The organism is Spirosoma harenae, assembly GCF_054776975.1.
The window spans coordinates 1-57,671 of record NZ_BAAHBD010000011.1; the positions used below are offsets into that span (position 1 = coordinate 1).

General features: G+C 46.2%; 51 protein-coding genes and 1 pseudogene (1 of these 52 running past the window's edge). 25 read left to right on the forward strand and 27 right to left on the reverse strand.

Annotated features, from left to right (window positions below; translation table 11 throughout):
• Positions 1-389 precede the first annotated feature (389 nt).
• On the forward strand, positions 390-881 hold the full coding sequence (locus ACYVE4_RS16700; protein WP_461041315.1) for a VOC family protein: 492 nt from the start codon (positions 390-392) through the stop codon (positions 879-881).
• Positions 882-1,036: 155 nt separating this feature from the next.
• Here ACYVE4_RS16700 and ACYVE4_RS16705 read toward each other — a convergent pair whose 3' ends face one another.
• Positions 1,037-1,633 (reverse strand): 3-keto-disaccharide hydrolase, encoded by a 597-nt coding sequence (locus tag ACYVE4_RS16705; RefSeq protein WP_461041316.1) that lies wholly within the window; start codon positions 1,631-1,633, stop codon positions 1,037-1,039.
• Positions 1,634-1,651: 18 nt separating this feature from the next.
• Positions 1,652-2,782, reverse strand: a complete 1,131-nt coding sequence (locus ACYVE4_RS16710; protein ID WP_461041317.1) for a lactonase family protein — start codon at positions 2,780-2,782, stop codon at positions 1,652-1,654.
• Positions 2,783-3,045: 263 nt separating this feature from the next.
• Between ACYVE4_RS16710 and ACYVE4_RS16715 the strand changes: the two genes are divergently transcribed.
• Positions 3,046-3,930 carry an OmpA/MotB family protein gene (locus tag ACYVE4_RS16715; protein ID WP_461041318.1) on the forward strand — a complete coding sequence of 295 codons (885 nt, stop codon included), beginning with the start codon at positions 3,046-3,048 and terminating at the stop codon, positions 3,928-3,930.
• A gap of 521 nt (positions 3,931-4,451) precedes the next feature.
• Here the strand turns inward: ACYVE4_RS16715 and ACYVE4_RS16720 are convergent.
• Both ACYVE4_RS16720 and ACYVE4_RS16725 read right to left on the reverse strand, forming a co-directional pair.
• Positions 4,452-5,237 carry a lipoprotein signal peptidase gene (locus tag ACYVE4_RS16720; protein ID WP_461041320.1) on the reverse strand — a complete coding sequence of 262 codons (786 nt, stop codon included), beginning with the start codon at positions 5,235-5,237 and terminating at the stop codon, positions 4,452-4,454.
• 169 nt (positions 5,238-5,406) lie between these two features.
• Complete coding sequence (locus tag ACYVE4_RS16725; protein WP_461041532.1) at positions 5,407-6,633, reverse strand: proline dehydrogenase family protein; 1,227 nt, start codon at positions 6,631-6,633, stop codon at positions 5,407-5,409.
• Between the two features lie 276 nt (positions 6,634-6,909).
• Between ACYVE4_RS16725 and ACYVE4_RS16730 the strand changes: the two genes are divergently transcribed.
• Complete coding sequence (locus ACYVE4_RS16730; protein ID WP_461041321.1) at positions 6,910-8,013, forward strand: chorismate mutase; 1,104 nt, start codon at positions 6,910-6,912, stop codon at positions 8,011-8,013.
• Positions 8,014-8,126: 113 nt separating this feature from the next.
• Here the strand turns inward: ACYVE4_RS16730 and ACYVE4_RS16735 are convergent, their stop codons facing one another.
• Entirely contained in the window at positions 8,127-9,095 is a 969-nt protein-coding gene (locus tag ACYVE4_RS16735; RefSeq protein ID WP_461041322.1) for a DUF4249 domain-containing protein, read from the reverse strand.
• Positions 9,095-11,509 carry a TonB-dependent receptor gene (locus tag ACYVE4_RS16740; RefSeq protein WP_461041323.1) on the reverse strand — a complete coding sequence of 805 codons (2,415 nt, stop codon included), beginning with the start codon at positions 11,507-11,509 and terminating at the stop codon, positions 9,095-9,097. The genes ACYVE4_RS16735 and ACYVE4_RS16740 overlap by 1 nt, the downstream gene beginning before the upstream one ends.
• 214 nt (positions 11,510-11,723) lie before the next feature.
• On the opposite strand from ACYVE4_RS16740, the gene ACYVE4_RS16745 reads away from it, so the two are divergent.
• A complete protein-coding gene (locus ACYVE4_RS16745) occupies positions 11,724-13,064 on the forward strand; it encodes an NAD(P)/FAD-dependent oxidoreductase (protein ID WP_461041324.1) in 1,341 nt (446 codons plus the stop codon).
• On the opposite strand, the gene ACYVE4_RS16750 is transcribed toward ACYVE4_RS16745, so the two are convergent.
• Positions 13,061-13,894: a hypothetical protein gene (locus ACYVE4_RS16750; protein ID WP_461041325.1), complete on the reverse strand. Its 834-nt coding sequence runs from the start codon at positions 13,892-13,894 to the stop codon at positions 13,061-13,063. The two genes, ACYVE4_RS16745 and ACYVE4_RS16750, sit on opposite strands and share 4 nt — an antisense overlap.
• Before the next feature lie 519 nt (positions 13,895-14,413).
• Between ACYVE4_RS16750 and ACYVE4_RS16755 the strand changes: the two genes are divergently transcribed.
• The 11 genes from ACYVE4_RS16755 (at position 14,414) to ACYVE4_RS16805 (ending at position 26,051) form a co-directional block, all read left to right on the forward strand.
• Positions 14,414-16,546, forward strand: a complete 2,133-nt coding sequence (locus ACYVE4_RS16755) for a S46 family peptidase (protein WP_461041326.1) — start codon at positions 14,414-14,416, stop codon at positions 16,544-16,546.
• 300 nt (positions 16,547-16,846) lie between these two features.
• Positions 16,847-17,368 carry a DinB family protein gene (locus tag ACYVE4_RS16760; protein WP_461041327.1) on the forward strand — a complete coding sequence of 174 codons (522 nt, stop codon included), beginning with the start codon at positions 16,847-16,849 and terminating at the stop codon, positions 17,366-17,368.
• 6 nt (positions 17,369-17,374) lie between these two features.
• On the forward strand, positions 17,375-19,582 hold the full coding sequence (locus ACYVE4_RS16765) for a S9 family peptidase (protein WP_461041328.1): 2,208 nt from the start codon (positions 17,375-17,377) through the stop codon (positions 19,580-19,582).
• A gap of 208 nt (positions 19,583-19,790) precedes the next feature.
• Complete coding sequence (locus ACYVE4_RS16770; protein WP_461041329.1) at positions 19,791-20,444, forward strand: hypothetical protein; 654 nt, start codon at positions 19,791-19,793, stop codon at positions 20,442-20,444.
• A gap of 83 nt (positions 20,445-20,527) precedes the next feature.
• Positions 20,528-21,217, forward strand: coding sequence for an NUDIX hydrolase (locus tag ACYVE4_RS16775; protein WP_461041330.1), 690 nt, complete (start codon positions 20,528-20,530; stop codon positions 21,215-21,217).
• Positions 21,218-21,238: 21 nt separating this feature from the next.
• Positions 21,239-21,673, forward strand: coding sequence for a nucleoside deaminase (locus tag ACYVE4_RS16780; protein ID WP_461041331.1), 435 nt, complete (start codon positions 21,239-21,241; stop codon positions 21,671-21,673).
• Positions 21,674-21,740: 67 nt separating this feature from the next.
• Entirely contained in the window at positions 21,741-22,565 is an 825-nt protein-coding gene (locus tag ACYVE4_RS16785; protein ID WP_461041332.1) for a hypothetical protein, read from the forward strand.
• 66 nt (positions 22,566-22,631) lie between these two features.
• On the forward strand, positions 22,632-23,603 hold the full coding sequence (locus ACYVE4_RS16790; RefSeq protein WP_461041533.1) for a polyprenyl synthetase family protein: 972 nt from the start codon (positions 22,632-22,634) through the stop codon (positions 23,601-23,603).
• A gap of 86 nt (positions 23,604-23,689) precedes the next feature.
• The gene (locus ACYVE4_RS16795; protein WP_461041333.1) at positions 23,690-24,313 is read left to right on the forward strand and encodes a rhomboid family intramembrane serine protease; all 624 of its coding nucleotides are present in this window, start codon (positions 23,690-23,692) and stop codon (positions 24,311-24,313) included.
• Positions 24,314-24,333: 20 nt separating this feature from the next.
• A complete protein-coding gene (locus tag ACYVE4_RS16800) occupies positions 24,334-25,218 on the forward strand; it encodes a LytR/AlgR family response regulator transcription factor (RefSeq protein ID WP_461041334.1) in 885 nt (294 codons plus the stop codon).
• A 134-nt stretch (positions 25,219-25,352) separates the two neighbouring features.
• On the forward strand, positions 25,353-26,051 hold the full coding sequence (locus ACYVE4_RS16805; RefSeq protein WP_461041335.1) for a DUF2306 domain-containing protein: 699 nt from the start codon (positions 25,353-25,355) through the stop codon (positions 26,049-26,051).
• Here ACYVE4_RS16805 and ACYVE4_RS16810 read toward each other — a convergent pair whose 3' ends face one another.
• From ACYVE4_RS16810 to prfB, 3 genes are all read right to left on the reverse strand, one after another.
• Entirely contained in the window at positions 26,052-26,753 is a 702-nt protein-coding gene (locus ACYVE4_RS16810; RefSeq protein WP_461041337.1) for an SGNH/GDSL hydrolase family protein, read from the reverse strand.
• Between the two features lie 74 nt (positions 26,754-26,827).
• The gene (locus tag ACYVE4_RS16815; protein WP_461041338.1) at positions 26,828-27,511 is read right to left on the reverse strand and encodes an SDR family NAD(P)-dependent oxidoreductase; all 684 of its coding nucleotides are present in this window, start codon (positions 27,509-27,511) and stop codon (positions 26,828-26,830) included.
• Between the two features lie 89 nt (positions 27,512-27,600).
• Positions 27,601-28,681 (reverse strand): peptide chain release factor 2 gene (prfB, locus tag ACYVE4_RS16820; RefSeq protein WP_461041339.1). Its coding sequence is split into 2 segments (ribosomal slippage): positions 27,601-28,620 and positions 28,622-28,681, totalling 1,080 coding nucleotides; the frame shifts between segments, so codons are not numbered across the junction.
• Positions 28,682-28,865: 184 nt separating this feature from the next.
• On the opposite strand from prfB, the gene ACYVE4_RS16825 reads away from it, so the two are divergent.
• Together ACYVE4_RS16825 and lpdA are read left to right on the forward strand one after the other, a co-directional pair.
• Positions 28,866-30,575, forward strand: coding sequence for a M43 family zinc metalloprotease (locus ACYVE4_RS16825; protein WP_461041340.1), 1,710 nt, complete (start codon positions 28,866-28,868; stop codon positions 30,573-30,575).
• A 108-nt stretch (positions 30,576-30,683) separates the two neighbouring features.
• Entirely contained in the window at positions 30,684-32,084 is a 1,401-nt protein-coding gene (gene lpdA / locus ACYVE4_RS16830; RefSeq protein WP_461041341.1) for a dihydrolipoyl dehydrogenase, read from the forward strand.
• Between the two features lie 110 nt (positions 32,085-32,194).
• On the opposite strand, the gene ACYVE4_RS16835 is transcribed toward lpdA, so the two are convergent.
• Complete coding sequence (locus ACYVE4_RS16835) at positions 32,195-32,608, reverse strand: hypothetical protein (RefSeq protein ID WP_461041342.1); 414 nt, start codon at positions 32,606-32,608, stop codon at positions 32,195-32,197.
• A gap of 561 nt (positions 32,609-33,169) precedes the next feature.
• On the reverse strand, positions 33,170-34,234 hold the full coding sequence (locus ACYVE4_RS16840) for a fasciclin domain-containing protein (RefSeq protein ID WP_461041343.1): 1,065 nt from the start codon (positions 34,232-34,234) through the stop codon (positions 33,170-33,172).
• Positions 34,235-34,803: 569 nt separating this feature from the next.
• Between ACYVE4_RS16840 and ACYVE4_RS16845 the strand changes: the two genes are divergently transcribed.
• Positions 34,804-35,346: an RNA polymerase sigma factor gene (locus ACYVE4_RS16845; RefSeq protein ID WP_461041344.1), complete on the forward strand. Its 543-nt coding sequence runs from the start codon at positions 34,804-34,806 to the stop codon at positions 35,344-35,346.
• A gap of 573 nt (positions 35,347-35,919) precedes the next feature.
• The gene (locus ACYVE4_RS16850) at positions 35,920-38,724 is read left to right on the forward strand and encodes a bifunctional aconitate hydratase 2/2-methylisocitrate dehydratase (RefSeq protein WP_461041345.1); all 2,805 of its coding nucleotides are present in this window, start codon (positions 35,920-35,922) and stop codon (positions 38,722-38,724) included.
• Between the two features lie 140 nt (positions 38,725-38,864).
• Here ACYVE4_RS16850 and ACYVE4_RS16855 read toward each other — a convergent pair whose 3' ends face one another.
• From ACYVE4_RS16855 to ACYVE4_RS16885, 7 genes are all read right to left on the reverse strand, one after another.
• Entirely contained in the window at positions 38,865-40,400 is a 1,536-nt protein-coding gene (locus tag ACYVE4_RS16855; protein ID WP_461041346.1) for a hypothetical protein, read from the reverse strand.
• Positions 40,401-40,499: 99 nt separating this feature from the next.
• On the reverse strand, positions 40,500-40,832 hold the full coding sequence (locus ACYVE4_RS16860) for a hypothetical protein (RefSeq protein WP_461041347.1): 333 nt from the start codon (positions 40,830-40,832) through the stop codon (positions 40,500-40,502).
• A gap of 38 nt (positions 40,833-40,870) precedes the next feature.
• Positions 40,871-42,181 carry a type IV secretory system conjugative DNA transfer family protein gene (locus ACYVE4_RS16865; protein WP_461041348.1) on the reverse strand — a complete coding sequence of 437 codons (1,311 nt, stop codon included), beginning with the start codon at positions 42,179-42,181 and terminating at the stop codon, positions 40,871-40,873.
• Positions 42,182-42,319: 138 nt separating this feature from the next.
• Positions 42,320-42,814 (reverse strand): hypothetical protein, encoded by a 495-nt coding sequence (locus ACYVE4_RS16870; protein WP_461041349.1) that lies wholly within the window; start codon positions 42,812-42,814, stop codon positions 42,320-42,322.
• A 36-nt stretch (positions 42,815-42,850) separates the two neighbouring features.
• A complete protein-coding gene (locus ACYVE4_RS16875; RefSeq protein ID WP_461041350.1) occupies positions 42,851-43,345 on the reverse strand; it encodes a YbjN domain-containing protein in 495 nt (164 codons plus the stop codon).
• A gap of 47 nt (positions 43,346-43,392) precedes the next feature.
• On the reverse strand, positions 43,393-43,563 hold the full coding sequence (locus tag ACYVE4_RS16880; RefSeq protein WP_461041351.1) for a hypothetical protein: 171 nt from the start codon (positions 43,561-43,563) through the stop codon (positions 43,393-43,395).
• Positions 43,564-43,638: 75 nt separating this feature from the next.
• The gene (locus tag ACYVE4_RS16885; protein ID WP_461041352.1) at positions 43,639-43,929 is read right to left on the reverse strand and encodes a hypothetical protein; all 291 of its coding nucleotides are present in this window, start codon (positions 43,927-43,929) and stop codon (positions 43,639-43,641) included.
• Positions 43,930-44,027: 98 nt separating this feature from the next.
• Here ACYVE4_RS16885 and ACYVE4_RS16890 point away from each other — a divergent pair, with 98 nt between their 5' ends.
• Positions 44,028-44,246: a hypothetical protein gene (locus tag ACYVE4_RS16890; RefSeq protein ID WP_461041353.1), complete on the forward strand. Its 219-nt coding sequence runs from the start codon at positions 44,028-44,030 to the stop codon at positions 44,244-44,246.
• Between the two features lie 197 nt (positions 44,247-44,443).
• Here the strand turns inward: ACYVE4_RS16890 and ACYVE4_RS16895 are convergent, their stop codons facing one another.
• Positions 44,444-47,074, reverse strand: coding sequence for a CHAT domain-containing protein (locus ACYVE4_RS16895; protein WP_461041354.1), 2,631 nt, complete (start codon positions 47,072-47,074; stop codon positions 44,444-44,446).
• A 409-nt stretch (positions 47,075-47,483) separates the two neighbouring features.
• Here ACYVE4_RS16895 and murI point away from each other — a divergent pair, with 409 nt between their 5' ends.
• On the forward strand, positions 47,484-48,314 hold the full coding sequence (gene murI / locus ACYVE4_RS16900; RefSeq protein ID WP_461041355.1) for a glutamate racemase: 831 nt from the start codon (positions 47,484-47,486) through the stop codon (positions 48,312-48,314).
• A 108-nt stretch (positions 48,315-48,422) separates the two neighbouring features.
• Here murI and ACYVE4_RS16905 read toward each other — a convergent pair whose 3' ends face one another.
• Positions 48,423-48,548: a hypothetical protein gene (locus tag ACYVE4_RS16905; RefSeq protein WP_461041356.1), complete on the reverse strand. Its 126-nt coding sequence runs from the start codon at positions 48,546-48,548 to the stop codon at positions 48,423-48,425.
• Between the two features lie 77 nt (positions 48,549-48,625).
• Between ACYVE4_RS16905 and ACYVE4_RS16910 the strand changes: the two genes are divergently transcribed.
• Together ACYVE4_RS16910 and ACYVE4_RS16915 are read left to right on the forward strand one after the other, a co-directional pair.
• On the forward strand, positions 48,626-49,015 hold the full coding sequence (locus ACYVE4_RS16910; protein WP_461041357.1) for a response regulator: 390 nt from the start codon (positions 48,626-48,628) through the stop codon (positions 49,013-49,015).
• Positions 49,016-49,631: 616 nt separating this feature from the next.
• Complete coding sequence (locus tag ACYVE4_RS16915; protein WP_461041534.1) at positions 49,632-50,726, forward strand: ligand-binding sensor domain-containing protein; 1,095 nt, start codon at positions 49,632-49,634, stop codon at positions 50,724-50,726.
• On the opposite strand, the pseudogene ACYVE4_RS16920 reads toward ACYVE4_RS16915, so the two are convergent.
• Positions 50,668-50,967: pseudogene (locus ACYVE4_RS16920) on the reverse strand (hypothetical protein); the annotation flags it as partial. The gene ACYVE4_RS16915 and the pseudogene ACYVE4_RS16920 overlap by 59 nt on opposite strands.
• 434 nt (positions 50,968-51,401) lie before the next feature.
• On the opposite strand from ACYVE4_RS16920, the gene ACYVE4_RS16925 reads away from it, so the two are divergent.
• Positions 51,402-51,773 carry a peptidase associated/transthyretin-like domain-containing protein gene (locus ACYVE4_RS16925; RefSeq protein WP_461041358.1) on the forward strand — a complete coding sequence of 124 codons (372 nt, stop codon included), beginning with the start codon at positions 51,402-51,404 and terminating at the stop codon, positions 51,771-51,773.
• 77 nt (positions 51,774-51,850) lie between these two features.
• Here ACYVE4_RS16925 and ACYVE4_RS16930 read toward each other — a convergent pair whose 3' ends face one another.
• Both ACYVE4_RS16930 and ACYVE4_RS16935 read right to left on the reverse strand, forming a co-directional pair.
• Positions 51,851-52,093, reverse strand: a complete 243-nt coding sequence (locus ACYVE4_RS16930; RefSeq protein WP_461041359.1) for a hypothetical protein — start codon at positions 52,091-52,093, stop codon at positions 51,851-51,853.
• A 314-nt stretch (positions 52,094-52,407) separates the two neighbouring features.
• Positions 52,408-53,802 carry a sensor histidine kinase gene (locus ACYVE4_RS16935; protein WP_461041360.1) on the reverse strand — a complete coding sequence of 465 codons (1,395 nt, stop codon included), beginning with the start codon at positions 53,800-53,802 and terminating at the stop codon, positions 52,408-52,410.
• Between the two features lie 135 nt (positions 53,803-53,937).
• Between ACYVE4_RS16935 and ACYVE4_RS16940 the strand changes: the two genes are divergently transcribed.
• Positions 53,938-55,257 carry a nucleotide disphospho-sugar-binding domain-containing protein gene (locus ACYVE4_RS16940; protein WP_461041361.1) on the forward strand — a complete coding sequence of 440 codons (1,320 nt, stop codon included), beginning with the start codon at positions 53,938-53,940 and terminating at the stop codon, positions 55,255-55,257.
• A 370-nt stretch (positions 55,258-55,627) separates the two neighbouring features.
• Here ACYVE4_RS16940 and ACYVE4_RS16945 read toward each other — a convergent pair whose 3' ends face one another.
• The 3 genes in view from ACYVE4_RS16945 to ACYVE4_RS16955 are tightly spaced (at most 19 nt apart) and all read right to left on the reverse strand, a layout consistent with a single transcriptional unit that may run on beyond the window.
• Positions 55,628-56,833: a DUF3570 domain-containing protein gene (locus ACYVE4_RS16945; protein WP_461041362.1), complete on the reverse strand. Its 1,206-nt coding sequence runs from the start codon at positions 56,831-56,833 to the stop codon at positions 55,628-55,630.
• Between the two features lie 12 nt (positions 56,834-56,845).
• Entirely contained in the window at positions 56,846-57,073 is a 228-nt protein-coding gene (locus ACYVE4_RS16950; protein WP_461041535.1) for a DUF4266 domain-containing protein, read from the reverse strand.
• Between the two features lie 19 nt (positions 57,074-57,092).
• A protein-coding gene (locus ACYVE4_RS16955; protein ID WP_461041363.1) for an FAD:protein FMN transferase crosses the window boundary here: on the reverse strand, positions 57,093-57,671 show its 3' portion. 375 nt of this gene lie beyond the right edge of the window; only the last 579 of its 954 coding nucleotides appear in the window; its start codon lies off the right edge, out of view — the gene reads right to left on this strand; its stop codon occupies positions 57,093-57,095.

Genomic DNA, 57,671 nt, shown 5'->3' on the forward strand with positions numbered 1-57,671 from the left:
GTATACGCTATTATCTTCGGTGAGTTGGCTGTATTTAGCTAATATTCAACTAATGCTTCAGCGAATCAAATCCGATCACAGAATATAATTCCCCAACACGTTCTTAATTTGAGCCGAGTGACGAACTGTAGATATAGCACTATACAGATTTAACCGCTCCTTCTGCAATGCTATTTTCCTATAACAGACACCAGCCGCTTCACTACTCAATAAACTGGACAAACTGAAAGTAAAAATCGACAGAAGCTAAAGTGCTATTTGTTATACATAAAAAAGCTACAACTAGTTAGGCAAAAGCCCTACATGATAATAAATGAAACTTCATAACAGCAGCTTTTTGTTGCAGCAGGAACAACAAAGGCACTAATCGTCTGCTATAGACTCTTATTATGTCATCACCTTCCTATACAATTCCTGCGCAAACTCGTATCGGTCATGTTCACCTGAAAGTTGCTGATCTTGACCGATCATTAGCTTTTTATTGCGATCTGCTGGGATTTTCGCTGATAACGACTTACGGTAAAGACGCAGCCTTTATTTCAGCTGGCGGCTATCATCATCATATTGGCCTGAATACCTGGTATAGCAAAGATGCCCCACCTGCTCCCGTACGATCAGCGGGATTATTTCATACGGCTATTCTCTACCCAACCCGCCGGGATTTGGCGGTGGCTCTAAAACGGTTGATTGATAGTAAATACCCAATCACAGGCGCATCAGATCACGGCGTTTCGGAAGCAATTTATTTAAATGATCCTGATCGAAACGGTGTCGAATTATACTGGGATCGCCCGAAAGAAAGCTGGCCGCTAAAACCAGATGGGTCGATTGAGATGTATACCCATCCGCTGGATTTGGAGGGGCTATTGAAAGAGGTTTGAGGATATTTTTTGTCATTCCGACGCCAGGAGGAATCGTAAAATATCCTTACTTGAGCAACAGCCCAACTCAAGATTCTTCCCTGTGGTCAGAATGACATAAAACAAATTTAAAAAGCCGAAAGCCATCAATCAACTGATGGCTTTCGGCTTTAGTATTATAATGGTTTGAGTTGCAGTTTTCGCCAGCGGACTTTAATTCCACCGCCGTCATGAATTTGCAGGGCAATGGAGCCATCCCCCTTGCCGATTTTTTCGTCGTTAAAATCAACCATCGATTCGCCATTCAACCAGGTCTGTACATGATCACCTTCAACACGGATGCGCATTTTGTTCCATTCGCCGGGCTTTAAAATGTTTTCCTTTTCGTCGGGAATCTGAACCAGCCAATTCCGACCGTATGACTCGTAGACACCACCAGTGTCGTGGTTAGGGGGTGCTACTTCTACTTGCCAGCCGCTAACTTTCGTTCCTTCAATGGTCGAGCGGAAAAAGACACCGCTATTCCCATTCGCTTCCTGCTTAAACTCTAGAGAGAGATCGAAGTTTTTGTAAAATTGCTCCGTAGCCAGATAGCCGTATTTTTTGTCCGGGCCGCTTTCGCAGACCAGGTTTCCATCTTCTACGAACCATTTTTCGGTACCGTAAATTTTCCAGCCGGTCAGGTCTTTGCCGTTGAACAGGTTAATTGTTTTAGTCGGCGCTGCCATAACAAAGGCCATTAGAACCAAAGCAGCAGAGAGTAATTTAGTCATTGGTTTTGCAGGTAAATTTTAGTGAGAACTTGCCATCAGTACGCAAACAGGAGCCGGTACTTTTACGGATTGCCCCGTGAAAGTCAATTTGCCCGTTTTCTGATCGCGTTTGAAAATAGTAATATTATCGGTGTCCTGATGAGCAACAAAAATAAACTCTCCTTTTGGATCAATCAGAAAATTTCTTGGGGTTTTGCCTTCCGTAGGCTGAACACCCACTGGCGTCAATTTCCCATCGCTGCCGATCGAAAAGATAGCCAATCCATCATAGCCCCGATTTGACTGATATAAAAACTTACCGGAAGGATCAATATGAATGTCGGCGCTGGTATTCTTCTCGGTAAAATCATTGGGAAGCGTTTGTACGTTGTCCTGTAGTATGGTCAACGCACCCGTTTTCGGATTACGAGCGAACGAGGCTACGGTTGAAGTGAGTTCTTCCACTAAGTACGCGTATTTACCATTCGGATGAATCGCAACGTGACGAGGCCCTGAACCGGGTTTCACACTGGCGTACGGCGTTGAGGCAGGTTTTACTTTGCTGGCGTTTACATCAATATCAAAAATATTGAGTTTGTCAATGCCCAGATCGGCTACGTATAAAAAGCGGTTATCGGGTGCCAGCGTAGCAGAGTGAACATGGGCTTTCTCCTGGCGTTGGGTATTGGGTCCCGTTCCTTCGTCCTGAACTTTATCCGTTGGTTCACCCAGCGTGCCGTCGGCCTTAATGGGCAGTACGGCCAGGCTCCCTCCACCATAATTAGAAACAAAAGCGGTTTTGCCGGTATGATCAACACTAATATGACAGGGGCCAACGCCAAGCGACGATTGACTATTCAGGTATTGTAATTTACCTGTCGCCTTATCAACGGCATAAGAACTAACACCACCTGCTCCCGTTTTTTCAGCGCCTTCATTGACAGAATAGAGATACTTCCCTGATGGATGTATGGCGAGAAAGGAAGGGCTTTTTACATTCGAAACCGATTGAACAGGCTGCATTGTACCCGCCTTGCGGTCAAACTCAAATACATAGATCCCTTCACTACCGCGTAGAGAGTAGGTGCCCACATACATGATTTCTTTACCAGACTGAGCCTGAGCGATCATACTAGCACTGACTAAAATTGTTGTGAGTATCTTTTTCATAAAAAAATGATGAATCGACTTAATAAGGGTAAAAAAAGAATAAACTACCGATAGTACGGCTCCAGGCAGTCAATTGTACACTTGTTTACGGTATGTAAACTGAAAAAATAAAGTAATAATACAATCATACCCATTAGATAAATAAATAGAATTAAAAACGGTTAAACAGAATCCGTTAACTTTGTAAAAAGGTTCATTATATGAATCGATTCTATATTATCACCTAACTTTTTCAGTTACCGTTACTATCTTTTTTAAATCAGATGAAACGAGTTTTGATTGTTTTTTCGGCAATAGTGATGCTGGCTTCCTGCAACAGTAAGAAGAGACTAGCCGAAATGAAAGCTTTACAGGACGCTCGCGATAAGGCCGTTGCTTCGCTGAACGACTGTGATACACGTACTGCTGACCTGAAAACGCAATTGTCAGCTAAAGACACAGATCTGCAAAACAAAGACAAACAGGTTGGTGATTTGCAGGCTCAGATCGACTATCTGAAAAAAACCAACACGAATTTGCTGGATCGGATGTCGGACTTGTCTATCGTAAGTAAATCGGGCGCTGAAAGCATCAAGAAATCACTCGAGACGCTAAACGAGCAAACGAAATACACGAATAATCTGAATGCGTCTATTCAACGGAAAGATTCGTTGAACCTGGCGTTGGTAATGAGTCTGAAACGTTCGCTTGACGATATCAACGATCAGGACGTTCAGGTTGAGGTGAAAAAAGGCGTTGTTTATGTATCGCTTTCCGACAAACTCCTCTTCAGATCAGGTAGCTATGAAGTACTGCCTGCTGCTGAAAACGTATTAGGCAAAGTAGCGAAGGTGGTAAATGATCATAAAGATCTTGATATTCTGGTAGAAGGTCATACGGACATTGTGCCCATTTCGACATCATCGATCAAAGATAACTGGGATTTGAGCGCCCTGCGTGCTACATCAGTTGTACGGACCCTGCAAAACAAATTCTCTGTATCGCCAGAGCGTATGACAGCTGGTGGTCGGTCTGAGTATTCCCCGAAGGATGATAACAGCACCGGACCAGGCCGTCAACAAAACCGCCGGACCGAAATCATCATTACTCCAAAACTCGATCAGTTCTTTAACCTGCTATCGAGCGGTCAGGCTGGTGGAAGCAAATAAGACCTGGGAATTTATAATACACATGAAAAGGCGTGGATCAATCCACGCCTTTTCATGTGTATGAGCTTGTAGAAATTACGCGCCGAAACAAAAAATAGCCCACCGCTTATTGATTTGACGTAAATAATCGCCGAGTTCCCCGTGTCTGTGTCCTCACAGACGCCCATACGTCAGCCAACGCAACCATCCGGTAAGAGGTCTGTGAGGACACAGACCTGGGAAGCAGAACACAGACACGGGGAATTCGGTGATTATTTACGTCAAATCAATAAGCGGTGGGTTTCTGAACCAAACAACCCAACGTGAACGAACTATTTTAACGGTTTACTTGGTACTTAAATCGTTTCCCAGGTCTGTGTCCTCACAGACCCCTTACCGAATGGTTGTGTTGGCTGACGCACAAGTGTCTGTGAGGACACAGACACGGGGAGTAATTAAATCGGTCGGGAGTGAGGATCAGGTACTATGAAAAAAGCCCACGGCTCAAACCGCAGGCTAATAAAATGTTGATTCAGCTATTATTACAATTCCGAACGTTTCTCTTCATCAGGCACCGGTAAGACAGATTCCGGTGCGGTCTCCTGATTTTCGTCTGTAGGCGTGTGTGTTTCTGCTTGTTCAGTAGATGAGGTTTGTTCGTTTTCTTCGATAAATTCATCCGCTGGTAATACCGATGCTTCAATAGGATCAGGGCCGGAAACAGGAAGCATTGAATCCTCCACAGGCTGCTCACCAAAGAATCGTCGCTGGAAGAATAGAATCAAACAGACACCGATAAAAATGCAGGAATCCGCAATGTTAAAAATCGGCGTCGAATAGTATTGCCCTCCCCAGACCGGTACCCAGTCGGGAATGAATCCCTCCCAAACGTCTACAAAAATCATATCGATCACCTGGCCATGAAACCAGGGCGTTGGCGATCCATATGGCGCATTATTCAGAAAAACTCCGTAAAACGTACTGTCGATCACATTCCCAACGGCTCCGGCTAAAATCATTGCCATAGCCCACAAAAGGCCGTTTGGCGCCCCCCGATGTGCTAGATTCACTAAATAATAGCCAATACCTACCATAGCAAACAGTCGGAATACACTCAGCAATAACTTACCGTATTCATGCCCCAACTGCATGCCAAAGGCCATGCCTGGATTTAGTACATAGTGTAATTTTAACCAGTCACCAGCTAGTTTTATCTGACCAGCAAAGCCGGGAGCCATATAGAAATGAACGGCTAGTTTTACGCCCTGATCGAGTGCAATTAGCAACAGGGTTAGCAAAAAGAATTTAAAAGGACTTTTCTGGATCATACTAAAAAAGGCAGGCACTGCACCACTTCGCTCACATGGCCCGGCACTCCGGCTTGCAGTACCATTATAAATACTTGTCAAAAATAGTCAGGTGTAGTTAACGATTGTCAGAAGTTGTCATTTATTAACTGACCAAACTTGACAATCGTTAACTACACCTGTCCGTTACCTACCGAATACGGCAATTTTTCCGGCGTTTCAGCTCGTTGCTAACTAATGTAAACTCCCGGCTACTTTGCCCGGCAATCGATTTGTTTTCTTCGGCCCGACGAAATAAATACGGCATAACCGTATCAATAGGGCCATAAGGGACGTATTTCGCCACATTATACCCAGCGTTAGCCAGATTGTACGAGATATTATCGCTCATACCCAGCAGTTGGGCAAAATAGATATGCGGATCATTGTGGCTAATGCCAAGCCGTTCTATCTGTTGAATACAATATTGACAGCTCTCTTCGTTGTGCGTACCCAGGCAAACAGATATAATGTCGCGATGCTCTAAACAAAAATCAATAGCCGCATTAAACGCATGATCGGTGTCTTCTTTCGTAGCCTGGATTGGGTCCTGATACTCTTCTTCATGGGCACGTAGTCGTTCCTTTTCGAGATAAGCGCCACGAACCAGTTTTACACCCAAATAATATCCTTTGGCGTGTGCTTCGGCGGTATCGCGCTCAAGGTGCGACATGCTTTCCCAGCGATACATCTGGTAGGTATTATAAACGATAGGCCGCTCTTGATTGTAGCGATCCATCATTTCGTAGGCCAGTGTATCGATTGTATCCTGAATCCAGCTTTCTTCGGCGTCAATAAAAATACGGACGTTTCGCTCGTGGGCTCGTCGGCAAAGCATATCCACCCGTTGCATAACCCGGTCAAATTCAGCCTTCTGCGTTTTGTTGAGCGAGTCGCCAATCTGAACCGCTTCGAGCAGTTCGGTAGAGGCAACACCCGTTATTTTAAAAACGGAGAATGGAATATCTTTGGATTCGCTGGCGCGTTCGATGGTGCGAAGAATCTCAAGGGCGGTATCATCGAAACTTTTTTCGGTTCCTTCTCCTTCAACAGAATAATCGAGGATAGTTCCGACGTGTACATCGTGAAGATGCCGGATGGTCGGTTCACAATCGCGAATGCTCTCACCTCCACAGAATTGCTCGAAAATAGTGTTCTTGATGAGGAATTTAACGGGAAGGTGAAGGCGTAAAGCGATCTTTATAAAAAAAGTACCTAAATTTACGAGCCATCCCTTATTCATCAACGCAAATAACCAGTAGGTCTTTCGGAGTTTAAAGTCCGACTGGGATGAAAAAGCAATCGAAGTATCCTCAAATGAAATGGGTTGATCGGCGTTTGGTTTTACGTCGGTAAGTCCCTGGATAGTCTCCGGCATTAGATTACTTCGGTTCGACATATCAGTGCTCCGTTTGGGCGGTGCTACTTGCATAGCTTAAGTGCGCGTCGGTTACATGACCGAAATATAAAACGAAATTTCGATCAAACAGTTAAAATCGGCCGCGGCTTATTTTTTTAACAAACTAAAACGGTTGTAGACAAATTAAGGAACCGGCTTGAATAACAGCCAATTCCCAATGCAAATATACTACAAATTTAAATTGAAAGTTCCCGGTAGAGTATAGGTATACTCGTAGATTACCTCCTGTTTAGTATGAAAGTAGAATTAGCCGTAGAGCCGCTTGGGTCGTGGATTGATACCAACGGCAAACCACTGATCATCGCTGGGCCCTGTAGCGCCGAAACCGAAGATCAATTAGTAGAAACCGCTCGCCAGTTAAAGGCGCTGGACGCCGTGCATGTGATCCGCGCTGGTGTCTGGAAACCCCGTACGCGCCCTGGTAGCTTTGAAGGCATGGGCGAAGCCGCTCTGCCCTGGATTCAGCGGGCAAAAGCTGAAACCGGACTACCTTTCGCCGTAGAGGTCGCCACGCCCGAGCATATCGAGCTCGCCCTGAAATATGGTGTCGACATTTTGTGGATCGGCGCTCGCACCACCGTAAATCCATTTAACGTTCAGGAAATTGCCGACGCTCTTCGTGGCGTTGACGTGCCTGTTCTGATTAAAAACCCTGTGAATCCAGATTTGGCTCTGTGGGTTGGTGCATTTGAGCGGATTGCAGGTGCAGGTATTAATAAATTAGCGGCAATTCACCGTGGTTTTGCTACGGGCGAAACCACAAAATATCGGAACGTTCCGATGTGGCAGATGGCCATCGAACTGAAATCCATCTTCCCACAATTGCCAATCATTGGTGATCCAAGCCACATGGCCGGTAAACGGGCGTATCTGAATGAATTGGCTCAGATGGCCATGGATCTCAACTACGACGGTCTGATCGTTGAATCGCACATTGATCCAGATAAAGCGTGGAGTGATGCTGCTCAGCAATTAACGCCTGCCGCTTTCGGCGAAATGCTCGATCACCTGGAAATCCGTCAGGTCGAATCGTCGAACCGCGAGTTTCAGACATTTACGGAGCAGTCACGTCGTAGCATTGATAATGTAGACCGGCAGATTGTGGAGATGCTGGCTGCCCGAATGGCGCTGGTGGAACGACTTGCTGAGTACAAACGCGACAATAACGTAACGCTGTTTCAGCCTGAGCGTTGGAAAGAAATCCTGCAAACTCGGACTGAGCTTGGCAAGAAATTAGGTTTGTATCCTGAACTGGTGGAAGAAATCTACAAGATTATCCACATGGAATCGATTCGGAAACAAACCGAAATCATCCATAGCGCAGCACAAAGCGCATAGATTGAATTAAAGCGAACGAGTGGCGTAGGTGCAGAAAATACTGTACTTACGCCACTCGTCGGTTTAGGGCAATGCTATAACGAGGCTAATCAGTACCGTTATAGCCAATCTCACTACTTCAATTTCAACGTCATCGTAGCATTATTATACCCCGCAAAACAACCTAATCCGCCATTAATGTTGCTGGGAATCAAAACGGGTTCGGCGAATGGATTATTACGCGATCGGCGCTGGCGGATTATGGCTTCCTGAAATTTATAGTACGACTGCTCTACACTCATCAAATCGATGATTACGCTGGCCGTTTTATATTGATTGAAAAAATTACCTGTCATCGAAGAAACCATGAAGGCTTTGCCGGGAGGAGTGGGCATAGTTGTTCCATCGACACCAATATCAGTAAATAACCCCCGATTGTCATCGTCAAACGAAAGGCTATTGTAATCCTCAATCAGACAGGTAGCGCAATTTGAAGCGCCTTGCGGAATTCGTAAGTATCGGAAAATACCGGCAACCTGATACGCATTCCCCTCCCCTACCGGGTCTTTCCAGCGTGTCTGCACATAGTAGCGAATTGTCTTGCCACGACGCTGATTTTCTGTTAGTGAATCAAATGTGACCTGAGTCGGGCTAACTGGTTGCGGAATCGTACAGGTGCTAGTCACCTTTTGGCCGTTTGGCGTGGCAACTGTCAGTGTGTAAGTTTTTCCGGCTATAATTGGTAGCAAACGAGCGCTGGCTCTATAATAAGACTGATTGGTAGCGCTCGTAGAGCGGGCCACTGTACTGGTTAATACAACCGACCGGGTACCGTCTGAGAGGGTTACCGTCGCATTCGTAATGTTGTTTCCTGTCTGCGACATTGTCAGACTATCGCCAACTACAGTGCTGGAGCGGGTCACCTTCGCCGTCAAGAGCGTATCCTGCGGACTCAAAAAACTAGTCACTACCAATTTAGACGACTCCAGTCCTAACTCACCGGGATCAACCTCATTCCGCAAACCAGTGCATCCATCTACGAGCGTAAATAGCGCCAGGCAGATCAGTGAGGAACAAAAAGAAGAATATCGTTTGAAATACATCAGAATTTGAAATTATAGCTGATGGATGGAACAATCGGGAAAACGGAATAACGGAATAGCGCCGTACGAGTCGGTTCTGTTGCCGTTGCGGCAACCGATTCGAGTCGGTAGAAAAATGGATTTCGTCGGTCATACAGATTATACACGCTGAATTCCCAAGTTCGCTCGTGATGTTTCTTCTGTTTATGGAACTGAATACTCAGATCAAACCGATGATAGGGTTCGGCGCGAAAGGTATTTTTCTGCGTGCCGTAATCATCGGCCGTACGAACAGTTGAAAAGAAATTTCGGACAAAACCCGGCAAGTTTCCATACACAAACTCATTATCCGGCCGATACGTATCGAACCGCCCAACGGGTACTGTAAGCGCATTCCCCGTACCATACACCCATACTGCCGACAACGTAATGCGTTTATTCAATTCATAAATACCAACGAGCGACAGATCATTCCGGCGATCATAGCGCGGATAATAGGGTTTCCCTCCGTTTAGCTCCGCAAATTGCCATTGTGTCCAGGATAGTGTGTAGCCAACCCAGCCCGAGAATCGACCCACTTTCTTTTGCAGAAGAAATTCGGCCCCATATGACCAGCCACGCCCAGCCGTCACATTATCTTCCCACCGTACTGCATTCGCATTCGTCGGATCATTTAGTAGCAGAAAACTAGCCCCTTCCTTATAGTTGATGATATTATTCATCTCCTTATAATAGCCTTCCACCGTGAGCGTCAGCCCGTTCGTCAAGTTATTCGAAGTCGTAAAATCCTTGGCGATACCCACGGCCACTTGTTGCGATTGTTGCGGCCGAACCCGATCAGTACTCGGCACCCATAAATCCGTGGGCAACCCGATGCCCGTATTGGAAAGCAGATGAACATATTGATTCATCAGGGCATACGATGCTTTGATCGACAAATCGGGCTTAATCGTGTAAGCGGCTGATATTCTGGGCTCAGGCTTGACATACGTTGATCCTGTCTGATGAAACGCACTTAATCGAAACCCAGCATTAAGTCGCCAGCGATTAGAAGGACGCCAGGTGTCTTCGGCATAAATACCGGACTCAAGCACATCAATCGTACTGACATTATTGACCGACGCGCTGATTCCTGCATTTTGCAATACCACCGCCGATGGTGTAAACCGGTGATATGTATTATGCAAGCCCACTCGAACTGAGTGCTGGGGAGTCGGATAAAAATCGATATCGTATTTCAGCGCAAAATCCCGAATACCAGAATTGTACTGAAGCGAATAGGTGGCCGTGTCCAGCGTTCCTTTCTCAACTGCCGAAATCTCGAATTTGTAATCACTCAGGATCAGTGACAGATTGGAAAATAGCTTCTGACTAAACAGGTGATTCCAGCGTAGGGTCCCCGTTGCATTCCCCCATCCTAATCCAATATCATTGTTTTGTGTGTTATCGTGCGCATAAAATCGGTCGCGGCCAAAGTAACCACTGAGGTAAACTTTGTCTTTTGGGGTCAGATCATAATTGGCTTTCGCATTCAAATCATAGAAATAATAACCCGCTTTGGTTTGGCCATTGGTTTGCGCATTGATGATCGGTGCAGCTACAATATCCAGATACGTCCGTCGACCCGATACTAAAAATGATCCCTTTTTATTCTTCGTAAGCGGTCCTTCAAGCGTAAGCCGAGAAGCAATTAACCCAATACCACCTTCCCCGTGGAGTTTCTCGCGGTTGCCATCTTTCATGTTCAGATCAATCACCGACGACAGACGCCCACCGTAGCGAGCCGGAAATCCGCCTTTGATTAGTTCGACACTTTTGATGGCATCGCTGTTGAAAACCGAGAAAAATCCGAAAAGATGGCTGGCGTTGTAGACAACAGCATCGTCCAGAATAATCAGGTTCTGGTCGGGGCCACCTCCCCGCACGTAGATGCCCGTTTGCCCTTCGGAGCCTTTCTGAACGCCTGGCATAAGTTGCAGCACTTTCAGCACGTCTTTTTCGCCCAGAAAAGCCGGAATTTTTTTGATCTGCTGAATTGGAATTTCAACAGCACTCATTTGCGGACTTTCGCTCACTTTTTCGACCGACGTGCTCGCTTTTACATCCACTTCGGCTAACGCTCTGCCGGGCGTCAGGAGCACGTTTTGCGTCTGATTGGCTCGTAGACCTAACGCTCGTTCGATGGTTTCGTAGCCGACAAAGGAATAAGCCAATTGTATACTATCCTGCGCTGGTAAGGTCAGCGAATAAAATCCGTAGGTATTTGTAGTAGTACCAGTTGTTGTGCCGGGTAAATAAACGTTTACGCCAATAAGTGCCTCCAGGCTACCTTGTTCACGAACATATCCACTGATTGTGAAGCGATTGATCGATTGTGCAAACAGAAAGCTGGGAAACAGACAAAGATAAAAGAGACTGTAAAAGCGTGGAATCATTGATTACGGTAGGGTATTAAAACAAACAAAGAAGCTGAATGTACGCTGAGTCTTAGAGTCTATAAATCTGTAAAACGTTCGAATCAGAGAATTGTATATACATCACTCCAATGTATAGCTAAACAGGCTGTTTTTTAGTTGGTTATTAAACAAAAATCGTCAGGAAAATGTACTACAAATGAATACTTCCTGTATTGTTAACACTTGAAAACATATGCTTTCCTTCGACAAACTCTCGCTGAATATACCGGATACGTCAAAACCTCGCGTAGTCATCATTGGGGGTGGATTTGGCGGCATGAACTTAGCTAAAGCCCTGCGCGACGCCAATGTGCAGGTGGTGCTGTTCGATAAACAAAATTACAATGGCTTCTGGCCGTTGCTGTATCAGGTCGCTACGGCTGGCCTGGAACCCGATGCCATTGCCGAACCTTTCCGAAAAATGTTCGATGGGTACAAAGACTTTCATTACCGGATGGTGCGCGTCAATAAAATTGACCCGGTAACTAAAACAGTAACCACACTAATTGGTGATCTCCACTACGATTATCTGGTGATTGCGAGTGGAGCTAAATCAAATTTCTTCGGCAATGAGCAAATCCAGAAATATTCCTTTCCGCTCAAAACGATTCCCGAAGCGCTGAATGTTCGTAGTCAGTGTTTGCAGTGTTTCGAACAAGCCAGCGTCACAACGGATCCAATCGAACGCCAAAGTCTGCTGACGTTCGTGATTGCCGGAGCCGGTCCTACAGGCGTTGAAATGGCGGGTTCGTTGGCGGAAATGCGAAAGCACGTACTACCCAATGATTATCCGGGACTTGATTTCAGCCAGATGAATATCTTCGTCGTCGAAGGGTTGGGGAAAGTTTTGCCGCCTATGTCTGACGAAGCAGGTCAGAAAGCCCAGCGGTATCTCGAAGATTTAGGCGTCATTGTCAAATTGAATACGCTGGTTGATTCGTATGATGGAGAGACGGTTACGTTTAAAAGTGGCGAAAAAATCAGGACGCAAACGCTGGTCTGGGCCGCTGGTGTAACGGGCGCCATGATCGACGGTATTCCAGCAAACGCCATAGAAAAAGGGCGTATTCTGGTCGACCCGATCAACCGAGTTCAGGGCTTAAACGATGTATTTGCTATCGGCGATATCGCCCTGATGAAGCTGGAAGATTATCCAAAAGGGCATCCTGGCGTAGCGCAGCCAGCTATTCAGCAGGGCAAACATTTGGCTAAAAATCTTCAGCATATTTTAAAGAATGAGCCAACCACGCCATTTGAATACTTCGACAAAGGTTCACTCGCCATTGTGGGCCGCAGCCGGGCCGTGGCCGATTTGCCTGGGAAAATTCATTTAGGAGGATTCATTGCCTGGATGGCCTGGCTGTTCGTTCATATCTGGTACTTAGTCGGTTTCCGCAGTAAACTCATAGTTTTCAGCAACTGGATGTACCGGCTATTTACTTATCAACGGGGAACGCGCATCATCATCCGACCTTTCATCCGAAAAGACGATAAAGTGGGACAGGAGATTCTGGCTCACAACGAGATGAGCTAGATCTTACCGTTCCCAAAGGGGAAATTAAAACCGAACTGATATTTATACTGAAGCGAATAGAAATGATGCGTGGCCAGTCCCTGTTGGTCAGTGCCCAAACGTGTATTGGTGTAATCGGCCCAGGCACCCTGAAGATCCGTCTGGAGAAAGAAATACTTAAAAAAGTCCAGTTTAAGTCCTCCACTCATGCCTGCTACTACGCCATGATAGTGAAACGGCCCTTCCTGTACATCACCTAATATAGTCGAGATTGTGTAGGAGAACAGAATTCCTCCGCCTACTTTTCCAATAGCACTCAGCTGAAGGTATTTGGTCTGCCAGAGCTTTTTCCGTTTTACCAGATTGAGCATCAGGTAATTATTTCCGTTCGTATGCTGTAGATGTACAAAATCGGGCGTTACCAGCGTGTCTTTATTAATCTGATGCCCTCGAATCTGCCCCTGTACATGAATAACTTGATTATCCGTAACAATGTATTTGAGGTGATCCCAGCTTAGTTCGATGCCCAGATCATGTTTGTCGTTAAAGAAATACCCCAGATTCATGTCATACTGAGGAACAGTCAGGTTATCGAGCTTGTAAAAGTCTGTTAAATCGGGCCGATCGTGTGCCTGTGCCTTGAAAAAGGTAAAGTCGTAGTTGTCGGTAGTAGTGTTGCGAAAATGAATGGTGCTTCGAGTATACCACTCACGATTATAACCCCAGGTAAAATAAAGGCTACCACGCCTTTTACCCAGCTTTATTGCATTTTCAGGAAGAGACGTTTGGGCGTAAAGTGATGGCAAAAGAAAATAGCCTACCAGGCTGGCAAGTAAAGGTTTCCAATTCATAATGTACAAGTAGTGAGCGACGGTGGTATAAAGGTAAGCACCCAACAAATGACAAAAAAGACGTATTGTCGACCGGAGCCTGGGGTATAAGCATATAAAAAGGGATACGCAACTGTGCGTATCCCTTTAATACTAACTAAACAACTAAAGATTACCAGCCAGGTCGACCATAACCGTAACCACCGTTGTGGGGTCGTGGGCGTGGAGGTGGCGGAGGGGTGTGAGGGCGTCTATAGCCATAATTGCGCCCGTAAGCAGGTCTACTGCTATAATATGTTGTACAGCTACTCACTGAAATCAGCAGGAGTAAGGCAGTTAGAAATCCAAGCAATTTTGACGTTTTCATAACATTAAAATCCTTTTTATGTAAATTATAGGTTAGAGTCACACAGCCCGAAAAGGATTAGTTGACTGCATTAATCTTCCATTAAAGTTGTAGAATGAGTATTCGCTAACGGTGATATCCAAACGATTGTCGGATATTCGCGTTCTACATAAAACCATTTTTTCCGTTCGTCCATGCGCCACCTGAACCTCCACACTACCTTTTCGATCAGTGCATTTCTGACGTTGCTGGCCTTTTCATCGCCTGCTCAATCACTATCCGACTCTATAAAAGGGGGCCCACTTGATTTGGGTAAGATGTGGACGTTCGATAATCCGCCGTCGGCTTATTTCCAGAAAACGTACAATTTTAAGGCCGACGAAAAATGGTTCGATGAAGCCCGGTTGGCCTCGCTCCGCTTTGCTGATTATTGCTCGGCATCCTTCGTCTCGGCCAATGGTTTAGTCATGACGAATCACCACTGCGCCCGCGAATCGGGCACAGGAGTAACACGGAGAGGAGAAGATCTGAACGCGACAGGATTCTGGGCTAAAACCGCTGCCGAAGAGCGAAAAGTAGACGGTTTGTTCGTAGATCAGCTGGTCAAGATTGAGGACATTACTAAGCGCGTGCAGGACGCTATGAACAAGGTTCAGTCAGAACAGGCGCAATTACAGGCCCGCGAACAGGTCTTTTCGGATATTAAGCAGGAATATGGGCAAAAAGCGGATTGGAAAGGGCTCGAACTGCAAACCATCGTTTTTTACAATGGCGGACGCTATTCCATTTATGGCTTTAAACGCTATAATGACGTTCGATTAGTGTTTATGCCCGAACTCCAACTCGGGTTTTTCGGCGGTGATTACGATAACTTCACGTATCCACGTTACGCGCTGGATTGTTCGTTTTTTCGAGTCTACGACAACAATAAACCCTTAAGAACCAACCACTTCTTCAAATTCAATCCGGCTGGCATCCGCGATGGAGAGCCTATTTTTGTCATCGGTAATCCTGGTCACACCGAGCGACTAAAAACCGTTGCCGAACTTGAGTTCGACCGCGACTTACAAACACCTGCTACAATTCAGATGCTCCGAAATCGGTCGGCAGCTTTACAGGTTTATAATGCAACGGCTAAAAACGACAGCGTATTGAACGAAATTTTCAGCTACGAAAACAGCCTGAAAGCCTACGGCGGTCAACTCGCTGGATTGCAGGATGCGAGTTTATTGGCGAGAAAAGCAGTTTTTGAGAATCAATTTAAAGCAGCCGCCAAAACTAAAAATCTTCCCGCCGATCAACTGAAAACCTGGGATGAGATTGCCGCGAACACGGCCCAGCTGCGTAGCGTTTTCAAAGATGCGAATTACCTCGGCCCCAGCGAACGAACGATGGGCGAATTAATGACTTTCGCGAATCTGGCTACGCAATACAGTGAGATTCTGGCAACCCGGCCACAAGATGCCGAACGAGCGCGTCCGCTAATGGAAATCCCAGTGATCAAAAATATGGCGTTGGATGAAGCCTATTTAGCCGCCCATCTTCTGGAAGCTCAACAGGCATTGGGAAATGATGATCCTTACGTAAAAGCAGCCCTTACCGGCCCCGATGGAAAAATGCGCACCCCAAAAGAAGCGGCTGCCTATCTGTTCAAAAATACCAAACTCACCAATCCTGCTTTCGTGACTGAACTAGCCACTCGACCAAATGCGGCCAATGCATCGAATGATCCCATGTTGGCTCTGGCAAAAATTGGCTTTCCCCGTTATCGGACGGCAGCTTTGCAAGCCCGACAATTGAGCGAGCGTCAGGAAGTATTACGTGGCCAGTTGGGCCGCATGCTCTATGAAGTCTACGGCACGGCGGTTCCGCCCGATGCCACATTTTCCTTACGTATTAACGATGGGGTAGTAAAATCGTACGATTACAACGGCACCAAAGCTCCCATTCTGACAACGTTCGCAGGTCTTTATGATCGGAACTATTCATTTGCCAACAAGGGCCCCTGGGATTTACCAGCCCGCTGGAAAAACCCACCCATGGAGCTTCTAAAGCAACCTATGTGTTTTATCTCGACCAACGATATTATTGGCGGAAATTCGGGTAGTCCCATGATCAATAAAAATCGGGAAGCTGTCGGTTTGGCTTTTGACGGAAATATGGAAAGCTTACCCGGCGAATTCATTTTTGTGCCTGACGCGAACCGAACCATTTCGGTACATACGGGTGGAATCGTTGCTGCCCTGAAACATATTTACAAAGCCGACCGATTAGTGAGTGAATTGACCGGAACGCCAGCGATGTCAGCGCCAGCGAGAAAGAAATAATAACTGTTTACAATTCCCTATTTGAAAGAGCAATATCATGCTGAACTTGTTTCAGCATGACTACAGAGAGGGCCGTTGCCTAGGTCTGTGTCCTCACAGACCCATGACCGGATGGTATCGCTGGCTGACGCAAAGGTGTCTGTGAGGACACAGACACGGGGAGTTCGGCGTCTAATTAATCCAACTCAATAAGTCATGGATTGATAAAACGACTTCTAACCGCTTATATATTCTCCGTGTAAACTCCCCGAAAAGTTTAGTACTTTCGGGGAGTTTGTTTTTGACTGATCCAACCTGATTATGACAAAGTCCGAAATACCCGTAATGCCCGATTTCTTCGACCGATACATTAATCTGGCCGATAACGTATTTCTTATCGATGCATTAACGCAATCTGCCTCTTTTGAAAGCCTGATTCCAGCGTATAAACTTGAAGCACTGGGCGATATGCGGTATGCTCCCGGCAAATGGATGGTGACCGACATCCTTCAACATATCATTGACAACGAGCGGATTATGACTTACCGAGCACTGCGATTCGCTCGGAATGATCAGACCGTATTACCGGGTTACGATGAGGAATTATTCGGTCAGACAGCCAAAGGAAGCCGACGCACGGTTGCCGATTTATACGCCGAATATGCCGTTGTTCGGCAGTCGAGTATTGCCTTGTTTAACAGTTTCGATGACGAAATGCTGCTCCGAAGTGGCATCTGTTTTAACCGGACTATTTCTGTTGTGGCCCTCGGATTTGTGCTGGTTGGTCATGCTCAACACCATGTAAATATCATTCGCGAACGCTATTTACCCCTACTTTCATAACAAACTATGCTAACCAGAATCGTTACCATCATCGCCCTTTCGGCGCAGGTGCTCTATGCCCAAACGAAATCAAAAGTTACTGTTACCGATCTTACGCGAATCAAGCAGGTAGGTGGTATTCAGTTATCGCCCGATGGGAAACAGGCGGTTTATACCATCACAAGCATCGAGTCGAATCCCGATCAGAAAGAAGAATACGAGTACAAAACGCATTTGTATCTCACCAATCTGAAACCAGGCGATCCAAGAGCATTAACTCACGGCCCCGAATCAGCCCGACAGGCTGTCTGGGCACCTGATGGAAAGAAACTAGCTTTCGTACGGACGGTAAAAGGCAAAAGTCAAATTTTCATTATGCCGCTGGATGGTGGAGAAGCCTGGCAATTGACAGATAGCAAATACGGTGCCTCTAATCCGCTCTGGTCGCCCGATGGGAAACGCATTGCCTTTGTGGGCGGAGTTAACATGACTCAGCTATTGACCGATTCCTTAATGAATCCGGGCAAGGGAGGGCCATCGTGGTCGATCGAAAAACCTGGGTTTGCCAACAATGATTTCGTAAAGGTCGATAAGAAAGTAAAACCGAATCCCGATGGCTCGTTGGCTGAAATTCGGGCGTATCTGGCAAAAGATGTTGAGGACAAAAAAGCGAAGGTAATCAACCGATTGAACTTCCAGGGAGAAGCTACAACCGAGCCAGACATCACGTTTACTCACCTGTACATTACAGACGTAACGGAAGGGGCGAAGCTCAAACCGCTAACGCGTGGCTACCAATCCTATCAGGCAGCGAACTGGCTTCCAAATGGACAGGGCCTTCTGGCTGTAACTGACAGAGATTCGCTCAAACACCCTGATCGTGAACAGGATAATGCGATTGTGTTCATTTCAGCTGATGGAACAGGAAAGCCCGCGATCGTATTAGGTGAAGTCGGTAAAAGTTATGGTGATCCTGAAATCTCACCCGATGGTAAACAGCTATCTTTTCTGGTAAGTCCTTCTCAAGGCGTTAATTTTCCGCAAATTGGCTTAGCTACCCTGAACGGCTCTACAGCCTCTAATGTCCAACTCGTTATATTTGATCGGGCAGCCGGCAATCTGACCTGGACCGAAACAACGGCGAGTCTAAAAGGGAAAAAAACCGCAGCTTCTTATGCTGTTTATTTCACTGCTTCTTCCAATGGAGGAGCGCCAGTTTACCGTCTTGATCCGACAACACGACAGGTAACGCAGCTTACTGATTTTGAGATGGGCGTTACGGCTTTCGACGTAGCTAATAACCAGGTCGTTTTCGCAAAAACCGAAGTCGCGAACCCATCCGAACTCTACCTGGCGGATGCGTCGGCAAAAACGCAGACGAAACTGAGTAATCATAACGATTGGGTTGCCCAGCGACAGCTTAGCTTTCCAGAAAAACACACGTACAAAAACTCCATCGGTCAGACAGTTGATTACTGGATTATGAAACCCGCCTTTTTCGAGGCTTCTAAAAAATACCCACTTTTGTTGAATATGCACGGTGGACCAACCGCGATGTGGGGTCCTGGAGAAGCTTCGATGTGGCATGAGTTTCAGTATATGTGCTCACAGGGTTATGGAATCGTTTATGCTAACCCCCGCGGTTCGGGCGGCTACGGCATAGCCTTCCAACGCGCCAATGTCAAAGACTGGGGAACCGGACCGGCCGAAGATGTACTGGCTGCCGAAACTGCTGCTGCGAAAGAAGCCTGGGTCGATACGAGTCGACAAGTGATTACAGGAGGTTCATATGCAGGTTATTTGACCGCCTGGATTGTAGGGCATGACAATCGGTTTAAAGCTGCTTTTGCCCAACGTGGTGTCTATGACCTGACAACCTTCTTAGGCGAAGGGAACGCCTGGCGCCTGGTTCCTAACTACTTCGCTTACCCCTGGACGGAAGAAGCAAAAGTGCTGGATGCCAATTCGCCCTACACGTTCGTCCAAAATATTAAAACTCCGCTCCTGATTAAACACGGCGAAAATGACCTCCGAACCGGCCCTATTCAGAGTGAAATGATGTATAAAAGCCTGAAGATTCTGGGCAAACCAGTTGAGTATGTTCGTATGCCGGGCGCCACACATGAACTAAGCCGCACTGGTAACGTTCGCCAACGCATTGACCGACTGCTGCGCATCTACGAATTCTTCGAGCGATACATCGGCCCCGACGCCAAAGGGTTAACGCAGAATTAAGTACGCTATCCCGTGGCTGTGTCCTCACAGCCACTTATCCGGCAGGAAGTTGGTTGCTGACGCACAGGTGTCAGTGAGGACACAGCCACGGGATAATCTTGAAAGTTTGATAAAATAGTAAAATCCAAACCGAATACTAAAAGTAGACACCATTCCAGCCTGCATTTCCATAAGTTTACCGCCATTGATTTTTTAGACAACTACAACTATGCGTTTTCTTCTTTTAGGGCTGGTATTTCTAGGAACAGCAGCATTTGGTCAAATCGCGAACGACAATACGTTAACGGCTCAGGTCGATGGAAAAGACTTTACCACTCAACCCCGTCGGATCAGGATTGGCAATTTCTGGTGGATTACGGCCAATACCGTCAAACCCGATAAATCACTTCGAATCTGGCTGGGCAGTTTTAATGGCCAGGATGCCCTCGAACCGGGTACTTATGTAGTGGTTGATGCGAAAGATCCTTACAAAAAGGAATACCGGAAAAAGTATGAAGATTTAGGCAAATACAAAGGCATTGCTGCCATCCGATACATTGAAGAAACGCGCGAACCACGAATGGAATACCACGTTGGCGATTCAGGCAATAACGATGAAATTGTTACGGTAACAAATGGAGCAGATGGAACACTGGAAGCTACTTTTTCGAGTAAACTGGCTGGTACTTATTGGAAAGAAAAAGCATCGGCAACAGTATTTGGCGGGGTAGGTCGTTTAATGAGTAAGATGGAAGACAAAGCTATTACCAAAGCATCTGGCTATGATTCGGATATTGACCCCGAGGGTAATGGCTACAAAAAACAGGATAAAAAAGACGAAGTTGTCGTAACGAACGGCAAGGTGCGGCTCAAGATAAAATAAGCATTCACACACGTTTCGTACTAATCTATTACTAATTTTCAATTAACGAACAGGCTGGTCATCGATCAGCGAATACACCTGAAATGAGCGAAAAAAAAGTTGAACCGGAAGCGCTTGAGAATGCTCATAAGTTTCGCTACTGGAAAGGGCAGGCAGAAGCAAATGGCCTGATTATTAATAAGGTTAACGACTTCTACATCCGTCGTCGGCACAATGGCGAGGTGCTATTTGCCATGCTCGAAGTGGATGCCGATACACCCGAAGGTGACAAAATTCCGCCCGCTTTATTTCTAAAAGGACATGCCGCTTCGATGCTGGTCTGCCTGATCGACAAAGACACAAAGGAGAAATTTGTGGTGCTGGTCAAGCAACGGCGCATTGCCGACGGCTCGCAAATTTACGAACACCCCGCTGGCATGGTCGATTCCAGCGATGCCGCTGATGACGTAGCAGCCCGCGAAATTGGCGAAGAAGTTGGGCTTACCGTAACGGCTAGTGAATTGACGAAATTAAATCCACGCGTCTGGTTTCCCAGCACCGGCACCAGCGACGAAGGCATGCACTTTTTCTACGTAGAAAAAGAACTGCCGCGCGACGAAATTATGGCTTTTCACCTCAAAAATATGGGCAGCGCATCTGAGCATGAACGTATTACCAGCGTTGTAGCCACAATCCCACAAGCGCACAAACTCATTACCAACGTCAACGGTATTCTTCTCAATTTCCTTTACCTGAAACACGTTGGCGATTACGATACGATGAAATTGTTGTAGTTGATTCAAACCTAACACTCTATGGATGAATTTATGCAGGAGGCCATTCGTCAGGCCCGGAAGAGTTTAAGTGAAGGCGGTATTCCGATCGGATCGGCCCTCACAAAAAATGGTGAATTAGTGGCTTCGGGCCACAATAAGCGCGTACAGGAAAACAACCCCATTCTCCATGGAGAAATGGACTGTTTGAACAACGCCGGACGGGTGGGTTCCTTCAAAAATACAGTCATTTATTCGACGCTGATGCCCTGCTATATGTGTGCGGGCACTATTGTCCAGTTTAAAATTCCGAAGGTAATCGTTGGTGAATCGCGGACATTTCCCGGAGCGAGGGAATTTATGGAACAGCACGGTGTTGAGGTCATTGATCTCGATTTACCCGAGTGCGTTGACATGATGAATCAATTTATTGCGGAAAAGCCTACCCTCTGGAACGAAGACATTGGCGAGTTATAGGCCATCCATCTAGTTACCTTTACCGAAACTTTTCGTCACATAGCCACTACACCGATAACCTGGCTTTGTGAAATTTCTTTGGATTGCTTTACTGTTAATACACAGACTTTTTAGTACCGAATCTGTATTCGCGCAACGCTCTCGAATCTGGCAGGAGAAACCGGGAACCTGGCTTCTCCATGCTGGTTTAGCCACTACACACGCCACGGGAGATTTATCTTCGTTCGGTAATTTTGCTCATCTTCAATTAGGTGCTGCGGCAAAAATGGCTATACCCTACCGCTCGACCGAACGCCTTTCCTACCGATTAGAAACTCAGTTATACTACATTTACGCGCACCAGAAATACACGCGCAATTATTATAATAATCTATCCTTTAGGAGTCTGAATCCAGATATTTGGGCGGGAATTCAATTCGATTTTTGGCCTATTGACCATCCCTACCAAGCTACTATCCCTTATGCACTGGCAGGTGCTGGTCTAACCTATATGACTCCTAAAGCCCTGTATGAAGGTCAATCGGTCAGTTTAGCTCCCTTACAAACGGAAGGTATTGGCTACAATCGATTAGCTGGGATTATTCGGTACGGATTAGGATTGCCGCTTATGGCTTCGGAGCGGTTTCAGCTGCATGTAGAAGGCACTTATACCCACGTTTTGAGTGATTATCTGGATGATGTCAGTTCGGTTTATACAGATCGGACGGGGATGAGTCCGTTGGGGTCGGCTTTGGCAGATCGGCGTGCGGAACTGGGAACGCGCTTGAATGAGCCGGGCAAGCAACGTGGCAATACCGGAAAAAACGATGGCTATTTTGTTATAATGGGGCGTCTGGTTTTCGTCATCATTACGCCGGGGCAGCGTATCTACCGGCGAATGATCGGTCGTTAGGGTTTTGAGGTGTTTTACCTTATTTTTGGCGTTCACCTTGCAAAACCCAACGTGCTTTCTAACGAAATAAGCCCTGCTCTTTTTGTCGATGCCCTTCAGAATGAACTTCAGCAGATACAGTATGGGGAGCGGCCACCTGAACTTTACGAGCCCATTCGGTATATAATGAATCTGGGGGGAAAGCGAATGCGCCCATTGCTAACCCTCATGTCTACCTACCTCTTCACCGACGATTGGCGAAAAGCGGTTCGACCTGCTCTGGGCGTTGAGGTTTTCCACAATTTCACGCTCATGCACGACGACATTATGGATCAGGCTCCTTTGCGCCGTGGTCATCAGACTGTGCATGAAAAATGGAACGGAAACATTGCCATCCTGTCGGGCGATGTGATGCTGGTGAATGCGTATCAGTTACTATTAAACGTAGAAGCGGATAAACTAAAACCTGTTCTGGAGCGGTTTAGCCGAACAGCCGCGGAAGTGTGCGAAGGCCAGCAAATGGATATGAATTTTGAGGAGCGCTGGGACGTAACTGAGTCCGAATACATTGACATGATCCGCCTGAAAACGTCCGTTTTGTTGGGATATGCACTTGAATTAGGTGGTTTGATTGCAGGTGCAGATGCGGAAACAACCCGCCATCTTTACGAAGGTGGCATGAATATAGGCGTAGGGTTTCAACTAAAAGATGACCTTCTGGATGTGTACGGCGATCCGGCTAAATTCGGCAAACAGGTGGGTGGTGATATTATTGCTAATAAAAAAACGTTCTTACTAATTGAAGCTCTTCTACGGGCACAGGGCTCAGTCAGAACCGAACTGCTGGATTGGCTGAACCGTACTACCTTCAACAAAAGTGAAAAAGTGAAAGCTGTGACGGCCATTTATGACCAGTTGGACATTCGTCAACACACCGAAAATCGTATCAACGAATACTTTGAACGCGGTTTCGCTAATTTCGATCAGATCAACGCCGATCCAGCCAGAAAGAATGTATTGATTCAATTCGCCCGTCAATTAGTCGAGCGAGAAAGTTAAAAAGATGTATGCTATAGGATGTATAATGTATAATCGTCCAGACGCAATACATTACACATCCTATAGCATACATCCTATATAAACTCATGAGCACTACCGTCATTATTATCGTCGTTACAGTCCTTATCAGTATGGCTGCCTGGAATAATTACAGTCTGATGGACCGATGGGTTATGAATCCATATCAGGTGGCAAGACGAGGTCAATATTATCGATTCGTTACTTCAGGATTCCTCCATGCAGACTGGGGCCACCTGATTTTCAACATGATCAGTTTGTACGCATTTGGCGGCTTTATTGAGCAAGTTTTTGGTGCTTTGTTTGGTCTGAGTAGCCCTATTTATCTAATTGGGTTTTATCTGGTTGCTGTCGTTGTTTCTGATATTCCAACGTTTCTGAAGCACCGCAATGATGTTAATTACAACTCATTAGGTGCTTCCGGGGGCGTTGCGGCTATTATTTTCGCAGCAATCTTATTCCGACCTTTAACTCCTCTGTATTTGTTTTTCATCCCAATCGGTATCCCAGGTTTCATCTTTGGGCCGCTTTATCTGGCTTACTCCTATTATGAATCCCGGCGTGGTACAAGTGGTATCAACCATGATGCACACATTTATGGAGCACTGTTTGGCATTGTATTTATGATTCTGGTCTATCCGCCTGTATTACCCAGCTTTTTTGAGCAGATTGCCAGCTGGCGTCTGTTTTAACGCACTATGGAGCAACGATTATGTTTAGACTCCTGAATCAACCGTATCCTTCCGACAAATCACTACGCCAGGTTTTACAGAAAGCCCTGTTGATTGGGATATTTGTCGCTTTATTTTTATTAACGTTTCAGCCGTTTAGTCTTAATCTTTGGGATACACCCTATAAAACGCTCAAAATAGCTGGATTTGGCCTGGTAACCTTTCTGATTACAGCCACTAATTTCATCATCTGGCAACAGGTATTTCCCCGATTCTTTACCGAATCACGATGGACGGTTGGGCGTGAAATTTTATTCATGTTATGGCACATACTAATCATTGCAATCGCTAATCGATTCTATCTGGAATGGCTATTGGGAATCAGCGATACGCACATTATGGGTTGGGGGCATATGATTCTGGGTACCTTTCTGGTTGGTCTGTTTCCGGTTGTGGCGTTAGTAATGCTCAACTACATTCGGCAACTCAAAAAATACAGTCGTGCAGCTGCCGATCTGCCTGTTCCAATCCACGAAACTCCTGGTTTGCCAGAGCAAAATACACTCATCGCTCAAGTCGATGAAACTATTACACTTGTCGCTGATAATGATAAAGATACGATAACCCTACTGACTGAGGAATTACTGTTCATTGAGTCGAGTGATAATTATTGTACCATTGTTCACCGTAAAAATGGCCGACTAACCAAACCGTTATTACGCAGCAGTTTGGGACGTCTGGAAAAACAGATTTCCCGGCCTTACATTGTTCGATGCCATCGGTCATATGTGGTGAATCTGAATCAGATTGAACGGGTGACCGGAAATGCACAAGGCTATAAATTGCATTTATCAGACGGCCAATTTCAGATACCCGTCGCGCGCCAGTATAACGAAACGCTTGTGGCTGAACTGAAAGCTTTGTAAAACGTCCCACCTCCTTTCCCAAAGAGCCTAAAGGCTTGTCAAACGTCCCTAAACCTGCTATTTGCCCCTTTTAGTTGCAGTCGGCTGATACCGTATTGTAGGTTTGTCTCATCCAACGACAATCACAAACGGTCATGAAAACGCTTATTAGCTCGCTTCTCATTCTACATATTGCCACAGGTTCCATTGCCTTATTGGTTGGCCTGATTCCAATGTCTTCGAAAAAAGGTAGCCGCCTACACAATCGCGCCGGGCTGGTTTATGTATACTGCATGATTACTGTTGCTATTACGGCATTGCTGCTTTGTGGTTTACAACCCTTTAAAATGATGCGGTTGTTCCTGACAGGTATTGCCGTATTTAGCTTTTACCTAAGTATGACAGGCTGGCGAGCCACCAAACAGAAAAAAACCGGTCCTGTGCTTGGCGATCAAGTCCTGTCCTTTATTACGCTGGCAACCAGTGTCGGGATGGTGAGTTTTGGCCTTTATTTGATGGGGCAACCGGGCGACGCGTTCTTCCCAATTCTGTTCACTTTTTTTGGGATAATCACTGGCGTTTTTGCCATGCAGGATATTCGTCGATTTGGTAAGCCTACGGAGAAAATGCACTGGTTTTTTCAGCATTTCACCCGGATGGGCGGTTCTTACATTGCAACGTTCACCGCAGCATTAGTTGTCAATATGGGACGAATGATGCCAGCCGATGCCCCTTCCTGGGCCGGTACAATTGGCTGGATCGCTCCCAGCATTGTTGGGGGAATGCTGATCGGGCGAACAGTACGGTATTACAAACAGAAATTCAGCACGCCGAAAGAGCCCGTTATGGCTTAATTATTTTTTCAACAATTCTTTAGCTACTGGTAGAGCTTTGGCTGCCCATTGGGCCATTTGCTTACCTGAATAATGAAGGCCGTCCGAGGCAAATTGAGAATTATCACCAGCCGCTGATCGAGTTAGGGGCGTAATATCGACGAACGCAATACCGGCTTTTTCGCATTCTTCCTTAGCGATCGCATTGAACAGGTCGATTTCCTGCGCAATCCGGGTTTTATTTTGACCAGTAGCGAAGGGTGAAGCGCCCCAGTCAGGAATGGACAATACCAGTACGTGCGCAGTTTTTCCACCAGCAAACTTGATGGATGTTTGAAGCAATTCCTTCAACTCCGTCCGGTATCGCTCCTGGGTTTGACCACGATATTGATTATTTACTCCTATCAGTAGCGAAACCAGATTGTATGTTTTCTGATTACCACTGGCTTTTATCGCATCCTGCAATTCAGCCGTTGTCCATCCCGTACGAGCAATAATATCCGGGTTACCAATGTCCACGCCATCTTTCCGCAGTTGTCCGGCTAATTGTACACTCCAGCGATCACTTTCCGAAACGCTTTCCCCAATCGTATACGAGTCGCCTAACGACAGAAATGAATAATTGGCCAGGGGGCCAGTTGATGGAATCATAAGATCAGATTCTGAAGTAGGCTGTACGCAAGCCAGCAGGAACGGAGCGAGGATAAACAGTAATTTTGTCATGGTCGTATCCGATAAATAATCAGTCGTTTTTAACCTACGTACGAACATGCCAATCAGATTACTTTTTGGCGAATTTAGGCCTGATTATACAGTTTAATGACCGTTTCGCGCATCATTCGTCCAGTGTCATTCAGCAAAAAACCAATTACTTCGGCCAGATTTTGGGGAGGAACCCAACGACTTGCATCAGCATCAGGCATGGCTTCGCGATTGGTTGGCGTGTCGATTGTACTAGGAACAATTACCGTAGCGGTAATTTGCTTCGATTTTCCTTCTGCATTGATCAGATTTGCCAGTTCGAACACTAATGTTTTGCTTAACGCATAGGCAACTACATTCTTTCCTTCAATCGCATTAAGGGCTGGCCGAGACCCGATCAGAATAAACTGTCCTCCTTCCTGCTGCTCGAATCGAGCCATAAGCGGTTTGGCGAGGTTAAAAGCCGATAGAAAATTGATGTCGAACATCTTCTGAATCAGTGCGCCGCCAGTTTCCTGAAGATTACCCATCGCAAAACCACCTACCAACAGAATAGCCGCCTGAATCGAAGTGGCTTTATGATCATCCAGAAAGTTCGCAACGCTGGCTTCATCTACTACATTCACAACGCTCGTCTGTACATTGGGTAGATGGTCGAACGCGTTCTGGTGGCGGCTTGACCCGACTGTTGCCAGAATAGAATAGCCTTGTTCGTGCAAATAAGCCACTACATCCTGACCAAGTCCGCCCGATGCGCCAGTAATCAATACAGTTTTCATAGTTGACAGCAAAACAATGTAGCATCAAGTCCAGAAACCCAATGCTACATCAAAATCCAGAAAATCAATTAAATCTGACGAATCCCGGTTCAGACTTCCTGTTCCAGCAAAAACGCCTTAATAAACGGATCAAGATCCCCGTCGAGCACAGCATCCGTATTAGAAGTTTGGTAACCCGTACGATGATCTTTCACGCGACGATCATCCAGCACATACGAACGAATTTGCGACCCCCACTCGATTTTCTGCTTACCGGCTTCCACTTCAGCACGAGCAGCATTGCGCTTCTGCACTTCGATCTCGTACAATTTTGATTTCAGAAGCCGCATTGCCACTTCCTTGTTCTGCAGCTGGCTTCGCTCCTGCTGACATTCAATAATCAATCCGGAAGGTCGGTGACGTAACCGAACGGCGGTTTCTACTTTGTTTACATTCTGGCCACCCGCGCCCCCCGAACGGAACGTATCCCAATCAATATCCGCTGGATTTACATCAATTTGGATCGTATCATCTACCAGCGGATAGGCGAAAACGGACGCAAATGACGTATGCCGCCGGGCATTGGAGTCGAACGGGGAAATGCGAACTAGTCGGTGGACACCGTTTTCGGATTTTAGAAAACCGTACGCCAGTGGACCGTCTACTTCAATGGTGGCTGATTTTATACCAGCGGTATCGCCCTCCTGATAATCAACCTGTTTCAGACTGTATCCATGTTTTTCGGCCCAGCGCATGTACATGCGATAAAGCATATCGGCCCAGTCCTGACTTTCAGTACCACCCGCACCAGCGTTTATTTCGAGAACGGCACTGAGTTGATCTTCCTCATTACCAAGCATCTTTTTAAGCTCAAGTTCGTCGAGCGTTTCAGATACTTTTTTGCCTTCCTCATCTACCTCTTCTTCGGTTACCTCACCGGCTTCGTAGAATTCAAATAAGGTTTCCAAATCACCAAACTGTCCGTTTAGTTTTTCGTAACCAGTAATCCAACCTTTCAACGCCCGAACCTGCTTCATCACGCCCTCGGCGCGGTCGGCATTGGTCCAGAACTCAGGCTGGAAAGTCTGCTGTTCGAGTTCAGCTAGTTGTTCTTTTTTCGAATCGTAGTCAAAGATACCCCCTCAGAGCCTCTACTCTGGCTCTCAAGTCGGCCAACTGATCAGTTGTCATGAACTTGTCGTACTATTTTAAATGAGTGAAAGTGTGAATGAACGAATGAGTGAATCGTATTCGTCAATTCGTCATTACAACTACAAAGATAGAACAAAAGAAGGAGGGCTGAGGTTTCGGGCTATTTGCGTAGGAATTTGCACGCTTTATTGGTAGCTTTCTTATCCGAACCCTTCCTCACGCTATGAAACCTATTCTCCTGATTCTTTTGGCGTTAACTACGTCAGAGGCTATAGCCCAACCCGATTCTACCCAAGCTCCCATTTGCGGATTTGGCTTACTTCAGCAGCAAAAAAATCGCCAGCTAAATCCAGAATTATCCCTACAACTTCGCCAGGCGGATGCTCTTTTTCAGGAGCAACTTGTCAGACAAAAGTCGGCTCGCGCTGCTCAGGATGTTGTTTATACGCTACCCATTGTTGTGCATGTTATCCATAACGGCGAAGCCATTGGCACAACGAATAACCCGTCGGATGCGTCGATTCAGGCGATGGTTGCTCTATTAAATGCGGCTTTTCGTAAGAATGGAGCGTCTTACGGCGGTGTCGATATTGGTATTCAATTTCAGTTAGCTATTCGCTCTCCCCAGTGCGGGATAACAACTGGTATTAATCGCGTTAATGGGAGCAGTATACCTACTTATACATCAGGCGGAATTGCTGTTAATAACTATGTGGGTAGTGCCGATGAAACAGCGGTAAAAAACCTTAGTCGCTGGCCGAATACAGACTATGTCAATATCTGGATCGTGAATAAAATTAATGGTAGTGCGAACGCGGGCGGTTTCGCCTGGTTGCCAGAATTCAATTCGGCGCTTGTAGATGGCATTACGATGTGCGCCAATACGGTATCGGGTAGCAACAAAACCATTGTTCACGAAATGGGACACGTTTTCAATCTGCAGCACACGTTCCACGATTATGATAATGGCAATGAAACGACCTGCCCTCCATCCACCTCCTGTACGACTACCGGCGACCGGGTTTGTGATACGGAGCCAGTCCTGAATGTGCCCTGTAGCACAACACTAAATACCTGTACTGGAGCACCTTTTCAACTAGCAGACGCTAGTTTGAATTATACTGTTCTGAACAATTACATGAGCTATACGAATTGCCAGTGGATGTTCACGCAAGGGCAGAAAGATCGAATGCTAGCCGCTTTGCTGGCTTTCCGGCCAGGTTTGATCTCGTCGGGCGGTTTATCGGCTCCGGCAAATAGCCCAGTGACTGTTTGCTCGGTCTCGTCGGCAAATGGGCTATCGCCGTATTATGGAGTAGGACGTGTAACATTGAATACACTAGATGTTTATTCGAATTCATCCAAAGCCGATGGTGCGTTTTACATTGATCGCACTTGTAATCAACGGACTACCCTTACCGCCGGGCAATCCTACACACTATCCATTCAGGGTACGTTTAACAATTTCCATTACCTTCAAGCCTACCTGGATTATAATGCCGATGGCGATTTTAATGATAGCAATGAAACACTTCTAACCACTTATGCGCGTAATACGACTGTAACGGTAACTATTCCCACTTCAGCCGTTGAGTTGAATACGCCCCTGCGTCTGCGTATTGTAGCTGATAGTCCAGAGGGAGGACTGACTACCGCATGCGCTTTGGCTGGAGAAGTCACTCATGGAGCTGGCCAGGCAGAAGATTATAGTGTTGTCATTCAGTCTCGTAGCATTACGTCGATTGCTTCTGGAAGTTGGACAGCGCCCGCAACCTGGTCTTGTTCGTGCGTACCGGGCGCCACTGATATCGTCTCTATTCAGTCACCGCACACCGTTTCTATTAGTAGTGGACAGAAACAGGCCTTGTCGCTGAACCTACTCGGTAAATTACAGTATACGACTGGCGGTCAGCTTCGTCTTAATGGTAACTAGTGGTCTGTATTGGCCAATTGACTCCGAAATCAACTTTTCGACCTACCTTTGCGTTCTCTTGCTAAGAGGGTTTACCTTATTTATTCTCTACTAATTCATTCATAGATAATGGCTTCACAGTACGATGTAATCGTTGTGGGTAGCGGACCTGGCGGCTATGTAGCCGCCATTCGTGCGTCGCAGTTGGGATTGAAAACCGCCGTCATTGAGCGCGAAAGCCTGGGTGGTATCTGTTTGAACTGGGGTTGTATACCCACCAAAGCCCTGCTGAAATCGGCGCAGGTTTTTGAATATATTAAACACTCTGCAGACTATGGCATCACGGTTTCAGGGGAATCGAAGCCTGATTTTGGCGCTGTCATCAAGCGGAGCCGGGGTGTCGCTGATAGCATGAGCAAGGGCGTGCAGTTCCTGATGAGAAAAAACAAAATCGATGTTATTTCTGGAAACGGGAAGGTAAAACCCGGCAAAAAAGTTGATGTAACGGGTGCCGATGGTAAGGTAACCGAATACGAAGCCAAACATATCATTATTGCAACCGGCGGACGGGCTCGTCAATTACCAAGCGTCCCGATTGATGGTACAAAAGTGATTGAATACCGGAAAGCAATGTCGCTGGAAAAACGGCCGGATTCAATGCTGGTGATTGGTTCGGGCGCTATTGGTGTTGAGTTTGCCTACGTCTACGCCAGCATGGGTACCAAGGTAACAATCGTTGAATTCCTGCCGAATGTAGTGCCCGTTGAAGATGAGGATATCTCGAAGGAGTTGGCGAAACAATACAAGAAAATCGGTATTGATATTTACACCAAATCGGAAGTTACGAAAGTCGATACGAGTGGCAAAGGCTGTAAGGTGTTCGTAAAAACGCCCGATGGGGAAAAAACCTTTGACGTTGATGTTGTTCTATCAGCTGCTGGTGTAGTTGCTAACATTGAAAACATTGGTCTTGAAGAAACGGGCATTTCGGTTGATCGGGGTAAAATCGTAACGGACGATTACTACCGCACCAACGTAGCGGGTTATTACGCTATCGGCGATTGTACGAAAGGGCAGGCTCTGGCACACGTAGCATCTGCCGAAGCGATCATTTGCGTCGAGAAAATTGCGAACCTACCACACGTTGAACCATTGAATTACAACAACATTCCTGGCTGTACGTACTGCACACCCGAAATTGCCTCTGTGGGTTATACGGAAAAAGCCGCTCGGGAAGCTGGTTATGAGCTGAAAGTTGGTAAATTCCCCTTCTCGGCATCTGGTAAAGCGAAAGCGGCTGGAACTCCGGAAGGATTTGTAAAAGTGATTTTTGATGCCAAATACGGCGAATTCTTAGGCGCACACTTCATTGGCAACAATGTAACCGAAATGATCGCCGAAGTCGTAGCGGCACGTAAACTGGAAACAACGGGCGAAGAAATCCTGAAAGCCGTTCACCCGCACCCAACCATGTCGGAAGCGATTAAAGATGCCACCGAAGCCGCTTACGGTGAGGCTATTCACTTATAGTTGACTGGAGCAGAGGTATTATTTAAACCCCTATCTCCCCTGAATCGGACTTTGCCAGCTTTTAGACAAAGTCCGATTCAGGGGAGATAGGAGTTTTTTAGGTTGGTGATTTAATTAACGACTTGGCTATTCTGCAGCATTCGACGCAACGATATACTTAATTGAACCAGTTCGGAGTAGTGCCAGAGATCGTAATCTTTGTAAAGCGTTTTCAATCTGCTTTGCGAAATGAGGGCGCCTTTGATAAGCTTTTTTTGATCTGGCTCCTCCAGCCGCTGTAGTCGCTGGGTTACAGTTTGTAATTGCTGTTTAGGATTCAGGTCAAGCCGAAATAGCCGAGCCAGTAGCGTGAGCTCGCTGGCGCGCCAGTTGTCTGCATTACGGCGTCGTCGATTTATTGCCTCATTTGATAGCGCTAACTCATCTCTTAGGTCGCTCGTAGTGAGTTGATTATCAGCGAAAGTTCTCAGAATAGCAGCACGAGCATTGAAATACGATTCTATTAGATTTTGTATATCATTCATGGTCCAATGAACTTAAAATGCATGTTCAACAAGCCATATCAGAAAATAAACGACAGCGATAAAGTATAGAATAATGAATATCCGCAGGAGTGGCACAGCTACGTCATCAAACTTTGGTAATTTTTTGGGCATTATTCACGGAAATAGGCCAGTTAAACCAGTCTAAAATTACCTCTCAGCTTGCCTGAAAAGTAAACCGGATAGGGCCTAATACACAAATTCACAGTTTATTGACATTAACTGACTAAGTTAATATAAGGAGTAGCTCATTAAATGTATATCGCCTAAGGCCTTAAAAACGAGCACATTCTATAAAAATACACACTATTGACTTAAGTGAATACTAAAAATGGGTTGATAAGAAATGAACTAGTGATATATAATTAGTTCTAGTTCAGAACAGGTAAGTACGAGAGCGGATCAAATTACCCTTTTTGAATGACACCGAAATTAAACTTGTCAGCCCTCCAGACATAGTTTTCTACTATCTCTGGAGGGCTGACAAGAAGTACGAATTAGTAAGTCATTTAAACTTACCAGTTCAGTTTATCAATACCTACACTACTGGCTTTGGCTCAACAGTACCCGATCAATAACGTGTATTACACCATTTGAAGCTGATTGGTCGGTTTGAACAACATTGGCAGCATTTGTACCATTGCCTTTACCCAGGATTGTCACCTTACCGTTGCTTACGTTCGTTCGGATGCTGGTACCCTGAGCCGTAACGATATCTGCCCCATTCTGGAATGTCTGCGCATAGGCACGATATTTCAGAACGTGATAAAGAAGTATATCCGCTATCTTTTTCTGGTCTGCAGCTTTGATGGCTGCTTCATCGGCATAGCCGGCTGCTTTAAAGGCATCATTGGTTGGGGCAAAAAGTGTATATCCGTTCGCCGTATTGGCATTCAACACATCCTGCACGCTCGATCCAGCCCGATCAATAGCAGCCGACAGGAGTGATAAATTAGTGTTGCTTTTCGCAAGTGCTACGATATTGACTGTTGGTGGCATCAAAACCTGATTGATGACATGAACCACACCATCCGTAACGGCCAAATCGCCCTGAATAATTTTCGCCTGATTGACACTGATATCGGTCATACTAGTTTTATAAACCGAAATCTGCGTATTAGCTAGACTAGTCTGATAATCTGTGTTCACTGCTGTCGGGATAGCCGACTGGTCAATCTTTGAATTGACGATATGGTAGCGCAAAATCCGTTGCAGATCAGCTACGGGTGCTGCTGTAATAGCCGCTTCGTTGGCATACCCAGCCGCTTTAAAGGCATCATCTGATGGACCAAAAATTGTATTCTGGCTTTTATTAAACTCACTGGCGAGCCCTGCACGATTAATGGCAGCTTCGAGCAAGTTAAGGTTATCTTTCTGCCCAATGAATTGAACGGCTGCGACGACCGTACCAGGGTTCGTTGTTGTTCCAGTGCCTGGTGTTGTTGTTGTTCCTGTACCGGGGTTTGTTACTGTTCCTGAACCTGGAGGAGTTGTACCGCTTCCATCTGGTTCCGGCGTGTTATTTGTGCAACTAAAGAAGAATGGGACAACTGCAAGAAGCAGTAGAATCATACCTTGTCGAAGGTACGAATAAGCTAGATGGTTCATACGTTGAGTAAATTAAATAAACTGATAAAACCTAAACATCTAATATGTCACCTATTACCAGAAACAGATAAGACATTCTTAGAAAGAACGTATTAGTTAGGTTAATGTTTGTGGAATAATACAAAACGGCGCACTGGAGTGAATAGAGCTACATTTTTATAACAACAATAGATTTTTTCTAAATAAGAAATTCGACTAAACGCACTACAAAGTCGATATTAGTATACTATATAAGGTTCTTTATATAGTATCAATCAAAAATAAGTTTACCAAATAGCTGTTATAGTTTAATAAACGCCTTACTAAGAGTAGCTGACTCAAATCATTTTGACTATGAATAGTACAAAATAGGCTATAGGATAAATATCTTCGAAAGGATTCATTGGCTGAAAAAACCCACTATCCGTAGAATCAGACATTATTTAGTGAATTTCTACTCTGTAAGTGAATCTATCAATCAGATATACCATTTAATAGATTTATCCAATTTTGCGCTGATGAGGCAAATCCAGCCTATTGGGCGGTTCGTAGATAGGGAATCTCCCTATCACGAAACCCGAAGATAACGAATGACAACCTCCCTGAGCGACGAAGAAATGATCCATCATTATCTGCCAGAGAAACCGGATCTATGTTTCAAAATCATCTATAATCGTTATGTAAAAAAAGTTTATAACAGATGCCTTTTCATCACCAAAAATCGCGATCTGGCTCAGGATTTCACGCACGATATATTCCTGAAAGCGTTTGATAAACTAGCCTATTATCAGGGAAAATCCCGCTTTTCAACTTGGCTATATTCTATTGTATTTAACTACTGCGCAGATCAGTTAAGAATAGCTAAACGACTAGCAACAGTCGAATTAAGCATCGAGATAGAACAAAGCGTATACGAGTCTGCAGACTCGTATATACAGGAAGAAACTTTTCAACGTATACAGCAGGCTATCGACAGGCTGTCTGTTCAGGAGCGAACTTTCCTCCGATTAAAATACGAAGACGAACTAAGTATCGAAGAAATTGGGCAACGGTATGGTTTGCAGCCAAGTGCGGTTAAGATGCGGCTAAAGCGAAGCCGGGAAAAAGTTCAGGCCTTATATTCAACGTTGTAGAAAATCATTGCCGACTTAATAAACAGCAAATTTAGAGGGAGTGCTCCTCATTTTTTGGGCAGATAATATACCCTTTAAGCATTTAGCAGTAGCCGAAGGATTACTCATCAGGAATATTAGGAGTTTCACGCAGGACCGGTATGGATTTATCTGGATGGGTATACGCTGTGCGCTTCGATTAGTATTCGCAATCCTCTCGTCGGTTCTTATTGCCCGGCGTAGCGCATATTAATACACCTATTGAAGCTTCGCCAGGACTTTTGTGGGTTAGTACCAATACAGGAATCATTTGTTTCGACCGCCAAAAAAATCACCCCCTGAGCCGTCGGAAGCTGACCAGTTGCCGAATAGTTGCGATCAATGTTGATTATCAGGGTATGCTTTACGTTGGCAGATACCCGCCTAAGTCGTATGTTTTATAGCCCCCAACGCATTCTTAACGACTCGATTAACTCATTACATCGAGAAACCCCGACGATTGACACGACCGGCTCTTTACCACTTTTTTAGATAAATTGCTTAGGTTTGTAGTTTTGGAAATTTATCAAACCTTCTGGAAATAAAGGTTCATTCATGAGCACATATAACGAGTATCAAAAGCAGATTATAGATAGAGAAGCTCAGGGGCTTCATCCGTTGCCGATTGATGGGGCTGAATTGATGTACGAGGTCATCGAACAGATCAAACACGCAAACCATGAGCACCGGGATGAGTCACTTAATTTCTTTATTTATAATGTATTACCGGGAACCACTAATGCGGCTCGCGTAAAGGCGAAGTTTTTGAAGGAAATTATTCTTGGTGAGTCTATTGTAAAAGAAATTCCGCCCGCCTTTGCTTTTGATCAGTTATCTCACATGAAAGGAGGGCCTTCTATTGAGGTTTTGCTGGATTTAGCCTTGGGCAAAGATGAGACGATTGCGAAAAGTGCGGCAGATGTACTGAAAACGCAGGTTTTTCTCTACGAAGCGGATACCGATCGATTGGCGGAAGCATACAGAAGTGGTAACCCGATCGCCAGAGAAATTCTTGAAAGTTATGCTAAGGCAGAGTTCTATACCAAGTTACCTGATATTCCTGAAGAAATTGAATTAGTAACGTTCGTAGCAGGGATCGGCGATATATCTACTGACTTGCTTTCTCCGGGAAGTGATGCCCACTCCCGGTCTGACCGTGAGCTTCATGGCCAGTGTATGTTTGAGCACAATAAAGCACAACAACAAGCACTGAAGGAACTTAAAGAACAACATCCAGACAAACGGGTGGTGCTGGTTGCCGAAAAAGGCACCATGGGCGTTGGTTCTTCGCGTATGTCTGGCGTAAACAATGTGGCGCTATGGATTGGTAAACAAGCCAGTCCTTTCGTACCGTTCGTTAACATTGCTCCGGTAGTGGCCGGTACAAACGGTATTTCTCCCATATTTCTAACAACCGTCGGCGTAACGGGAGGAATTGGCTTAGACCTTAAAAACTGGGTAAAAAAGTTCGATGAGGCCGGTAAGTTGGTGGTCGATGCCGACGGTCAGCCCGTTTTAGAACAAACTTATTCTGTTGATACAGGTACTGTGCTTACCGTTAATACAAAGACCAAGAAGCTATATAAAGATGGGCAGGAGGTAATGGATGTGGCCTCGGCGTTCACTCCCCAGAAGATCGAATTCATGAAGGCTGGCGGGTCGTACTCCATCGAATTTGGCAAAAAACTGCAAACCTTTGCCGCTAAGCTCCTGGGCATTACTCCGCCAACCGTTTTTGCTCCATCCAAAGAAATTTCGAATCCGGGACAAGGTCTGACTGCCGTAGAAAAAATCTTCAATAGAAATGCAGTTGGAACCTCCGGCGCTACGTTACACGCTGGCTCTTATGTTCGTGTAAAGGTGAATATTGTTGGTTCGCAGGATACAACCGGGCTGATGACTGCCCAGGAATTGGAGTCAATGGCGGCAACGGTAATTTCTCCCATCGTGGATGCCGGTTATCAATCGGGTTGTCACACTGCATCGGTTTGGGACAGTAAGTCGCAGCAGAACATTCCCAGGCTGATGAATTTTATGAACGACTTCGGTCTCATCACAGCTCGGGACCCGAAGGGCGTCTATCATTCGATGACCGATGTTATTCATAAGGTGTTGAATGATATCACAGTAGACGATTGGGCGATCATTATCGGTGGCGACTCACATACCCGGATGTCGAAAGGCGTTGCGTTTGGTGCTGATTCCGGTACGGTTGCGCTTGCCTTGGCCACCGGTGAAGCGTCTATGCCCATTCCTGAATCGGTAAAAGTGACGTTCAAGGGAAAAATGAATGATCACCTGGATTTCCGGGATGTAGTTCATGCCACCCAATTGCAGATGCTGAAGGCATTTAACGGGGAAAACGTATTCCAGGGCAGAGTGATCGAAGTGCATATCGGTACGTTGCTTTCTGATCAGGCTTTCACCTTCACCGACTGGACGGCAGAAATGAAAGCCAAAGCATCTATCTGTATTTCCCAGCCTGATACCCTCATCGAATCATTAGAGATCGCGAAAGGCCGAATCAAGATCATGATCGAAAAGGGCATGGATAATGAAAAGCAGGTTCTGCAAGGCCTTATCGATAAAGCCAATCAACGAATTGAGGAAATCAGATCGGGCGACAAACCGCCATTAGCGCCTGACGAAAACGCTACCTATTACGCGGAATTTGTAGTCGATCTGGATGCTATTGATGAGCCGATGATTGCCGATCCTGACGTAAATAACGTGGATGCCTCAAAACGGTATACGCACGATACCATTCGCGATCTTACGTATTATGATGGTGAGAAGCACGTTGATCTTGGTTTTGTTGGCTCCTGTATGGTACACAAAGGCGATATCAAGATTGTTTCCAAGATGCTGAAAAACCTGGAAGAGCAATATGGGAAAGTTGAATTCCAGGCTCCTTTAGTTGTGGCAGCCCCTACCTATAATATCATCGCTGAACTCAAAGAAGAAGGCGATTGGGATGTGTTGCAAAAGTATTCTGGGTTTGAATTCGATGACGCGGCTCCTAAAACTGTCGCTCGCACAGACTATGAGAACATCCTGTATCTGGAGCGGCCCGGTTGTAATCTGTGTATGGGTAACCAGGAGAAGGCAGCGAAAGGCGATACCGTAATGGCTACCTCTACTCGTTTATTTCAGGGACGCGTAGTGAAAGATTCAGACCGCAAGAAAGGAGAGTCTTTATTGGCATCTACCCCAGTAGTTGTTCTTTCAGCCATTCTGGGCAGAACGCCTACCATTGACGAATATAAAGCTGCGGTTAAAGGAATTAAGTTAACTCAGTTTTCACCGCCTATTAAAAAAATGACGACGAGTCCGTCAAGCACGGATCTGATTTCTTTTTAGGTTTCTCAGCCCGTGAAGTAGGATCTAAATAAAAAACGTTTTGAGTCAGTAATTGCCCTCCTTCCCTGCAAACGGGACTGTTCTAAAGTAGAGCGGTCCGTTTGCAGGGAAGGAGGGCAATTACTGTTAACTTTCTCGGATTACAGATAAGCATACAGACCGAGACTCACGGAAGATAGGCTACTGATTGTCAGCGGGATTAATTGACTGACCTGATTATTTTTCCCCGTGGTTATCTGAGTTAACGTACCATTTATTGGTAGGCCTGTTGCACCGCTTAACCCATATGAAAATCCAGCAACGACTTTCTTCCGGTTGGGGTAAGTAGTTCGATTCGCGAGAGGAAAAAGGGCAACACTAAACTGGATTTTCCCGTAGGGCGTTAGCTGCGTGCTGGAAGACGGCGTATCGCTCCGACTATCGGATGGCAATACGCTGACAACCCGATTATTAACAACCTGAACCGGAGAGCTGCTCTGTATGGTCAGCTTCGTGTTGTTGAACCAGATTCCGCCAAATTCCCAACTCAGCCACATCCGATCAGCCGGCATAAAGCTATACCGAAAACCTATTGCCCCAGAATTTGTCCGGATATCAATCTGGCCGCTGTTATCGACAGCCAGTGGTATTGAGCCATCCGACTTTTGAAGACCCAGATAGTGCCCTGCAGTCGGCTGAAATGAACACTGAAACTGGCCAAAGGAACCTACTGCACTGATTCGGGCGGGCATATGCCATAGAAAACCTCTGAATGGACGACTCAGCGGTATCAGCACACTGCCATTGAAATGCGAACCCGTGCGGAGAGACGCTACGTTGATTGGTTGATTGTCCTGATCCTTAGCAACCACAGCTGGCTGAATCGCTAACACACTTGCTTCGATACCAAACCCGGTGAAGGATGGTGTAAACACTTGCCGGTTTTGGGCTTTAGACCAGACAGATTCTGTTGACGAATTTCCTTGTTCAGCCGTAAATTTCTGATTGAACTGCGCGAAACCTTCCCGAAACGTCTGCGCCTGCATCAGCAAATTCAGTTTGCGATTCTGTAAGTCAGGACAGGCTGCATAGGGGGCTACTTTAGCCTGGAGCAACCTTTTGAAATAATTGACCAATCCCTGCAGCCAGGTGCGTCTACCCGTAGATAGTGTAGATGATTCCAGTTCATCTACCAGCAATTCGATCTCTCGAGTCAGGCCCACTTCGTCCAGTGACGGACTTCGAAGAATCGTATATAAGGCTCCCAGCCAGCGGCTTTCTCCTAACAGTACACCTTCCGTAACCAACAACCAGCCCTGTCGTTGTCGCTCCTCATTGAGGCAAGTTGCTTCAATGGTATTCGCCTGCCTGATCCGGTCATCCATTAAGGATCGGTACCGACTTATATCAGCATCCCGCGCTTGTTCGTCATAGCGAGTGACTACTGAAAATTGCCTGACTCGACGTTTTCGTTTAAATGGATAACTAAAAACCTGCGCCGAAGAAGGCAATAAGAGCACCTCATGCACAACCCGGTCTTTCTTATAAACCAGCACGTGATAGGAGAAGGTAGCATCGGTATTACGGATAATCAACTGATTGGCGCTGTGAAACGAGAGCTGAACCGGCGTTACCTGTCCAAAACTGGTATGCATCCAGAGCGATAGGATTGCCAGAAAGAATGATTTTTTCAACATGATATAATCTTGAGGCTGAACAGTGGGGCTTTAGTAAAAAATTATTGATTGCGGGGAGAACTTTTTGAGTTCGTATCATTTGCAGGCTGGGTAGCCCGGTTAGCCAAGATTCTCGAACCCATACGTTTCGGCTAGCATCTGACAAACGTCGGGTGGAATGGTAGTACCATAAGCACTATAAATGATTTTCCCGTATTCTTCCAGATTGTATGTATCGCCAACCTGGTGTTTCAGGAAAGCGGATTTTCGCGCTTCGTCGATCAAGACCACATAGACAGCATCCCGACCTGTAGAATCTCTTCCTCGTAAGGTAAAGCACAGATGGTTTCGGTTACGGATCAGCTGCTCTTCGTGTGACGAAGCTGGTCGTGTTTTGGCAATTACTGATTGTCCTTTAGCTACTTTATCGAGCCAGGATTTTGCAGGATTCATGGGTATAGTCTATAAAAAGATTGTCGTAAATGGTACAATCAGGCCATCAAAGGCTGAAGCCGGAAAAACGGATTTTCGTCAAACTGGTTGGCAAACTGAGCATCGTGCAGGTAATCCAGTTTTCGGGCGCGCTTGTATTCAACCCCGTTAATGATGAGAATCTGCTCGTTCGATTTGAGCTGCCGGAGTTCATAAAGGCTGATGCCTGTTATATCAGCTACTTCGCGTGCTATGGTATGGTGCTGAATACCAAATAGTTGCCAGACGGCACAATTATTCAGAATGGTCAGATACCCATCACCATAAAATCGCTTGATTTGGGATAGATCCTGCCAGAATGTATGAATGATAGCTCCGTAACCACGGGCCAGACTCATCATCGTTTCAAGGTATTCAAAATGACCAAGTGCTGCGGTTTCGTCAAGCAGGAACAGGGTTTTATTCGTAGGAATAACCTGCCGACTGGTAATCGCTTTGAGGAGAGTGGCAACAATCAACACCAACAAATTCATGTGCGATTTGAGCTTGTCGGGAGGAAAAACGATGAATATGTCGATCGGCTTGCCCGCCGAAACGTCGGCTAGTGAAAACGTGCTTTGCGCTAGCATGGCTGCTACCGGAGCCGACAGCGTAGACGTAAGATAAGACACCGCCGTAGAGTCTACACAAGGGCGGGTTTTGTCGCCTGGAATGTTTAAATAGCTGGAAATGGACTGATAAAGAGTAGCGGGCATCTTCTTGCCTATTGAATCCATCTTGACAGCAAGATTATAGGCGATATCGCCACAGATCATTTCGCGGACGGCATTGAGATTTTTCTCCTCGTCCTTGCCAAACAACACCTGACAAAGAATAGAACCAGCCAGCAGATTCGTAGCCTGGATATCCCAGTAAGGATCGGTAGAAAAACGTTTGCCAGCTAGTATGTTGGCCATCATCTGGCAGTCTGTCTGAGCATCGGCATTCGGTAGGTTGAAAACGTCGAATGGATTGAACCCCGCCCGAGGTAAGTCGACCAGGCAAAAGGGATCGAGGATGACCACTTCGTGGCCCATTTCCAATCGACGTTTACGAGCTATTTGCACGGCTTCCCCTTTAATATCGAGAGTAATAGTCGGCCCTTCGTAGTGTAGTAAATTGGGAATTATTACAGAGCGACCTTTGCCGCTGCCTGTAGGCGCAATAGTCAGGAGGTGTCCAGAACCGTCGGCAGTTAACGCAGTAGAGCCCATTGGTGCCGATGGTACGGGAGATGAATAAGAAGGCGGACTGGTCTTAATGGAATGTGGACCAGAACTACTTTCAGGCTTATGACCTAAAAGTAAATGATTGGGTGGAGCGATGCGCATATCCTTAACTGATTTATACAGAGATCTTTAGTAAAATGACTAGTATCATTAAAGGCCTCAGAAGAGGCCTTTAACTTTGGCATTGGGTAAACTAGGGTGTGGAAATAAGGCGGAAAGCGGTAAACATCAGGAAGTGAATCAGTAATCATCAGCCGACGTATACATTTGCTCAGTCTTATCGGCATCTTGAGCAATGTCTTTCATCAATGAATACAAATTGACCGCTGTTGAGGTCAGGGGAAGTTTATACGAGAGGTAAAAAGCGTTTGTTGTTTCATCGCTTACCAGCTCAAATCCTCCGAGTTTATACATCCCATTTTTAGTCATCATGTCCAGTAAAGCCTGGCGCGGAATCTGCTCTTTAGTTGCGTATCGCATCGTTGGCGAATACACCTGGATATAGTCTGTCCCCAGATAGCTCATCAGCTTTTTGCGGATAACAACCAACTGCGTTCTGTCCTTCTCAAGGCCAAATGTGAACTTGAAATTTCCGTTATCCGATACGGAGAAGTTAAGCCCCATTTCCTGCACTTTTGCTTTGAGCTTTTGTTCGCTCTCCGTATCGGAATTTTGGGCTTTTGCTGTAATAGCGACCAGCATGCCTGCGGTCAGTATCAGAATCATTCTTTTCATGATTTGTGAATTTGGTTTATGAAGATTGAAACAGGTTTAATTGCACCAGAAAGGAAGGGAAGCTTGTAAGCCCGATTGATTGGCAGGAGGTGCTTCCGGAGTAATGCCATACATCAACTCCATCCAGGCATTCATATTGTCATTCACTATAGAGTAAATACAGGCCAACGAATTCATGATGATCTCTTCGGTTATGGGTAGATCCGGGTCGAATAAATACGCGTACCGGAATCGCAATTCTCCATCGGTTGGGTCCATTTCCCAATTGCCCACATTCAATTTCCAGTTCTTCTGATTGATATGAAGAGCAACTTGCTGTCGTCTTTGTTCGGGCACGTTGGCAGGCATTCCACCTATCCACATTATCAGATTGTCTTTTGCCATAACCTGGCATACTATGGAAAAACGGCCCGTTGATGTCGCCATCGTCAGGAAGAAAATGTATCGATCTTCTTCGGCCCGATACTGTAAATCGTACCGAAGCTCTCTGTCCGTAAAGGCCTGCTCGATAGTAGCAATCAGATGTGTCATGGTATGGTCGTTGGTTTATTTTTGTAAGAGTTTTTTGAAAAGAGAGCCTAGAGTATTCGGTCGTTAATAAGATGGTACGTGTAGCTCCAGGTGTCATCAATCCATCCAATGATGGTCTCTATTCTGTTCTCAGGTTCTACCCAGCTAATGGTTTTAGCTTTCTTCTCGGCGGCAGCTGCCAGCGTTATATACTCGTCAAACAGTAGATCAAATTCCATGGGCTGTTCGTTTTAACGTGCTTTTACTTGTCTATATCTCCTGTTCGCTCACTGAGATGGCCGTATCAAAATTTCTCAGAATGGCAGGCCAAGTCGGGCGCTGTTCACCTGATTTTTGCAGGATTGCAAATCCATCCGTAGCCGACTCGTTTCGCTTTCGGCATAGCTAAGTTTGTTTTTCAGGGAGCTGATTTCTGCCTCGCTTCGGGTTTTGTCCCATTCGAGATTCTGGTTCTTACTTTCCAGCCCCGTAATGGTCTGTTCGAGCTGAGTAATCCGATCTGTATTGCCACAGGCCGAAAGTGAGAGTGTGCATCCCGTGGCTAGTAAACTGGCGAAGAAATAAGGATAGGCGGAGTATTTCATGAGCGCACGATTTTGGTTGTTCAGGCGGTTGCTATAAGTTGCCTGACATATACCCTATCCTTTTACGCTCCTCGCTGAGATGAAACCGGGACAAATTTTTGATCAAAATAGCTGACAAGAGTCTGGGCTTCTCTTTTCAGGAAATGCCTGCATGGATGCTACCATTTTGGGGCTATACGGCCATACTTCCGCACAGAGTTGGTAATCCCTTTGAGCCCGACGATATACTAATTTTAGCTGAGCCTGCGCAGGATTATCGTACAGCAATTGGTCTGGCTGGTGTAAAAACCACCCAAAACATGCTGCGTGGAATCTGAATCGAGCGATAGTATGGGAGCAATACGATTCTCCGGATTGTTTCTAACTAACTTCCTGAATTACAATTCGTTTCTGGGCGGTGTTTTAGCTAGCGCTTTACCTTGGACGTCTGGATAAAATCGCCAGAACCTGTTAGTAACAGAATCAAGGTGCATTGACGTATCCTTATGAATGACCGATCAGGTAGCGTACAAAATCACTCGACTAAAACAAAGGCCGACCACTTAAATGGATCGTTACGAGATTGTTGTCGGAAAGCGGCCTGTGTTTGCTCATACGCTTTCCGAACGTCGCGTAGTCGGATCAGTCTGTTGTAAAAGGCAGTCATATATTCGGCCGTAGCGTTATCGTCGACTTTCCAGAGGCTTACCAGTAGGTAACGGGCTCCAGCCAGCTTAAAGGCTCGTTGTAAACCAAAAACCCCTTCGCTATTCTCGATTTTACCCAGACCTGTCTCGCAGGCTGACAGACAGACCAGTGATGTATGCGACAAATCAAGTTCAGCAACTTCAAAACCCGTCAGGATACCATCTTCCACACCCTCTATCGATTTACCGTTGCGTCGTATGTAGTTAGCGCCGGCCATCGCTAGCCCCGATCGGAGTAAGGGATTTTCTCCAATCGGATCTCGAATAAACGCCTGACGGCTGACGGGGTCCTCCGTAGTAGATGTCGCAAAACCGTGCGTAGCAATGTGTAATACATCAACAGGTCGTTCGGTACGTGTTTTTATCTGCTCTTCTGTAGCGGCCTTACCACGATAGAATCGTACACCCGGCCAGCGAAGCAATTGTGCTATTCTATCTAATTCGAGCTTAGTACCCTGTAATTCAGCGAACGTCTCTCCCTGCATTCTTTGGGGGCTGATAGTCGGCTTGCTGGCTTGTTTTACTTTCGGGCGTTGGTTAAGTTCGGGTGCATTTATCTCATACTGAATAGCTCCGTATAGTTCGGCAGTGAAATTTCTGGGGAGTCGAGTTGAATGTTTACCTACTTGTGTCAGCAGGCGTGTACTGCCCATTTGGCGCAGAAAGAGTCGATCGGAAATCCGACTATTTGCTTCGTGCAGATGGGGCAGGGCCGCAAAAGCTACCTGATGCAGCAGACCTGCCGGAGCATAATAGACCGTATCAACATCCTTGAGCAATGAATCGAGCGGTTGCCAGATGAGCTTACTCAACGCCTGGCCTTTAGTAAGTTGATCCTGCGTCGTTTTTGCGGCAGTCCCAATTGGCCCTCGATATTGTTCATTGATCTGCTTGCTCAGAGCCATTTTCTGACTGGAATCGGGGGCCAATAGCTGAGTTAGCTGTCGTTCTTCAAACAACTGCACAAATTTTGGTTGCCTATCATTAGGGCGGACAACAAACGCGGCATAGATGGTACTATCCGTCCATTTCTCATTAAAATAGCGGAAGGAAATAAACTCAATAGCGGCCTCTCTGGGCTGGAGTGTACGCTGGATGTCGGGCCATTGGATTAGCAGACTTTTACTAACATCCCGAAATAGTTTTGATTGTTTAGCCAATTGCTGAATTAATTCTTCTGATCTGGCGGCTAGTGATACGATACTAGTCTGCTGATCGGCGGGAGCGCTTGACTGAGCGGCAAATGCGGCTTTTGTGCTTTTTAATTCGCTATATAATTTCTGAATGGCAGGGTCAGGATTTTGCTCTAAAGCCCGGTAGAAACCTTGTCCTGCCTGAAGAAGCAGGCCTTTATGCAAAAGCGCGGCATTAAAAGCCCATCCTGCCAGATCGGGTCGCTGGCGATGATGCCTAAGGGTGAAAGCGTAGTCGTCAAGAAAATTCCCTTCAATAGTCGATAAATAGTCGGCTTGTTGCTGCTGAGACGTGAAACTGATAAAGTTTAGCAACTGCTGCTGATAAATAGTCTGAGTTTCCCGAAGTAACGAAGCGGCATAGTCTATTTTTCCGACCTCTTCACTTAAATTGGCCAGATTACGTACGCCACTTACATATTTAGGGTCATTCACATCCTGGATTTGTTTACGAATAGTATGCGCTTTACTGAGGGTATCAAATGCCTTTTGTTTCTGATTCATGCTTCGGTATAGCATTCCCAGATTATTCAGGCTGTTAATATAAAGTGGGTGTAGCTCCCCCACCAACTTTCTGCGGATACGGGTAGCTTGTGTGAATAGGGTAAGGGCCTCGTTGTAATTGCCATTCGTTTCGTGCAGATCAGCCAGATTATTCAGTGCATTGGCATATACATAATGTACGGTGTCATGCTTTTCCTCCATAATTTCTTTGGCCCGTTTGTACATACCCAATGCCTGATCATACCGCTTTAATCCCGTAAGCGCAGCGCCTAGTGAGATAACACTAACAGCCTTATCGACATGGTTTATTTTAGGGTTGTTGCGGCTTAATAAAGAAGCGGCCAGGGCAAAATCGACGGCTTGTTCAAAGTTGCCTAGTTGTAAGTACAGTAAAGCAATATTATTTAAGCTTTGATTATAATCAGGATCATCCTTCGGAAGAATCTTTTCACGTATGGCAAGTGCTTGTTTATGATCAGCCAAGGCTCCTTCTATATCGCCTAGTTGACTGCGTATTAAAGCCAGATTATTTAGATTAGTGGCATAATTGAAGCTCTCTTTTCCCCATTGCTCCTCCGAAACACGAACGGCTTCCTGAGCGAATGGTAAGGCTTCGCGGTATTTACCTGCCTGATACAAACTTTTAACCCGTTGGCTAATTACTGCCGATCTACTTTTAGTGGAATCATTGGGTGTCTTTTGAGCAACGGCAAGCAGGCTAATGAGCAGCCAGATAGGCAATAAACAAAGTGTGTGGCGCATTGGAATGGTGTATTAGAAGGGCTAAATATAGCGCACAGAATTGTGCTCAACTATAACCTAATCAATTGGTTCGCTCGATAAAACAATTTCGTAGACTCTCGATTTATTCCGGAATTTAAGATTGTCAGGATGCCACCGCAACGGGTATTGATAGGGAAGCTATTTTCGACAATGGCATTTAGAGAAAGCCACTTATCGTACAACTGATCTGCTGTTAGGGTATGCAATGAAGATGGCTTAAACCAAGGTAGTAATGGGATTGCTACACTAAAGAGCCACCCATGATTAACTAAAGATCGGACAATGTAGGTCGAAAATCTACTGAAAGCAGCTGAGTAAGAGCATCTCAGTGAAGGTATATCCGGGATAGGCAAGTGTAGGCAATTACCCAACCTCCACCTGTCATAACATGGATACCTTTCAGCTACCCTCTTCTTTATCTGCACGGCCTTCTCATACGCTGACAGTCGGTGTGTTTGACAGCGGCATTGGTGGATTGACTATACTCCATGCCTTACAGCAAAGGCTCCCTCAATATCGTTACGTCTATCTGGCAGACTCAGCCAATGCACCCTATGGATGTAAATCGAGCGATGAAGTGCTGGCTTTAACCCGTCAGGCTGTCGAGTGGTTATTCGAAATGGCTGCTGTTGATTATGTCATACTGGCCTGCAATACGGCATCAGTTTGTCAGAGCCAGCTACCCGCATTCTATAAACACCGTGTTTTTTCAATCATTGAACCCACAATCCTGTATGCAGATAGTCTATCGTACACGGGTCACATTGGTTTACTGGCAACTCAACGTACGTTTGAAAGTGGTCTGTATTCTAAACTATTAAAGGCGTGCGATCCAGTTGCTACGCTCCACGCTCAGGCTGCACCTGATTGGGTGGCTATGATTGAATCAGGCCATTGTAGTCGGCCACTAATTAAGCAAACTGTCACGAAGTTGTTAGACCAATCTACTTTAATTGACACAATTATTCTGGGTTGTACACATTTCCCGATTATTGCTGGTGCAATTCAGCAGATGCTTCCAGATAACATTAGTTTGGTGAGCCAGGGAGGAATTATTGCGAACTATATCTTAGGGTTAAAATTGAGCAATAATAGCATTTCCTACAGTGGACAAACTCAATTCTTTACAACGGGTTCGTATTCTCTGTTTACGAAACAAGCCAGACTATTTTTACAGCAAAATATAAACGTGTTATCTGTGCAATTAGCCATCAGTTGATTATCAGCGTCGCGGTAACGTATCATTTTTGACCGAATGTTCACGATGAATTGTAAACATTCGGTCAAACAGTTTTTCGGGCTAGCCCGAACAGCAAAAACGAATTTCTCAACCGCCTTCTTTGTGTATATTCCAGCCAGACTTCGCTTCTGGTCGCAAGTTCTTGAACCGAATTCGATCATCTTCGTTATCAATGAAAATGACGAGACCATTGGCGTTTTCCATGGGCTTCATGCTGCCAGGTTATCTGTACCTTCAACACAGACACATTAATAAATGATTTGACATTTTTTTAAGCTACAAATTATAAGATGAGTACTCCCTTGGTTTGGGTTGTTGATGACGACGAAGATGATCAATTTATGCTGGCCGGTGCCTTCCAAAGTCTTACCCCGCCAGTTGCTCTCAAACAGCTTTATGATGGGGAGGATTTGTTGCCGGCTCTGGAGACGTCTGGTTGCTTGCCCAAATTAGTACTATTGGATTTGAATATGGGACGTCAAAACGGCTTTGAGACGCTGGAGCAGATAAGGAGCCTGGCTAAGTACGAGCATGTACCCATCGTTGTGCTGACCACATCCAGCGCAGAGAGCGACAAAATCCGATCATATAGTTTGGGAGCTAATGGCTTTTTGACCAAGGCATTATCCAACGAAGATTTTATCAATATGTTACAACTGCTGGCGCTGGAATGGCTCTAGCCATTAGCCCGCTTGCGCTAAAAGTGGATGTACTACAGGATTACCCCTTTTTCCTATAACCCTATATCGGATCTGTCCCAAACGTTATACTGTTTGCCCCAAACGAGACAGTCTTTCCTAGCCTAGAGAGCCACCTTTGAGCTGTCCACGTTGGATAGCTCAAGTCGCCATTTTGCCATCAGAAGCCGTGAAAAAGTACTACATTTCCGTTCCATTTCGCCTGATCCAGGTTGTCACATTGGCGGCAGCCTCTATCTGGCAGCTTGTGAATCTTCGAACAGTCCATCTCCAAAATCCGCTCAATTGGACCTTCAACGGGAGTTAGTTCATTACCATTGGCAAATCCCAAGGCCTGACACCACCAATGCTGATAAAGTCAGTCAACCTGTTGGGCCAGCATTACTATAGGCATAAGCCAATCAACCCAGTAATCCTGATTAAGCAAGGGAGTCATCATTCATGTGCTGTTTCCAAAAATTGGTAGCTTTATGTGGTAAAATGGATAATTACCGTTCAGGATTATTGTTTTGTTTCTTTTCCCGTCCTGTATATCTCCTGCTCTATACCACCCATGAGAATACTCCGTCTATCCGCCCTCTTTCTGGTGTATCTAACCATGCTATCCTACGGACGGGCCCAACAAACTCCCTCTGCTCCCGGCAGATCTCCGGATCGCATTCGTTTCGAGCATCTAACGGTAGCTGATGGCCTGCCCGAAAATTCAGTCATCTGCATGATTCAGGATCATCTGGGGTTTATCTGGATGGGCACCCTAAACGGGCTGGTACGGTATGATGGAACGCAAATGACCGATTTTCAGCATAGACCCAAAAGCAAGTACAGTTTCCGGGGCAGAAGCATCGAAACACTTTATGAAGATCGTCATGGGGATATATGGATTGGGGCTGAAAGTTTATTTCGCTACGAACGAGCTACCGGCCGGTTCATTGAGTACCCGCGGGAAGCTCCGAATACGCAGGGTACCAACAATACGGTCTACTTCATCCATGAAGACCGCCGGGGCGACATATGGACAATTACGAGCGATGAGATGACGCTTGACCGGCTCAATCCTCAAACCGCTATCTGGACGCATTTTCGCCATAACTCCAAAGATATCAATAGCTTATCCAGCAATTCGGTTTATTTGAGCAACACCAACGACATTCACCATTTTGCGTTTATCGAAAATCGAGCCGGTACGATCTGGGTCACCACCAAGGGCGACACCCAGAACAGCTTGCATAAGTTTGATCCGAAAACAGCTAAATTCAGCCGATTTCTCCCCCGAACAAACCCCGCTATAGCTGCTGACTTCCGGCGAATTACCGGGATTGCGGAAGATCAGCAGGGCCAGCTTTATCTCTCCTCCTACGCCAACGGGAAAGGCATTTTTCGGCTAAATCCTGAAACGGGACAGGTGACTCAATTCAAACATGAATCCCGAAACCCAGCCAGCCTTCTATCTGACTCGGTAACACAGGTGCATCCCGCTCGCGACGGGTTGGTGTGGGTACCCACCTACAAAGGTCTGGACCGGCTGGACCCCAAAACGGGACAGTTCACCCACTTCCGTTCTAAACCGAATGACCTACACCCCCCAACAGAATGGAAACCATATAGATTCGTCCCAAAACGCGGTGAAGTTGCTTGTTTCGAACACGAAAGCGTGAGGAGAACTGTAAGGGTCCTACCAAAAGGCCAATCATAGAAAACACAATATGCGGAATCAACACCTGCCTGATGCTTAGCATCTTAGTTCTGAAGGCAGAGGGCACATCGCTCATAAAATAAAAGAGCAGTTCGTTGTAGGCTACCACCATAATCATGATAGCTAACAGAAAAAACAAGAGCAATTTGGAATAATTCGGACGGCTGGTGACGATTACCTGGCTGAAAGGTTTTCCCTGCGGAATGATTGGAGGATCGATTGAAGAAGTTTTCGGTTTCATAGGACTTATTCAGGAATTGGGTATACCATCGACCCGTGGATGAAAAGTCAAATATCTAAGTATCCTCTAAGCCAAGCCTAGTTCATTTGAGACAGAAGCTAGTACGTTTGGGCCACCCCGATTTATTGGATAGAAAACAGGACCACTTTAAACACCCTTCGGGACTGTGTCAACGAGTTACTTGTAAGAGTTTGCGGAGTTTATTAGCTACCTTCTTACTCGTAGACATCTAATAATCCGGCTCCGCATCACCCACCACGGATCAAGTTTTTTTCAACCATCCATAGCCCCTTCGATTTTGCAAATGACAGGGGCTCACTCTTCCTTTACCATAGAGCAAGAAATAGAACCATTTGTGTAGTATGTTTAGCAAAGTACTATGCTATATATTAATTATGAAGCCTATTTTGCTCGTAATCCTAACTTCTACTCGTATGATATTGATGAAAGCTGGCTTATTAGCTAGCTTGGTTCTACTAACCAGGCTTGTAGCCGCTCAGTCCTTTTATGGACAAATAGGTGATAATCTGACCTATAAACCTTTACCAGACGCTAGTATTCGTGTGAAAGACAAACCTATTAGCTTCCAGGTTAACCCAAATGGAATCTTTCAGGTCGACCTATCAGCCGCAGTAGACACCGATTTAGTGATTATCAGTTGTCCCGGCTATAAACCTAAAGTCCTTCTGAAACAGGAACTTATTGATGCCTGGTATGACATTAAGTTAAGTCCGGTAAAGACGCTGAACTTAGCTTGGCTAAATGCCGATAAAGTGGAACGTTTGCCTACTGTTTTAGCCCCCTGAATGTTTCTCGATAGGCAGTGAAGGAGCCTCATTTGCTAATTAACGTGATTTGATCAATAACCAACGAGTTCAGTCAATTACTTCATAGGCAATTCATACAAAACGCGAAGCGTGCGGCTAAGCATTGCAGGGATCACCGACAGGTGTGTTTCATTATCGAAACTAGTCGAACTGAGCTGTAAGCCTTTGTAATGATGGCTTTTGGGCGAATTGGCAAAATCAATCATAAAGGGAATCATCACATCACCTTCCAAACTGCCCACAGACAGGAAGACCTGGGCATTTAGGAGCTTGTTTTTTTGAAAAAATGCCTCCTCCATGCGGAATAGCAGTTTATTATCCCACCATAATCACCCCATTTAGGACAAACCCTGTCCTAACCGACTACCGCACTAGATACCAGTATCCAGCCTGTCCGGATTTCTTACAAACCGAGACTACTTAATCTTTTCGGCTTCCGTGCTGCTTCCTTCCTGCTCAAGCATCAACTCACTCGATCACCTGGCCCGATCCATCCTTGATAAACTCGATCTGGGCCTCAAAGGCCAGAGGGAAAAGAGGGCAGGGAGAGATTTACTCATAAGTTAGCTTGTGTTGGAATTTGGCGGTGTTGGTTGATCGACAGATGGATTACTCACTTCTTTAGTAGGGGCTCGTTCGTACCCAGCAGGGGGAGCGTCACTCGAAACCAGCCATCTGCTTCCTCAATTAATAGGCTTAGGCCATCCGGATTAGAGCGGTTCAGCAGCCGGTATTTATCGGTGATGTTGGCCAGGCCCACCCCGTTCGATTCGATCCGTACGTTCCGGCGCTGTAAGTTGTTTTCAACAACGAGCTGGCCCTCCGCCGTAGTCCGAATGCGAATCGTCAGAGGTTCGTCAGGCAGGGCGCGATTATGCTTGACGGCATTTTCGACCAGCAGTTGCAGCGTCAGGGGCGGAATCAGAGCATCGTAGCATTTCTCGGCTACGGCCAGTTCATAACGGACGCTACTACCGTAACGCGTCTTGAGCAGGTGAAAATAGGATTGAATAAACCTTAACTCAACGCTCAGCGTAGTCAGTTCCTGATCACCCGCCCGCAGCAGATACCGATATACGCTCGATAGCTCATCAACATATTCGGTGGCTTGCTGAGGGTTTTCGTCGATCAGTGAGGAAAGCGAATTGAGCGAGTTAAACAGAAAATGTGGATTGACCTGGCTTTGCAGCGCCCGCATCTGGGCTTCGGTATACTGCTGCTTAAGCTGCTGAAGCGCCAAATCGGCCTGTAGTTGACGACGCAGGCTTTGCTCACGTTCCCGCAACAACTCCTGCTCGGCCATCATCTGTCGGCGGGTTTCGCGTCGCTGGCGGTAGGACAGCCCCAGCGATACGCAGGCCATATCGATCAAAATACCCAACTGGCCGATAAAACCAGGATGAACGGGCAGCGGTAGACGAAACAGACCATCTCTCATGCCTGCCTGTCCATACTGGACAATCACCAGAATACCCAGCAGTTCGCTAATAAACAGAGCAATCGTTCCGACCATGAAAAAACGGGCAAGCAAATCCGTTTTACGGACATTAACCGCTACCGTATAGGCTATGGTCAGGTAAGTAGCCAGGATGATAAGAACTCGAATTAGGTTGAGCTGCGTTTCATGCCAGGTGGTTTGCCAGGCCGATGAAAATAGGTTGAAATATACTTCGGGTAGGGCTACTAGTGCTACGCTCCATTGAACCCCACGGTACCAGTTCAGCAAACGGGGGTAAGCCTTTATGACAAGAAACGTGATCGCTATTTCGAAGTAAAGCAGCGAAAATAGGTGTAGTGAAATGGTCTGTACAAAAGCGAGCACATTTGGAGGTAAGCGAACATAATCAACTCCAAACCCAATCATCCACAGCAAGATATAGGCCGTGTACTGACCATAGATGCGCTCTCGATGAACGGCCCATTGAATCAGGTTAGCGATCAGCATAACCAGCACGGCTCCCGTAAAAAGCAGGAACCACTGATTATAAGTCAACGCAAAAGAAGGCATCAGACGGGATGGTTAGTTTAAGCGAAAATACGTAAATACCGTTTCATCGGCTACTTTTACCGGTTTATATCCGATCCATTGGAATCGGAACAGGACGGTAGCAACTTTGTGCGAAATGGTAATCAACACAAGCTTATGACACCCCGACGTATCCTCTTTGCCACCGTTCCCTTCGACGGACATGTTAGCCCACTCACTGGCTTAGCCGTTCACCTGCACCAATCCGGCCACGACGTTCGCTGGTATGTGGGTGGTCACTACGGCGAACGGATTAAAAAACTAGGCCTGCCCCACTACCCACACGTCAACGCTCCGGTGATTAACCAGCAGAACATGGACGAGCTGTTTCCTGAGCGAAAGCGAATCAAAAGTCCCCTCGCCCGCCTTCGTTTCGACATCAGCCAAACGTTTCTGACACCCGTTCCGGGTTGTGTTGAAGACCTGCGGGCTATTCATGCCCACTGGCCCTACGACCTGATCGTGTATGATCTGGCTTGCTTAGGTGCACTGTTGACGCAGCAGATTCTGGGTATTAAAGGAATAGCAGTGGGTGTGCTGCCGTTGTACGAAGGCCATACCAATCCACCTACCGACGACCCGAATCAACCTGCCCTTAAGCGGTTATTGACTCGCTGGGCCAATCGCGCCAAACTGTACCTTAAGTTTGATGTGATCATGAAGCCCTGCTCCGACACGTATAATAACCTACGCCAGCAATACGGGTTGCAGCCAGAACCCGGGTTTATGTTTGAATCCATGTTCCGCCACGCTGATCTGTATCTGCAAAGCGGGGTGCCAGGCTTCGATTATCCGCATCGGCGGCTGAGTCCGAAGGTTCGGTTTGTGGGGCCATTGCTCCCCCATCGCTCCCGGCAAAAAACGCCCTTCGCCCACCTGGAGCGAATCCGGGCTTACAAGCGGGTTATTCTGGTTACCCAGGGTACCGTGGAGCGTAACATCGAGAAAATTCTTGTGCCTACGCTGGAAGCCTACAAAAACGACCCGGATACGCTGGTTATCGCTACGACGGGTGGTTCGGGTACCGAGGAACTACGCCAACGCTACCCTCAGCCGCAGTTTCTGATTGAGGATTTCATCGACTTTGATTCCGTCATGCCCCAGGCTCACGTGTTCCTGACCAACGGCGGCTACGGGGGCGTTATGCTCGCCCTGCAACACAAGCTGCCTGTGGTTGTAGCGGGTGTGCACGAAGGCAAGGAAGATATTGCCGCCAGGGTGCAGTACAACCAGGTTGGTATCGACCTCAGGACTGAAACGCCCAAACCTGCTCAGATTCGTCAGGCCGTTGCCACGGTGTTGACTGATGAGGCCTACCGGCAGCGGGTGCAGGCACTCAGCGAAGAGTTCAGCCGATATCAGCCAATTCAACTGGTTGAGCAATACATCAACGAATTACTGAACCAACCCGACCGCCGGTTAGCCAGTTTGGTGTAGACTTGTTTAGGCGCAGTGTCAGACAATAGCCGTTGGTGAAGCGGCTATCTCCGTTTCAGGTGAATCAGCACTGGCCGGTCGGAGGCTGGCAGCAATTTTGATGCATCAACCAACAATAGACCATGAACTAATTACTGACCATTATCCTGAGTGGACTTGTTACTTTTTCTAGCTAGTAAGATCATACTTACTTGATGTCCAGTTAAAGGTAACCAATCCAGTTTCATGAAATATTCTGTTTAATCTACTTCGTCTCAAGTGGAATGGTTTACTAAGATGAAGTACATAACAACTCCAAACTCAATTTTGAGAAGAAGTGGCAGACAAATCTACTTTTATTGACAAAGCAATTCCGGTAGACCAATTGTCACTATTTTAATTTGATAAGACAGGTCAGGCTGTTCGCCACCATGCCCGTACTACGTGCATAACGACCGTATCGAAGCTCGAAGCTTTGCCAGTGGCCAATGCCCAGCATACCGCCCGGAGGAGCCAGTCGAATTCCTATTCCCATAAACTGGCTGTTGAATCCCGAAATGTCGTAATCGCTGGTGAAATATGTTTCTTTCTGATTGTGCTGCCCATATGGTGCGAAATACCGCACGGCTGACTGATGGCTGAACCGATAAAATGGGCTTACTGAGACAAATGAAGTGATTTTTATAGGTGCTTCCAGATTAACGGTGTGTGCCTGCATCCCCCAATCGTCAACGTAGTAGCGGTAAAATGTGCGGAGAATAACCCGGTCGCCCATAAAGTAGTGCAGCCGGAAGCTTATCGGTAGTTTCATTCGGCTGCCTGGTAATCGCTCCACCGTTTCGCCACCATCCTGAAAGTAAATACGGTGAAATGGCGTACTTAACAAACCCTGTTGAAAAGCGGGCTCAACAGTGATCAGCATCTGCAAACGCTTATTTATCACCTGCGACAACGACAGTGCTACATTGTAGGAATTACGAGGCTTGTAATCAATTGGATCTCGGTCGCGCTCGGCTCCGGAGCCATACCCGTCGGGCCGTAGTTCAGGTGGCAGAATGGCTTTCCACGTATCGAAAAAAGCACCGGCTTTCAGGCTTATTTCTCGGTTATTATCCGCTGAGGCTTTCGCAAAGTTGAGGTTAATACCGTACGACTTGTAGTCATACTCGGTAGAGTAATTCAACGCAATTCCTTTGGTTGTCCGTTTGTCATCATTATGTACACTCCAAGCAACTGATGGATAAATATGTGTATCACTGCGTGAAGCTGACGAAACGGTGAGCGGGTCGATGTTATCCGAAGAGGCTGAGGTATAGTGGTCAATATTGAAATCGAACGCTAATGTATGCTGCCGATTGCGCCGGTCGGTGGTTTTCAATACCAGATCGATTGATTGCGCAATATCGGTCAGGCGTTCAGTTCCAATGCCTCCCGTTACGGCCGAATTATTCCCATCCTGCTGGTAGTAACTTGTTACCAGGTTAACTTCTTCAACCTTCAGTTTGCGCACTTCGTAGGCGGGTTGCGTCACCGATTGGCTGTAGCTCCCCTTAAGCAGACCCAGTAGAAGGCCTGCTGAAATCCAGATTTTTTTCATTGTCTCTAGCGATTAATTACAGCCGCATCCGCCACCACTTTTGCCGCCATTAGCGCCGGCCGCTCCTTCGCGATAGAGATAAAAATTCTGCTCAAACTTTTCCGACTTACGCGCCGAGAGTTCCATCTCCGAATCATTGATCCGGTTTTTCTGGTATTCTTTGACAGATACGCAGCCCGACACGCTCAATAGGAGAAAACTGCCAAGCAATACTGGCAGACGAGTTAAGATATTCATCATCATAGGTTTTACGTAGTAGTTAAGTTACAGTTGGGTCAACCAGTCGAATGTTGTTCGACGTATATAGCTTATCGTTATCATCCATGACAATGCAGGCGATGTGCTGCATCTGGTTAATCATATCCAGACCCACTCGCACGCCCATTACCATCACAGGGGTAGCCAGTGCATCGGCCAACTCGGCGTTGGGGGCAATGATAGTCACACTCTTGATACCACTGACCGGGTAGCCCGTTTTGGGATCTATCGTATGCGCATAGCGTTTCCCGTCAATAATGGCATACTTCTCGTAATTTCCCGACGTAGCGACAGCCATATTGCTGATAGCCAGCCAAGAAAATGCCTGTCGAGCCATACCGTCAGGATCGGCAATGCCAATGGTCCAGTCATCACCATTAGGTTGGCTTCCCCATGTAGTCAGATCGCCAGCCGCATTCACAATGCCACTCTCAACGCCTTCCTGACGCAACACGTACTTCGCGCGTTCGGCAGCGTAGCCTTTGCCAATACCGCCAAAGCCTATACGCATCCCTTTTTCGCGAAGGAATACAGTACATTCTTTCGTATTCAGTACTACGTTCCGGTAGTTGATGAGCCG

Bases quoted from the DNA above. Each gene is read 5' to 3' on its own strand.
- ACYVE4_RS16815 (WP_461041338.1), bottom strand. From the start codon at position 27,511: ATGAAAACTGTATTGATTACTGGCGCATCGGGCGGACTTGGTCAGGAT.
- ACYVE4_RS16700 (WP_461041315.1), top strand. From the start codon at position 390: ATGTCATCACCTTCCTATACAATTCCTGCGCAAACTCGTATCGGTCAT.
- ACYVE4_RS16805 (WP_461041335.1), top strand. From the start codon at position 25,353: ATGAAAACGCTTATTAGCTCGCTTCTCATTCTACATATTGCCACAGGT.
- ACYVE4_RS16760 (WP_461041327.1), top strand. From the start codon at position 16,847: ATGACAAAGTCCGAAATACCCGTAATGCCCGATTTCTTCGACCGATAC.
- ACYVE4_RS16750 (WP_461041325.1), bottom strand. From the start codon at position 13,894: ATGAATTGGAAACCTTTACTTGCCAGCCTGGTAGGCTATTTTCTTTTG.
- ACYVE4_RS16950 (WP_461041535.1), bottom strand. From the start codon at position 57,073: ATGATGAATATCTTAACTCGTCTGCCAGTATTGCTTGGCAGTTTTCTC.
- ACYVE4_RS16895 (WP_461041354.1), bottom strand. From the start codon at position 47,074: ATGCGCCACACACTTTGTTTATTGCCTATCTGGCTGCTCATTAGCCTG.
- ACYVE4_RS16870 (WP_461041349.1), bottom strand. From the start codon at position 42,814: ATGAAAAGAATGATTCTGATACTGACCGCAGGCATGCTGGTCGCTATT.
- ACYVE4_RS16735 (WP_461041322.1), bottom strand. From the start codon at position 9,095: ATGTATTTCAAACGATATTCTTCTTTTTGTTCCTCACTGATCTGCCTG.
- ACYVE4_RS16880 (WP_461041351.1), bottom strand. From the start codon at position 43,563: ATGGAATTTGATCTACTGTTTGACGAGTATATAACGCTGGCAGCTGCC.
- ACYVE4_RS16910 (WP_461041357.1), top strand. From the start codon at position 48,626: ATGAGTACTCCCTTGGTTTGGGTTGTTGATGACGACGAAGATGATCAA.
- ACYVE4_RS16725 (WP_461041532.1), bottom strand. From the start codon at position 6,633: ATGCCGGAGACTATCCAGGGACTTACCGACGTAAAACCAAACGCCGAT.
- ACYVE4_RS16780 (WP_461041331.1), top strand. From the start codon at position 21,239: ATGGATGAATTTATGCAGGAGGCCATTCGTCAGGCCCGGAAGAGTTTA.
- ACYVE4_RS16915 (WP_461041534.1), top strand. From the start codon at position 49,632: ATGCTATCCTACGGACGGGCCCAACAAACTCCCTCTGCTCCCGGCAGA.
- ACYVE4_RS16835 (WP_461041342.1), bottom strand. From the start codon at position 32,608: ATGAATGATATACAAAATCTAATAGAATCGTATTTCAATGCTCGTGCT.
- ACYVE4_RS16720 (WP_461041320.1), bottom strand. From the start codon at position 5,237: ATGATCCAGAAAAGTCCTTTTAAATTCTTTTTGCTAACCCTGTTGCTA.
- ACYVE4_RS16730 (WP_461041321.1), top strand. From the start codon at position 6,910: ATGAAAGTAGAATTAGCCGTAGAGCCGCTTGGGTCGTGGATTGATACC.
- ACYVE4_RS16885 (WP_461041352.1), bottom strand. From the start codon at position 43,929: ATGAAATACTCCGCCTATCCTTATTTCTTCGCCAGTTTACTAGCCACG.
- ACYVE4_RS16840 (WP_461041343.1), bottom strand. From the start codon at position 34,234: ATGAACCATCTAGCTTATTCGTACCTTCGACAAGGTATGATTCTACTG.
- ACYVE4_RS16810 (WP_461041337.1), bottom strand. From the start codon at position 26,753: ATGACAAAATTACTGTTTATCCTCGCTCCGTTCCTGCTGGCTTGCGTA.
- ACYVE4_RS16800 (WP_461041334.1), top strand. From the start codon at position 24,334: ATGTTTAGACTCCTGAATCAACCGTATCCTTCCGACAAATCACTACGC.
- ACYVE4_RS16710 (WP_461041317.1), bottom strand. From the start codon at position 2,782: ATGAAAAAGATACTCACAACAATTTTAGTCAGTGCTAGTATGATCGCT.
- ACYVE4_RS16795 (WP_461041333.1), top strand. From the start codon at position 23,690: ATGAGCACTACCGTCATTATTATCGTCGTTACAGTCCTTATCAGTATG.
- ACYVE4_RS16945 (WP_461041362.1), bottom strand. From the start codon at position 56,833: ATGAAAAAAATCTGGATTTCAGCAGGCCTTCTACTGGGTCTGCTTAAG.
- ACYVE4_RS16905 (WP_461041356.1), bottom strand. From the start codon at position 48,548: ATGAAGCCCATGGAAAACGCCAATGGTCTCGTCATTTTCATTGATAAC.
- ACYVE4_RS16875 (WP_461041350.1), bottom strand. From the start codon at position 43,345: ATGACACATCTGATTGCTACTATCGAGCAGGCCTTTACGGACAGAGAG.
- ACYVE4_RS16770 (WP_461041329.1), top strand. From the start codon at position 19,791: ATGCGTTTTCTTCTTTTAGGGCTGGTATTTCTAGGAACAGCAGCATTT.
- ACYVE4_RS16935 (WP_461041360.1), bottom strand. From the start codon at position 53,802: ATGCCTTCTTTTGCGTTGACTTATAATCAGTGGTTCCTGCTTTTTACG.
- ACYVE4_RS16930 (WP_461041359.1), bottom strand. From the start codon at position 52,093: ATGGAGGAGGCATTTTTTCAAAAAAACAAGCTCCTAAATGCCCAGGTC.
- ACYVE4_RS16845 (WP_461041344.1), top strand. From the start codon at position 34,804: ATGACAACCTCCCTGAGCGACGAAGAAATGATCCATCATTATCTGCCA.
- ACYVE4_RS16860 (WP_461041347.1), bottom strand. From the start codon at position 40,832: ATGAATCCTGCAAAATCCTGGCTCGATAAAGTAGCTAAAGGACAATCA.
- ACYVE4_RS16940 (WP_461041361.1), top strand. From the start codon at position 53,938: ATGACACCCCGACGTATCCTCTTTGCCACCGTTCCCTTCGACGGACAT.
- ACYVE4_RS16865 (WP_461041348.1), bottom strand. From the start codon at position 42,181: ATGCGCATCGCTCCACCCAATCATTTACTTTTAGGTCATAAGCCTGAA.
- ACYVE4_RS16775 (WP_461041330.1), top strand. From the start codon at position 20,528: ATGAGCGAAAAAAAAGTTGAACCGGAAGCGCTTGAGAATGCTCATAAG.
- ACYVE4_RS16740 (WP_461041323.1), bottom strand. From the start codon at position 11,509: ATGATTCCACGCTTTTACAGTCTCTTTTATCTTTGTCTGTTTCCCAGC.
- ACYVE4_RS16855 (WP_461041346.1), bottom strand. From the start codon at position 40,400: ATGTTGAAAAAATCATTCTTTCTGGCAATCCTATCGCTCTGGATGCAT.
- ACYVE4_RS16745 (WP_461041324.1), top strand. From the start codon at position 11,724: ATGCTTTCCTTCGACAAACTCTCGCTGAATATACCGGATACGTCAAAA.
- ACYVE4_RS16825 (WP_461041340.1), top strand. From the start codon at position 28,866: ATGAAACCTATTCTCCTGATTCTTTTGGCGTTAACTACGTCAGAGGCT.
- ACYVE4_RS16715 (WP_461041318.1), top strand. From the start codon at position 3,046: ATGAAACGAGTTTTGATTGTTTTTTCGGCAATAGTGATGCTGGCTTCC.
- ACYVE4_RS16850 (WP_461041345.1), top strand. From the start codon at position 35,920: ATGAGCACATATAACGAGTATCAAAAGCAGATTATAGATAGAGAAGCT.
- ACYVE4_RS16705 (WP_461041316.1), bottom strand. From the start codon at position 1,633: ATGACTAAATTACTCTCTGCTGCTTTGGTTCTAATGGCCTTTGTTATG.
- lpdA (WP_461041341.1), top strand. From the start codon at position 30,684: ATGGCTTCACAGTACGATGTAATCGTTGTGGGTAGCGGACCTGGCGGC.
- ACYVE4_RS16765 (WP_461041328.1), top strand. From the start codon at position 17,375: ATGCTAACCAGAATCGTTACCATCATCGCCCTTTCGGCGCAGGTGCTC.
- ACYVE4_RS16925 (WP_461041358.1), top strand. From the start codon at position 51,402: ATGATATTGATGAAAGCTGGCTTATTAGCTAGCTTGGTTCTACTAACC.
- ACYVE4_RS16755 (WP_461041326.1), top strand. From the start codon at position 14,414: ATGCGCCACCTGAACCTCCACACTACCTTTTCGATCAGTGCATTTCTG.
- murI (WP_461041355.1), top strand. From the start codon at position 47,484: ATGGATACCTTTCAGCTACCCTCTTCTTTATCTGCACGGCCTTCTCAT.